This is a genomic window from Mycolicibacterium komossense (genome assembly GCF_025822605.1).
GTDB classification, from domain to species: Bacteria; Actinomycetota; Actinomycetes; order Mycobacteriales; family Mycobacteriaceae; genus Mycobacterium; species Mycobacterium komossense.
This window is the reverse complement of sequence record NZ_JACKTY010000049.1, coordinates 173015-229633: the sequence shown is the minus strand read 5'-3', so window position 1 is coordinate 229633 and position 56619 is coordinate 173015. Positions and strand designations below refer to the sequence as shown.

The window sequence follows — 56619 nt, the reverse complement described above, 5'->3', positions numbered from 1 at the left end:
CGTTCCCGGTCTGAGAGCGCTGACATGCGTACGGTCGAAGAACACCAGCGGGTCGTCGCCGGGCTGATCACGATGCGTCCCGCGATGGCGCTGCCGCTATCCGAGACGCTCGGGCTTGTCCTGGCCGCGGATGTGGCCGCCCCGATGTCGCTGCCGGTTTTCGACAACTCGGCGATGGACGGGTATGCGGTATTGGCCTCGGATATTCCAGTCGGGACGTCGGCCGAGCACCCGGTGACATTGCCGGTGGCCGAGGACATCCCGGCGGGTCGCACCGATGCGTTGACGCTGAAACCCGGTACCGCACACCGCATCATGACGGGCGCGCCGCTACCCGACGGGGCGACCGCCGTCGTCCCCGTCGAGCTGACCGACGCGGGCACCGACACCGTCGAGATCCGCGGCACCGCGACCGAGGGCCAGCATCTGCGGCGCGCCGGCGAGGATGTCACCGCCGGGACGACGGTGTTGCGGGCCGGACAGGTCATCACCCCGGCGGCGCTGGGTTTGGCCGCCGCACTCGGGCTCGGTGAGCTCAGCGTGCGGCCACGTCAGCGGGTGCTGGTGATGTCGACGGGCACCGAACTCGTCTCGTCCGGAACAGCGTTGGAGCCCGGGCAGATCTACGAATCCAACGCGGTGATGCTCGCCGCCGCGGTACGCGACGCCGGCGGCGAGGTCGTCGCGGCACCGATGGCCGGCGACGACGTCGAGGAGTTCCGCGCCGCACTCGCAGCACACGTGGGTGCGCACAAAGCGGGGGTGGATCTGATCATCACCACCGGCGGGGTCAGCGCGGGCGCGTACGAGGTGGTCAAAGACGCTCTCGGTGGTGACGACCAGTCCGTCGAGTTCGTCAAGGTGGCAATGCAGCCCGGGATGCCCCAGGGCGCGGGCCATGTCGGCGCTGTCCCGATCATCACGCTGCCCGGTAATCCCGTCAGCGCGCTGGTGTCTTTCGAGGTGTTCATCCGGCCCGCCCTGCGCGCCGCGATGGCGCTGCCCCGCACCCACCGACCGGTGCGGGCCGCCGTCGTGACCGAGCAGTTGACCTCGCCACACGGCAAACGCCAGTTCCGGCGGGGTGTCCTCGATGCCGAGGCAGGTACGGTCACCAGCTACGGTCCGCCGGCGTCGCATCACCTGCGATGGCTCGCATCGGCGAACTGTCTGGTGGAGATCCCCGAGGACGTTGCCGAGGTCGACGCGGGCGCAACCGTGCGGGTGTGGGACCTATCGGGCTAGTCGTCTACATAGAATGGCCGCGTGGCCAGACGCCCCCGCACGTCCGAAGCTTCACATCTGATGGAGCTGGTCCGCTCCACGGTCCCTCCGATGCATCCGGCCGGCCTGCCGTTCGTCGGCGCCAGCCTGGCGCTGGCCGCCGCCGGCCGCAATCACCGATGGCTGCGCACCGTCGGCCTGGTGTCGGCGGGTGCGCAGGCCGCGTTCTTCCGTCATCCGCACCGGGTGCCGCCGACGCGGCCAGGGGTGGTGGTGGCCCCGGCCGACGGGCAGGTGTGCCTGATCGAGAACGCCGTACCGCCGCCGGAGCTGGGCCGCAGCACCGAACCGGTACCTCGGATCAGCATCTTCCTCTCCGTTTTCGACGCTCACGTGCAGCGCGCCCCGATCGCCGGTGAAGTGATCGCCGCCGTCCACCGGCCCGGGTTGTTCGGCTCCGCCGATCTGCCTTCAGCCAGCGCCGACAACGAGCGCAACAGCGTCGTCATCCGCAGCCCGGAGGGTGTGGAGGTCGTCGCGGTGCAGATCGCCGGGCTGGTCGCCCGGCGCATCGTCTGCGATGTGAACGTCGGCGACAAGGTCGCGCTCGGTGACACCTACGGCCTGATCCGATTCGGCTCACGGCTGGACACCTACCTGCCCGAGGGAGCCAACCTGCTGGTCAGCGTGGGCCAGCGGGCGGTGGCCGGCGAAACCGTCATCGCCGAGCTCCCGTGACCAAACCGAAGTCCGCCGGCGATCGGCCACCGTCGCGGGGCCTGCGGATCCTGCCGAGCGCGACGACGGTACTGGCCATCTGTGCGGGCCTCACCTCGATCAAGTTCGCTCTCGACGCGAAGCCGTGGATCTCACTGGCTCTGATCGGCGCCGCCGCGATCCTCGACGGTATCGACGGAGGCATCGCCCGCGCGCTCAACGCCCAGTCGCGGATGGGCGCCGAGATCGACTCGCTGGCCGACGCGGTGAACTTCGGGGTGGCGCCCGCCCTGGTCATCTACGTGACGCTGCTACCGGACTCGCAGCTCGGCTGGATCTTCGTATTGCTCTACGCAGTATGCGTGGTACTGCGGCTGGCCAGGTTCAACGCGCTACTCGACGATGACACCCGGCCCGCCTACACCCGTGAGTTCTTCACCGGCATGCCCGCACCATGCGGCGCCGTCGGCGCGATCGGCCCGCTGGTCGCCATGCTGCAGTTCGGTCACGGCTGGTGGACGTCGCACTGGTTCATCTGCGCATGGCTGGCCGCCAATGCCGCGCTGCTGGTCAGCCGGGTGCCGACCATCGCACTGAAGGCGATCTCCGTCCCCGAGAACGCGGCACCGATCCTCCTCATTCTGGTCGCGGCAGCAGCCGCCGGGCTTCTGCTGTTCCCGTATGTGCTGGTGCTGCTGATCATCGTCGGCTACTTGTGCATCATGCCGTTCACGATCTACAGCCAGCGCTGGGTGGCCGCCCGACCCGAAACGTGGGACGTGAAACCGAAACAGCGCCGGGCGATCCGGCGTGCTCAGCCCAACCGGCGATCGGTGGCACGGCTGGGTCTGCGCAAGCCGGGCCGATAGCGGTGTCGGCGCAGCTGAGTCTGACCGCCCGGCTCAACACGTCGGCGCTCGACAGCCGGCGCGGCGTCATCCGGCTGCACCCCGAAGCCGTTGCCGCCCTTGGCGTGCGCGAATGGGACGCCGTGTCACTGACGGGCTCACGGACCACCGCCGCGGTCGTCGCGCTGGCCGGCGCCGACGTTCCCGCGGGTACCGCTCTGCTCGACGATGTGACGCTGTCGAACGCGGGTCTGCGCGAAGACACCACCGTGATCGTCGCGCCCGTGACCGTACTGGGCGCCCGTTCGGTCACGCTGGCGGGCTCGAAGCTGGCCACCGGCTCGGTGTCCGCCGCGACACTGCGCCAGGCGCTGCTCGGCAAGGTGATGACCGTCGGTGACACCGTCTCGCTACTGCCCCGCGACCTGGGCCCGGGCACGTCGACATCGGCGGCCAGCGCGGCGCTGGCGACGGCGGTCGGGATCACCTGGACATCGGAACTGCTGACCGTCAGCGGTACCGACCCCGACGGTCCGGTCAGCGTCCAGCCCAACTCGATGGTCAACTGGGGCAACGGCATCGCCTCCGGCCCAGCCCAAGGTCCAGCCACCGCGCCGACGCCGCAGCCCCCGACGTCTCAGACCCCGACGTCTCAGCCACCGACGCCGCACCCCGAAAGTATCCGGCCCACCATCACATTCGACGACCTCAAGGGCGCCCATACCCAGGCGGCCAAGCTGACCGACTGGCTCAAGCTTGCCCTCGACGAGCCGCAGTTGCTCGAAACCCTTGGCGCGACAGCCAATCTCGGTGTCCTGCTGTCCGGTCCACTCGGGGTAGGCAAGGCCACCCTCGCCAGAGTGGTGTGCGCCAAGCGGCGCCTGATCGAACTCGACGGGCCCGAGATCGGCGCGCTCGCAGCGCAGGAGCGGCTCGGCGCCGTCGCGGCCGCGGTGGCCTCGGTGCGCGAGAGCCGCGGCGTGCTGCTGATCTCCGATATCGACGCGTTGCTGCCGTCGGCACCGGACCGGCCGCCCGAGCCGGTGGCCACCCTGATCCTCACCGAACTGCGCACCGCAGTCGCCACTCGCGGGGTGGCCTTCATCGCCACCTCGGCCGTGCCCGACGCCCTCGATGCCCGACTGCGGGCCCCCGATCTGTGCGACCGGGAACTGGGCCTGAGCCTGCCCGACGGCGCCACCCGCAAACAGCTACTCGAGGTGCTGCTGCGCTCGGTCCCCACCGACCCACCCACGGGCCTCGATCTCGACGAAATAGGCGGACGAACACCCGGTTTCGTCGTGGCCGACCTGCAGGCACTGGTTCGGGAGGCGGCGCTGCGCGCGGCGGCGCGGGCCAGCGCCGACGGCAAACCCCCCACGCTGACCCAGGACGACCTGACCGGAGCGCTGACCGTCATCCGGCCGCTGTCTCGCTCGGCGACCGAGGAGGTCTCCGTGGGTTCGGTCACGCTGGCCGACGTGGGCGATATGGTGGCCACCAAACAGGCGCTGACCGAGGCCGTGCTGTGGCCGCTGCAGCATCCGGACACTTTCGCCCGGCTCGGCGTCGACCCGCCGCGCGGCGTACTCCTCTATGGACCGCCCGGCTGCGGGAAGACGTTCGTCGTCCGCGCGCTGGCCAGCACTGGCCGACTGAGCGTGCACGCCGTCAAGGGCGCCGAGTTGATGGACAAGTGGGTGGGCTCGTCGGAGAAGGCGGTCCGCGAATTGTTCCGCAGGGCAAGAGATTCCGCGCCGTCGCTGGTGTTCCTTGACGAGATCGACGCGTTGGCGCCGCGGCGCGGGCAGAGTTTCGACTCCGGTGTAACCGACCGGGTGGTGGCCGCACTGCTGACCGAGCTCGACGGCATCGACCCGCTGCGTGATGTCGTCGTGCTGGGGGCGACCAACCGGCCCGACCTCATCGACCCGGCCCTGCTGCGGCCGGGCCGGCTGGAGAAGCTGGTGTTCGTCGAGCCGCCCGACGCGCAGGCCCGCCGCGACATCCTGCGCACTGCAGGCAAATCCATACCACTGGCAGCGGACGTCAACCTCGATACGGTGGCCGACGAGCTCGACGGGTACAGCGCCGCCGACTGTGTGGCGTTGCTGCGGGAAGCCGCGCTGACAGCGATGCGACGGTTGATCGACGCCGCCGACGTGACAGCCGCCGATGTTCAAGCCGCCCGCCAGAACGTGCGCCCGTCCCTGGATCCTGTTCAGGTGGCTGCACTCAGGGCATTTTCGGAGAATCAGTGATCTGGCGCCGAGTGTGCAGGTTGTCGATGAGAGCAAGGCGGCGAATTCTCAACGACTTCCTGCACAGTCGGCGGTCCGCTCGTGAGCGCCGAGCGTCCCACGTAGACTGACCACACACACCCACCCATAGCCGTTGAGGCTGACACCCCGTTGTGCGCCTTCGCCAGCGCTCATCGAGACCGCATCGGAGTGCCATGCTTGCCGTCCTGATCGCGCATGCGATCGCCGCGATCATCGCGCCGCTGCTTGTCAAGCGGTGGGGTCGATCCGCGTTCTACCCGTTGTCACTCGTGCCGTTGTTGTCGCTGACATGGGTGGTGGCCAACTGGCCTTCTGGCGAAGCCGACGACCACGCACTGAAGATCAGCTGGGTTCCCGGGCTGTCGATGGATATCGACCTGCGCTTCGACATCCTCGCCGCGATCATGAGCGTTCTGGTGCTGGGGATCGGCGCCCTCGTCCTGTTCTATTGCGCCGACTACTTCCATCACCATGACGGGCACATCGAGAAGCGGCTGCCCAGCTTCGCGGCCGAACTCGTCGCCTTCTCCGGCGCCATGTTCGGCCTGGTGGTCAGCGACAACATGCTGGTGCTCTACCTGTTCTGGGAGCTCACCACCGTGCTGTCGTTCCTGCTGGTCGGGCACTACGCCGAACGCGCCACCAGCCGTCGCGCCGCCACCCAGGCACTGCTGGTCACCACCGCGGGCGGGCTGGCGATGCTGGTCGGCATCATCATCCTCGGCCAGTACGGCGGCAGCTACCTGCTGTCGGACCTGGTCGCCCACCCACCGTCCGGCATGCCGATCAACGTCGCCGTCGTCCTCGTCCTGATCGGCGCGCTCTCCAAGTCCGCTATCGTGCCGATGCACTTCTGGCTGCCCGGCGCGATGGCCGCACCCACCCCGGTGAGCGCTTATCTGCACGCGGCGGCCATGGTCAAGGCAGGCGTCTACCTGATCGCGCGGCTGACACCGGGATTCTCCGACGCCCCACCCTGGCGACCCGTCATCGTCGTGCTCGGCCTGGCCACGGTGTTGCTCGCCGGATGGCGGGCGATCCGCGAATACGATCTGAAGCTCATTCTGGCGTTCGGCACCGTCAGCCAGCTCGGCCTGATCACGGTCCTGGTGGGCTCCGGTGGCGGTGACCTGATGCTGGCCGGGCTGACCATGCTGTGCGCGCACGCAATGTTCAAGGCAGCGTTGTTCATGGTGGTCGGCATCATCGACCACGCCACCGGCACCCGCGATATCCGCCGGCTCGCCTGGCTGGGGAAGCGTGCGCCGGCCCTGTTCGTGATCGCCGCGGGTGCGACGGCGAGTATGGCCGCGCTGCCGCCGTTCCTCGGTTTCGTGGCCAAGGAGGCCGATTTCGAGACGCTGATGCACAGCCCCTCGCTCGGTCCTGCGGCCCCCTATGTGCTGGGCGTCATCGTCGTCGGCTCGGTGTTCACCACCATCTACAGCCTGCGCTTCTTGTGGGGTGCATTCGCGCGCAAGGGTTTGGACAAGCCCAGCAACCGGGTGGCCGACCTGCACCGCCCGTCGGTGACCTTCCTGACCGCACCGGCCGTCCTGGCGGCGGCCGGGCTGGCTTTCGGCCTGGTACCCAGAGTCCTGGAACACGCGCTCGACGGCTACGCCGAATCGATACCGGGAGGAACGACCTACCACCTGGCGTTGTGGCACGGCTGGAACCTGCCCCTGCTGCTGTCGGCGCTGGTGCTCGCGGCGGGCACCGCGGTGTTCTTCATCAGACGCCGACTGCCGCGCGCTGGGTTCTTCAGGAAGGTCGGCTACCTACCGTTGGGCAACGCCGACCGCTTCTACAACGCGACGCTGCGCGCCCTCGACTTCGTGGCGTTCAGGCTGACGGGCTCCACCCAGCGCGGCTCGATACCGGCCACTCAGTCGGTCATCCTCGCGACGTTGGTCCTGCTTCCGGTCGGGGCGCTGGCCTTCGGCGCCCGCGACCGCCCCCACTTCGAGCTGTGGGATTCGCCGCTGCAACCGGTCGTCGGTGTGCTGATCGTGGCGGGTGCCCTCGGCGCCGTCGTGCTGCGCAACCGGCTGGCGGCGGTGCTGATGGTGGGATTGACCGGCTACGGGTGCGGCATCATCTTCGCGTTCCATGGCGCCCCCGATCTGGCGCTGACGCAGTTCCTCGTCGAGACGCTGACGCTGGTGATCTTCGTTCTGGTGCTGCGCACTCTGCCCGCCGAGGCCGACGCGGCCAATATGGCGCGCTTCCGGCTGCCGCGGGCCCTGCTGGCGCTGGCGGTGGGTGCGACGGTCGCCACGCTGGCCAGTCTCGCGATGGCGGCCAGGACCGGCCGGCCGATCGCCGATCTGCTGCCCGACGCGGCCTACTTCCGCGGTCACGGCGCCAACACTGTCAACGTCCTGCTCGTCGACATCCGCGCCTGGGACACCCTCGGTGAGATCTCGGTGCTGCTGGTCGCGGCCACCGGCGTCGCGTCGCTGGTGTTCCGTCATCAACGGTTTGGGACGGCACCGCGGGTCCCGGCCATCACCCAACCCGCAGGCCAACCCGATATCGGCCCGGTTTTCGCGCCGTCGGCAAGTACGGCCTACAGCCCGGCGGTCGGTGAGACCACCTGGTTGCGCGGCAGCGAGTACCGCGACCCGCGCTATCGGTCCCTGGTCCTGGAAGTGGCTACGCGCATCATCTTCCCGCTGATCATGGTGCTCTCGGCGTACTTCTTCTTCACCGGACACAACACCCCCGGCGGCGGCTTCGCCGGCGGCCTGACCGCTGGGCTGGCGCTGGTGCTGCGGTATCTGGCCGGCGGCCGCTATGAGCTCGGCGAGACGCTGCCGCTGGACGCGGGCAAGATCCTCGGCGTCGGGCTGGCCTTGTCGGCGGTCACAGCGGTGACCTCGCTGTTCCTCGGGGCGCCGGTGTTGTCGTCGGCGGTGGTGTACTTCGACCTCCCGCTGCTGGGTCCGGTCAAGTTCGTCACCGCGCTGTTCTTCGACCTCGGTGTCTACCTGATCGTCGTCGGCCTGGTACTCGACGTGCTGCGCAGCCTCGGCGCCCGCATCGACGAAGAAATGGTGGCCCGATGACCACCTACCTGGTACCACTCGTGCTCATCGGCGCGCTCACCAGTTGCGGGGTGTACCTGCTACTGGAACGCAACCTGACCCGGATGTTGTTGGGGCTGTTACTGATCGGCAACGCCCTGAACCTGCTGATCCTCACCGTCGGCGGCCCGTCGGGCAATCCACCCGTGCGCGGCCGCACCAGCACCGGCGAGACCACCACCGCAGATCCGTTGGCGCAGGGCATGATCCTGACCGCGATCGTGATCACGATGGGTATCGCGGCGTTCGTGCTCGCGCTGAACTACCGGTCCTACCGGCTCACCACAGACCAGGAGGTCGACAACGACCCCGAGGACACCAGGGTGTCCCAGCAGTCGGATGACGACGCCGACGACGATGTCGAGAACGGCGGTGAGGTGTTCCCCGACACCGACGCCCCCGACGAGCTCGACGCACTCCCCGGGCACGAGGGGTCCCGATGACGCTCGCCGCCCATTACGGACAGATCCTGGCACCGTTGCCTGTACTCATCCCGCTGATCGCTGCCGCGGCCACACTGGTGGCCGGCCGCCGGCCCCGCACCCAGCGGGTCATCACCCTGATCGCCCTCTCCGCGGTGGTCGTGGTGTGCGCGGCGTTGCTGTACCTCGCTGACCGCGACGGCACCATCGCGGTGCAGGTCGGCGGCTGGGGGCAGAGCGAAACCGGGATGGGCCCGCTTGGCATCACCCTTGTGGTGGACCGGCTTTCGGCCCTGATGCTGGTGGTCTCGTCGGTCGTGCTGCTGACCGTCGTGTTCTATGCCATCGGTCAGGGCATCCGCGACGGCGACGACAAGCAGCCGGTATCGATCTTCCTGCCGACCTACCTGGTGCTCTCCGCCGGTGTGTGCAACGCCTTCCTGGCCGGTGACCTGTTCAACCTGTACGTCGGGTTCGAGGTGCTGTTGTCGGCGAGCTTCGTGCTGCTGACCATCGGGGCCAGCAAAGAGCGGGTCCGCGCCGGCATCTCCTACGTCATGGTGTCGATGGTGTCGTCACTGATCTTCCTGTTCGGTATCGCGCTGCTGTATGCGGCCACCGGCACGCTCAACATGGCCGAGCTCGCGGTCCGCCTCGACGACATCAGCTCCGGCACCCGCAGCGCCCTGTTCGCCGTGCTGCTGGTCGGCTTCGGCATCAAGGCCGCGGTGTTTCCGCTCTCGGCCTGGCTGCCCGACTCCTACCCCACCGCCCCCGCACCGGTCACCGCGGTGTTCGCCGGCCTGCTCACCAAAGTGGGTGTGTATGCGATCATCCGCGCGCACTCGCTGCTGTTCCCCGGCGGCGGCCTCGACCGGGTGCTGCTGGTTGCCGCACTACTGACGATGGTGGTCGGCATCCTCGGAGCCATCGCCCAGAGCGATATCAAACGGCTGCTGTCGTTCACATTGGTCAGCCATATCGGCTACATGGTGTTCGGGATCGCCCTGTCCAGCCGGCTCGGGATGTCGGGCGCCATCTTCTATGTGGCGCACCACATCCTCGTCCAGACCACCTTGTTCTTGGTCGTCGGCCTCATCGAGCGTCAGGCGGGCGCGTCTACCCTGCGCCGCCTCGGCGGGCTGGCCGCCGCGAGCCCACTGTTGGCGTTCGTCTTCCTCATCCCGGCCCTCAATCTCGGTGGAATCCCGCCCTTCTCGGGTTTCATCGGCAAGGTGGCCCTGTTGGAAGCCGGCACCGAGGACGGGTCGGTGCTGGCGTGGGTCCTGGTCGGCGGTTCGGTGGTGACGAGCCTGCTCACGCTGTACGTGGTGGCACGGGTGTGGACGAAGGCGTTCTGGCGGGCGCGGGTCGACGCTCCCGAAGGCGAACTGTCCGCATCGGCACCGTCGGCCCTGCTCGACGATGCCGAAGACATCGCCTTCGACGACCGCGACGACGTGGGTCGCATGCCGATCGGCATGGTCGTGCCGACGCTGGCGCTGCTCGGGGTCGGCCTGGCGCTGACCGTGGCCGCCGGGCCGATCTTCGGGTACGCGGAGCGCGCCGCCGACCAGGTGCTCGACCGCGGTGAGTACATCTCCGCAGTGCTGGCCCCCGTGCACGCCGCAGCCGAGGGAGGTCACCCATGAGACGGTTCACCCTGCGCGTCTGGGTGCTGGTCTGGCTGACGCTGGTCTGGATCCTCTTGTGGGGCACCATCTCCGTCGCGAACATCCTGTCCGGACTGGCGATCGCCCTCCTCATCACGGTGCTGCTGCCGCTGCCGCCAGTTCCGGTGCAAGGCAAGGTGCATCCGATCAGCCTGTTGCATCTGATCGTCCGGGTGAGCTGGTATCTGGTGGTGTCCAGTACCCAGGTGGCGTGGCTGGCGATCCGGCCGGGGCCGCCGCCGCTGAATGCGGTCCTGCGGGCACATCTGAATCTCAAATCCGATCTGGTGCTCGCGCTGGCGGTCAACATCTTCAACCTGATCCCCGGCTCGATCGTGCTGGAGATCGACCAGCGCCGCCGGCTGATCTATGCCCACGTCATCGACGTCGGGTCGGAGCGTTCGGTCAACCACTTCTATAAACAGGTCAAGCAGGTGGAACGCTTGCTGATCAAGGCATTTGAGCGCGACGGCGAGTGGCAGCCCAGCGAGTCACCCGATCAGCCGGAAGACGCGGAGGTGCAGTCGTGACCCTGGTCTGGGTGATCGCCGCGGTCATGCTGATCGCGGCAGGCGCCATCACGATGTTCCGGCTACTGGCGGGGCCGAGCACCTTGGATCGGCTCGTCGCGCTGGATACCGTCGTGGCCGTCACGATGTGCGCGATCGGGACCTGGGCGGCGTACAGCCTCGACACCACTGTCACCTACAGCCTGGCCGCGCTGGCGCTGATCAGCTTCGTCGGCTCAGTCAGTGTTGCCAGGTTCCGCGTGCGCGACACCGAGCAGGACGGGACCACCCGATGACCGCCTTCGACATCGTCTCCGCGGTACTCGTTCTCGGCGGATCGGCGCTGGCGCTGACCGCGGCCATCGGCATCGTCCGCTTCCCGGACACCCTGTCGCGGATGCACGCGGCGAGCAAGCCGCAGGTGCTCGGTCTGCTGCTGGTGCTGGCCGGGGCCGCGATCCGGTTACGCGGCAATATCGACGTCGGCATGATCGTGCTGACCGGGATGTTCACCCTGATCACCGCTCCGGTGGTAGCGCAACGGGTCGGCCAGCTGGCCTATCGCGAGCAGAACGTCCGAGACGACCTGATGACGGTCGACGAGATCCGCGAGTTTGGTCGAGCGACCGATGCAGAGCGAGGCACGAGCGATGCGGAGGAGCGAGACAGTTAAGTTCCGAGCGACCGATGCAGAGCGAGGCACGAGCGATGCGGAGGACCGATGCAGAGCGAGGCACGAGCGATGCGGAGGAGCGAGACAGTTAGTCCGGCCCGTCTTCGGGGGATGACAGCTGGAATTCCACCAGAGCGGCCACCGTGTCCACGGCCTCCCGCATCGCGACGAGTCGCTGGATGGGCGACGGCGCCGCCAACACCGCATACCGGTCGGCATCCCCCATCGGTAGCCGAGCCGCCAACGCGTACAACCGTTTTCCCGGCTCATCGGGGAAATCGGGGGCGACCAGCAGCTCCCGCCCGCCGAGTTCCAGCCCGCGCGCCTCGGCGATCCGCTCGAACACCGCCCAGATCCGGTCCTCCAGATCACTGATCTCGGCGTCGCCGATCAGCCCGGGCTCATCCGGCCACGCCTCGATGACGGCCCGCGGGTAGGGATCGTCCGGCAACCATTCGACGACCCGGATACGTTCCTGGACCGGGCATCTCAGGCGGTAGCGGCCGGCGCCGTAATCCTCGTACTCGGCGATCCGGACCGTCACCCCGACGTCGCACCGTGTCTCGCCGCCGCCGACCTCGCGACCCCGTTCGATCAGGACCACGCCGAAGTTCTTCTGCTCACCGGCCAGGCAGTCCCGCACCAGCGCCGAGTACCGGGGTTCGAAGACGCGCAGCGGCAGTTCGTCGCCGGGCAGTAGCACCGACTCAAGCGGGAACATCGGGGTACCCGTCACATCGGATCCATGACGGTCACATCTTGCCCATCACAACGTCTTTGACCAATGCCGTCGGGCTCGTGATCGAGCAGAGCATATCGGCGATCGAAACCCACATCTCGGGATTCTGTCCGATCAGCGCGTTGTCCTTGCCGAGCTGCACCAACAGTGCCCGTTTGGCGGCGTCGTCCATCGAGCCGAAATCGGCGCAGGTGGCGTCGGTACCCGCGGGCGCGACACCGCCCGGTGTGGTGGTGCGGGTGGGGACCGCCGGCACCGTGGCCGAGGGGGCCGGCCCGCTGGTGCGCGACGGGCGGCTAGTGGTTGTGGGTGACAGAGGAATCCCGGCCTGCGCCGGATCGGCCTGCGGGGTGCCGGAGATGGTTTCGGAGCAGCCGACGAGGACCGCCGCGATGGCAGCCAGGCCGGACAGCGCCACCGGGACGCTCCGTATACCCCGCCTAGACATCCAATTCCTCGACGAGGGCATCCACCACGGCGCGAAGGTCACCGTCGTGTTCCTCGGCCACCCGGCGCTGCCGCTGATACGACGCGCCCAGGCGTGGGATGTCGGCGACGCCGGCCAGTTCGTCGGCGCAGTTCAGCGACCGGGCCACCGGCTCGAGACGGTTCAACAGTTCGTCGAGATCTTCGGTGACCAGTCGTTCGTTGCTCTCGGCGTCCAGGATGATGACCGCATCGAGGCCGTAACGTGCTGCGCGCCACTTGTTCTCCTGCACATGCCACGGCGGCATGTGCGGCAGTGCCTCACCCGCGTCGAGTCGGCGGTCGAGGTCGACGATCAGACAGTGCGTCAACGCGACCAGGGCGCCGAGCTCACGAATATTGGAGACGCCGTCGAATATCCGGACTTCGATGGTGCCCAGATGCGGTGAAGGGCGAATATCCCAACGGATTTCGTTGATGTGGTCGATGATGCCGGTCTTCTTCTGATCCGACACGAAACCCTCGAACTCAGGCCACGTCTGGAACTGGAACGGCAGCCCGGCGGTCGGCAACTGCTGGAACATCATCGCCCGGTTACTGGCGTAACCGGTGTCCACGCCGTCCCACCACGGCGAGGACGCCGACAGGGCGAGCAGATGCGGGTAGTGGTTGAGCAGCGAGGTGATGATCGGCATCACCTTGTGCGCCGAGGACACCCCGACGTGCACGTGCACGCCCCAGATCAGCATTTGACGGCCCCACCACTGCGTGCGGTTGATCAGCTCGGCGTAACGCCGGCCGTCGGTCAGCTTCTGGGCCTCCCATTCCGCGAAGGGATGGGTGCCCGCGCAGAACAGCTCCATGCCGCGGTCGTGCACCACCTGCTTGACGGTGTGCAGGGTGCCGGCCAGATCCGCCATCGCGTGGCCGGCATTCTCCGAGATGCCGGTGACGATCTCGATGGTGTTGCGCAGCAGTTCTTTGTGTACGTGCGGGTTCTCGCCGATTTCGGCGATCACCGCGGCGGCCTCGTTGCTCAGGTCGCGAGTCTTGGCGTCGACGAGGGCGAATTCCCATTCGACACCGACCGTCGGCCGGTAGGAACCGGCGAAGTCGATATGCGCCGGTTTGTGGCCGGCGAAGCTACCCGCTGCCGATGACACCGCACGCGATCCGCTTACCGGCATCGCCGGTCGCCATCGTCATCTCGTCAGGGCCGGGAGTTCCGTTGACCTGCTGATAGCGCTCCGGCGGGATGTTCGCGAAGTTGTCGGCGTTCTCGTGGATGATGATCGCCGTCTTGGTGCCGGCCAGGAGGTCGTCCTCGGTGAACGCGTCGGTGGTGGTCACCAACATCGCCGAGCCGTCGCCGCGCACCTGCAGCGAGGCCAGATCGCCGCTGGCGGGGTGGGCGCTGTGGCCGGGAACCTGGAAATGTCCACCGGCGGAATTGAAGTCGCCCGGCGCGCCGCCGCTCGGAGCCACCGAGTTCGCCTCGCACTTGCCCACCGAGTGGATGTGCAGCCCGTGGAATCCGGGGGCGAGCTTGCCGGTGCCGGTGGTCTGAACGGTGACCGTCGCGTAGCCCGGCGAGAATTCGAAGGTCGCCGTCGCGACCTGTGTGCCGTCCGCCGACTTGATCGGCGTGACCAGCTTGTTGGCGTTGGCCCCACTGTTGCCCTCCACACCGTGGCCGGAACCTGACTCGGCCGACGGCGCAGGCGACCCGGTCCAGATCGACGGGGTGGTGCCGGGCGACGTGGCGACGGGCTCGTTGGGACTGCAGGCGCTCAACAACGCGACCGGGACTACGAAGAGTGCGGCAGCGGCGATCTTTACCGAACGACTGGCGGGCACGGAAAGGTTGGCGGGCTTGACCATGCGCAGAGCCTAACCCGTGACCACCACGATGACGCCCGGAGGCTGCTCCGCCACTTCCGGGATGCGCGGTTCGACCGGCGCGTCGAGCAGTCGACCCACGTCCTCGGCAGCGGTCTGCTCCCCTTCGGCGGTGCCGAAGTAGACCGTGGTGGCAGTGACGTTGGGCAAGGTCAGGTTGCCGATCTCGGCGACATTCCAGCCACCGTCACGCAGGCGGGTGGCGGTGCGATCGGCCACACCCGCAGCTTCGGAGATGTTGAACACCCGCACCTCGGTATTGGCCGCCTCGGGCGGCGGGGTCACCGCGGAGGTCGCAGGCGCCGCGGTGGCCGACGAGGTGGAGACGGTCGGCGCGGAGTTGTCGTTGTCGCTGGAGTCGTTGTTCGAGCCCATCGCCTGAAAACCGACGAGCAGAAAGACGACACCCAGGAACAGCAGCACCATCACCATGGCGCGCAGAGGTAGCCCGGAAGAGTCGGGAACGCGCTCGTTCATTTGGCCCACCCTATCGACTGACGCCGATAACTCGAAAAGACGCTCAGGTGACGTCGAACCCCAGCCGGCGGGCGGCGCGCGCTTTCTGCCTGCTCGCACGGAGCCTGCGCAGCCGCTTGACCAGCATCGGATCCGCGGCCAACGCCTCGGGCCGATCAACAAGTGCGTTCAGAACCTGGTAGTACCGAGTCGCCGACATCGAGAAGAGTTCCTTGATGGCTTCTTCTTTGGCTCCCGCGTACTTCCACCACTGCCGCTCGAAGGCAAGGATGTCGTGCTCACGACGGGTCAGCCCATCGGTGAGCTCAGCGTCATCCCCCGACCGCTCAGCTCTCGCCATGGCGCCGTCCATATTGCTCCCTTGGCCTTTCGCAAGCCTGAATGACATCGCTGTGTCCCGGCGAGTATTGAACCACGCGCACAACAGATGGGACGGCACCCGAGCCCGCGCGTCGGCTGACTTAAGCTTGCCGATCATGGCAGTCGTACCAATTCGGATCGTGGGAGATCCAGTTCTGCATACCGCGACCAGTCCGGTGCCCGTCGGCGCCGACGGCTCGCTGCCCGCAGACATCGCCGATCTGATCACCGATCTCTACGAAACCATGGATGCCGCATACGGAGTCGGCCTGGCGGCCAACCAGATCGGCGTCCCACTGCGGGTGTTCGTCTATGACTGCGCCGACGAGCGCGGTCAGTCGCCGCGACGCCGGGGCGTGGTCATCAACCCGGTCCTGGAGACCTCCGAGGTTCCCGAGACGATGCCCGATCCCGATGACGACGACGAGGGTTGCCTGTCGGTGCCCGGCGAATCGTTCCCGACGGGCCGGGCCACCTGGGCGAGGGTCACCGGGCTGGACGCCGACGGCAACCAGATCACCCTTGAGGGCAACGGCCTGTTCGCGCGGATGCTCCAGCACGAGACCGGACATCTCGACGGTTTCCTGTACCTCGACCGGCTGGTCGGGCGCAACGCCCGCGCCGCCAAGAAGACGGTGAAATCCAACGGTTGGGGTGTACCCGGGCTGTCGTGGATGCCGGGTGAGGGCCCCGACCCGTTTGGCCACTAGCCGCCAGGTGCCGTCCGTCGGGAGCCGCGTCAGCATCCGATACCGGCTGGTCACCGACCCGGAGCACGCACTGACCGATGTGGTCGGGCACGTCGAGGCGGTATCGCCGCAGGTATTGGTGCGCACCAAATCCGATGGGGTCGTCGAGATCGCGCCGGACGCCATCGTCGCGGTGCGCGAGTTGTCCCACCGCCCGGTCCGCGCCTCGGAGATCCGGGCCCTGGAGCACGCCGCGGCACTGGCCTGGCCGGGCACCGAGCAGCAGTGGCTGGCCGGCTGGTTCCTGCGCTCGGGTGTCGTCTCCGGCACCGCGTATACGAGCCGTGCGAACTCGGCTATCCCCCTTGATTTTTCGGCCGCCGTGGCGGACCTTCCCGCGGTGGTGGACTGGTACCGCGACCGCGGCCAGCCGGCCTGGTTAGCCGTTCCCGAGCGGCTGCTGCGGGTGAGCGCCACCGGGGTCAAGCCGACGCGGGTGATGGTTCGCGACGTGGCCGACGTCCCGTCCGGCCCGGGCGCGGTCCTGACCGGCCGTCCCGACGCCGACTGGCTGGCGATCTACGAACGCGATGTCCCTGTCGAGGTACTGACGGCGGTCATTGGCGGCGAGGTCACCTTCGCGGCGGTGCCGGGTGCGGCCGTCGGGCGCGGCGCGGTCACCACCGCACCCGACGGCACCCGCTGGCTCGGCGTTTCATCGGTCCGGGTGCACCCCGACCGGCGCAGACAGGGGCACGCACGCACTATCTGTGCGGCGTTGCTGACCTGGGGCGCCGAACACGGCGCCGAGCAGGTGTACGTGGAGGTTCTGGCCGACAACGAACCGGCGATCGCCCTGTACGAGTCGATGGGTTTTCGGCTGCATCACGACCATCGGTACATCGAGGCTGTGAATTTATTGGGGTCACCCCCCGGCCCTAGTCTCTAGGCATGCCTGAGACGACGCTGCGAGTGGCGACCTGGAATGTGAACTCGATCCGCACCAGGGTGGACCGGGTGATCGACTGGCTGGGCCGCGCCGATGTCGACGTGCTGGCGATGCAGGAGACCAAGTGCACCGATGCCCAGTTCCCGACGATGCCGTTCGAGGCGCTGGGCTACGAAGTGGCCCACGTCGGGCTCAACCAGTGGAACGGGGTGGCGATCGCCTCGCGGGTCGGGCTGGACAACGTCGAGATCGGGTTCGACGGCCAGCCGACGTGGAGCAGTAAACCGGAGCTCGAGGCGGCCGCCGAGGCCCGGGCGATCGGTGCTACCTGCGGCGGGGTGCGGGTGTGGAGCCTGTATGTGCCCAACGGCCGCACCCTGGATGACCCGCACTATGCCTACAAGCTGGAATGGCTCGCCGCACTACGAGATACGGCCGCCGGATGGCTGAAGGACGACCCGACGACGCCGATCGCGATGGTCGGCGACTGGAACATCGCCCCCACCGACGACGACGTCTGGGATGTCGCCAAATTCCAGGACAGCACGCATGTGTCCGCAGCGGAGCGCGCCGCGTTCAACGCGATCGTCGACGCTCAGTTCACCGACGTGGTCCGGCCCTTCACCCCCGGACCTGGGGTGTTCACCTACTGGGATTACACGCAGCTGCGCTTCCCCAGGAAGGAAGGGATGCGGATCGATTTCATCCTCGGCTCGCCCGCGCTGGCGGAGCGCGTCGTGCACGCCGAGATCGCGCGCGACGAACGCAAGCCGGGCAAGAAGGGCACCCCGGCGCCGAGTGATCACGCCCCGGTGCTGGTGGACCTGACCCGTTAAGCCTTGATCCCGACGGTGATCAGATCGCTGACCACCTGCGTCCACACCGGCCGACGGACCCGATGCTGGTCGCTGATCTCGAACCCCGCCCCGTCGAACAACGACCGCATATCCGCCGGTGACGGGTTGTGGGCGGGATTGCTGAGGCTGGCCGAGAGCAGTTGCACCGGCAGCAGCTGTCGCGGGCTGATGGTGGCGACGGCGGCCAGCCCGCCCGGCGCCAGCACCCGGTGGAATTCCCGCAGCGCCGCGGGCTGGTCGAAGAAGTGGAAGGCCGATGTGCTGACCACCGCGTCGAGGAAGCCGTCCTCGAAGGGCAGTTGCTCGGCCGGGCCCTTCATCCAGCGCACATCCGCCGACCGCCGCCGGGCCTGAGCCAGCATCCCGTCGGACATATCGACGCCGTAGACCTCATCGGGCCCCAGCTCACGACGGATCCGGTCGGCCAGGATGCCGGTTCCGCAGGCGATATCGGCGATCCGTCGGGACCCGTGCTGGCGCAGCGCGGCGATGGCTTCGTCCTGCGCCGGCCGGTACACCCAGCGCTGGAGGCAGCGTGCGTCGTAGGCCGGAGCGGCGAAGGTCCAGAACCGCGTGATGCCGTCGTTGAAGGCGCGGCGTTGCGTCGTCGTGGTGGAGGGAGTCACCCCGCCCAGACTAGCTACGCCGCGTTGTCGGCCCCGGGCGCCGTCGCGTACTTACCGGGGTTGAACAGTGACGCCACCGCCCCGATCAGCATCATCACCGCGGCGGCGATGAACACCACCGTCAGTCCGGAGTGGAACGGCTCGGTGATCAGCTGCGGGAAGAACGTCTTGCCCGTGAGCACCTCCGCATTCACCCCCGGCTGCTGCAGCGCACCCGACGGTGCCAGCAGCTCCGCGATCGGGTTGTAGCCGAGGAACGCCGCGAACAGGCTGCCGACCGGTGGCAGGTTGGCCACGTCGTGTGCCACGGAGGCGGGCACGCCCTGGGCCTGCAGACCGGTGCTCATCGCCGACGGCAGGGTGTGGGACAGGCCGACGATCATCAGTGAGAAGAACACCCCGATCGACAGGGACGAGCCGGCGTTGAAGAACGTCGCGCGCACACCGGAGGCCGCACCGCGCTGCGACGCCGGAACGCTCGACATGATGGCCGCGGTGTTGGGCGAGGTGAAAATGCCGCCGCCGAGTCCGTTGAGGAAGGCCAGCACCGCGAAGACCAGATAGTTGAAGTTCACCGGGATCAGCACCAGCCCGACGAAGGTGGCGGCCATCAGCAACATGCCGCCGACGGTGAACGGCCGCGCGCCATAGCGGTCGGACAACCAGCCCGCGGCCGGCCCGGCCACCAGGAATCCGACGGTGATCGGCAGCAGATAGATTCCAGCCCACAGCGGTGTCGACTCGAAGCTGTAGCCATGCAACGGAAGCCAGATGCCTTGCAGCCAGATGATCAGCATGAACTGCAGGCCACCGCGGCCCATGGACGACATCAATCCCGCCAGGTTGCCCATCCCGAACGACGCGGATCTGAACAACCGGATGTCGACCATCGGTGAGTCGACGTGCAGTTCGATGAAGCAGAACGCCACCAAGGAGAGCAGGCCGAACGCGATCGAGCCGAAGACCCAGGGGTTGGTCCAGCCGGTGGTGGAATCGCCGTAGGGCTGGATGCCGTAGGTGATGCCGATCAGCAGCACTGTCAGGCCGATACCGAACGACAGCGTGCCCGCCCAGTCCAGTCGCCCTGGGGTGCGAACGCCGAGTTCCTTCAGCGACCGGATGCTCCACATGGTGCCGAGGATTCCGATCGGGACGCCGACCCAGAAGATCGCCTTCCAGTGCCACTCGGATAGGAAGCCGCCGATCAGCAGGCCGAGGAACGAGCCGGCAACGGCCGAGACCATGTTGACGCCGAGCGCCATGCCGCGCTGGTTGGCCGGGAAGGCGTCGGTCAGGATCGCCGACGACGACGCCATCAGCATGGCGCCGCCGATGCCCTGGATCACGCGCCAGGCGATCAGCCAGATCGCGCCACCGTCGAGGTGAAAGGGGTCGAACGACAGGCCGACCGCGGCCAGGGTGAAGACGACGAAGCCGACGTTGTAGATCTTCACTCGGCCGAACATGTCGCCCATGCGCCCGAAAGGGACGACCAGGACGGCGGTCACCACCAGGTAGCCCATCAGCATCCACAGCAGGTAGCTGACGTTGCCCGGCGCCAGCGGGTTGAGGCCGATCCCGCGAAAGATGGCCGGCAGCGAGATGAGCACGATCGAGGCGTTGATGGTGGCCAGCAGAGTGCCCAACGTGGTGTTGGACAGGACCACCCACTTGTAGTGCGGGTGGTCGTGATCCATCCGCACCCGGCGGCTGGCGGTGACGTCCTCCGCTACCGGATCTTGCGTCCCTGCTGTCTCTGCACCCTCGAAGGCCTGGCTCTTTGTCATCGCAGTCTCAGTCGGCTCAATCTCTGTGGTCATCAGCGCTTATTCACCTCACGTCGGTTCGCACCGCACTGTGCGCAAGGATTCGCATATGTTAGCTATACAAACCTTCGCCGGGCAATTCCATTCCCCCCGCCACCCCGGCCGGCCGCTGCGCTAGGTTGAAGCACGTATAACGCGGGAGCGCGCACCCAACGCGCTGAGAGGACGGCTGGGGCCGTCGACCGTCCGAACCTGACCGGGTCATGCCGGCGTAGGGAGAAGTAAGTGAACATGCTGCCACTGACCCCAACCGGTCAGACACCGCTGCGGGTGATGACGATCGCGGGTTCCGACTCCGGCGGCGGCGCGGGCATCCAGGCCGATCTGCGCACGTTCGCGATGCTTGGCCTGCACGGCTGCGTTGCCGTGACCGCTGTGACGGTGCAGAACTCCCTGGGCGTCAAGGCTTTCCACGAGATCCCACTCGACGTGGTCGCCGGACAGATCAGCGCGGTCACCTCCGATATCGGCATCCAGGCCGCCAAGACCGGCATGCTGGCCTCGGCGGAGATCATCGCGACCGTGACCGAGACCTGGCGCGCGGAGGGGCTCGCGGGCACCGTCCCATTGGTCGTCGATCCCGTCTGCGCGTCCATGCACGGCGACCCGCTGCTGCATCCTTCCGCACTGAATTCGATTCGCAGCCAACTGTTTCCGCTGGCAACGCTGGTGACACCCAACCTCGACGAGGTGCGGCTGCTGGTGGATATCGATGTCGTCGACGCACAGTCGCAACGCGACGCCGCGCGGGCCCTGCACGCACTGGGACCGCAGTGGGTACTGGTCAAGGGCGGACATCTGCGGTCGTCGACGATGAGCCCGGACCTGTTATACGACGGCACCGATTTCTACGAGTTCGACGGTCCCCGCGTCGATACCGGCCATGACCACGGCGCCGGTGACACCCTCGCCGCGGCGACAGCATGCGCACTCGCACACGGCTACTCGGTTCCCGATGCGGTGGCGTTCGCGAAATCCTGGGTCACCGAATGCATCCGGGCGGCCTATCCCCTGGGCCGTGGTCATGGTCCGGTGTCGGCATTGTTCAGGCTGACGCAGTGAGTCGCGGCGACCTCGACGGTCTGTCCGACATCGCGGGCGTGGCGCATGAACCCGACGGGGAGCCGACCGGCGTGGTGCTGCTCACCCACGGCGCCGGCGGCAGCCGGGAGTCGCCGTTACTGATCCGGCTCTGCGACGAGTGGGCGGGACGCGGCTGGCTGGCGGTGCGCTACAACCTGCCCTATCGCCGGCGTCGCCCCAAGGGTCCACCGTCGAACTCGGCGGCCTCCGATCAGCAGGGGATCGTCGAGGCGATCGAGTGGGCCCACTCGCTGACACCCGGTCCGGTGATCGCCGGCGGCCACTCCTACGGCGGTCGGATGACCTCGATGGTGGCGGCCGCTCAGAGCGCGGACCTGACCACGTTGACACTGTTCTCCTACCCACTGCATCCGCCGGGCAAGCCGGAACGCGCCAGGACCGAACACCTCACCGATATCGCGATCCCGACGGTGTTCACCCACGGCACCGCAGACCCGTTCGGCACCATCGACGAGCTGGCGCGGGCGGCCGCGCTGGTCACCGGCCCGACGAGGATCGTCGAGGTTACCGGGGCGCGTCACGACCTGGGTTCCAAGACCATCGACGTGCCCAAACTCGCAGTTGAGGCGGCATTAATCCTTACCGGTCGGTAAGGTACGGTCGCTACATGACAGCGGAGCATTCGGCCGCCTTCGATGCGCTGATCGTCGGCGCCGGGTTCGGCGGCATCGGAGCGGCGATCCAACTCAAACGCCTCAAGATCGAGAACTTCGTCATCCTCGACCGTGAGGACGATCTCGGTGGCACGTGGCACGTCAACCACTATCCCGGCCTGGCTGTCGATGTCCCCACCACCACCTACTCCTACTTCTTCGAGCCGAACCCCAACTGGTCGCGGCTGTTCTCCACCGGCGCCGAGATCAAGCAGTACGCCGGTGACGTCGCGGACAAGTACGACGTACGCCGCCACATCCGCTACAACACGGTCGTCGAGAGTGCCCGCTGGGACGAGGACGCCAAGCTGTGGCGGGTCACCCTCGCCGGCGGTGAGACGCTGAGCACCCGTTACCTGATCACCGCCACCGGATTCCTGTCGCAGCCCAAGGTCCCTGACATTGCCGGGATCGACGATTTCGCCGGCAAGGTCATCCACACCACCGACTGGGACGACAACTACCGCGCCGACGGTAAGCGCGTCGCGATCATCGGCACCGGCGCCACCGCAGTCCAGCTGATTCCGGTCTTGGCCAAGTCAGCCGCCGAGTTGACCGTCTACCAGCGGACGGCAATCTGGGTGGTGCCGAAGATCGATATCCGGTTCTCGGAGCGCGCCAAGCGACTGTTCGCACGGGTGCCGCTGGCACAACGTGCGATCCGCGCGGTGACCGACACCATCTACGAGGCGATGATCAGCACCGCGGTGATCAGACACCGCACCTTCCGGCGGCTCAACATCGCTGCCGCGGACCTGGCGAAGATGCACCGGTTCGCGTCTATCCGCGATAAAGAACTGCGGGACAGGCTGACTCCGGACTACGACTTCGGCTGCAAGCGGCCGACGTTCTCCAACGGCTACTACCGCGCCTTCACCAAACCGAACGTGCACCTGCAGTCCGAGGGTATCGACCACGTCCAGGCCGACGGCATCGTCAACTCAGACGGCACCAAGACCGAGATCGACACCCTGGTGCTGGCCACCGGTTTCGACCTGTGGGAGGCGAACTTCCCGGCCATCGAGGTGATCGGCAGGCAGGGCCGCAACCTTGGAAAGTGGTGGCGCGACACCAGGTTCCAGGCCTACCAGGGTGTGTCGATGCCCTACTTCCCGAATTTCCTGAGCCTCGCCAGCCCGTACGCTTTCCTCGGGTTGAACTTCTTCAACACGATGGAATACCAGATGCGGTTGATGGACCGGCTTTTCACGGAGGTCAAGCGCCGCGGCGCGACGACCTTCGAGGTGACCGAAGAGGCCAACGCCCGGTATCTGGATCGGATGACCGAGCTGCTCGGCGACTCCCTGTGGACCATCGGCAACTGCGCCACCTCACGTTCGTACTATTACAACCCCAGCGGTGAGCCGTCACTGCTGCGGCCGACGTCGACCAAGGAAGCCGTGCGGGAAGCGTCGGACTTCCCATTCAGCGACTACCAGATCTCCTGACCCGAAAGGCTTTTCGATGACCGCCGCTGCTGCCACCGCCGTCCCCACCGCCAAGCGCAATTCCCGCCTGGTCCAGATCGGCGGCCTCGTGCTCGCCGGGACCGGGCTGGCGCATTTCGCCAAGCCGGACCTCTTCGAGGGGATCACCAAGCAGGCGTTCCCGCGAAACACCGACCAGCACATTCGCATCAACGGAAGCCTCGAGACCGCCATCGGGCTCGGGCTGGCCGTGCCGAAGGCCCGCAAGGCCGCGGTCATCGGTGCGATCGGCTATGTTGCCTATCTCGGCGGCAACATCGTTCGCAACGCCACCTAACTGACGGGCGACGAATTCGACGACCATCCGGTCGCGGCGGTCGGTGTCACTCACTGATCATCTGAGCGTGCTATCAGTATGGGGATGAGCGCTCCCCTGGCGCGGCGACTCGGCCCCGTCGACGCCGTTGCGATCGGCCTCGGATCAATGATCGGGGCTGGGGTTTTCGCTGCGTTCGCGCCTGCGGCCGCGGCAGGCGGGCCGGCCCTGTTGATCGGGCTCGCCCTAGCGGCGGTAGTCGCCTATTGCAATGCGATGTCCTCGGCGCGACTGGCCGCCCGCTACCCCGAGTCCGGTGGCACCTACGTCTACGGGCGCGAGCGTCTCGGCCCGTTCTGGGGATATCTCGCCGGGTGGAGTTTCGTCGTCGGCAAGACCGCATCCTGCGCGGCGATGGCACTGACCGTCGGTGTTTATGTGTGGCCTGGCCAGGCGCATGCGGCGGCGGTGGGCGCAGTGGTCGCGCTGACCGTACTGAATTGTTGTGGAGTTCAGCGATCGGCACTGGTGACGCGGGTTGTCGTCACCGCCGTCCTCGCCGTGCTGGCAGCGGCGGTGGTGGGGATCGCCACTTCCGGGGCTGCCGATGTCGCGCGACTCGGCCTCGGCAGCGACGCGACGGTGGCTGGGGTCCTGCAGGCGGCGGGCCTGTTGTTTTTCGCCTTCGCCGGCTACGCCCGGATCGCGACTCTCGGCGAGGAGGTGCGTGACCCCGCGCGCACCATCCCCAGGGCCATCCCGTTGGCACTGGGCATCACCCTTGTGGTCTACCTCGCCGTCGCCGTGGCCCTGCTCGCGGCGCTCGGAAGTGCCGGGCTGGCGGCAGCCGCCGCGCCGCTGACCGCAGCCGTGCGGGCCGCCGGACTGACCTGGCTGGTTCCGGTCGTCACCGTCGGGGCGGCGCTGGCGGCGCTGGGAGCGCTGCTGTCACTGATCCTCGGAGTCTCTCGCACGACGCTGGCGATGGCGCGCGACCGGCATCTGCCGCGACCCCTCGCCCGGGTCCACGAGGGCGTACCCCGGCAGGCTGAGATCGCGGTCGGGATCGTCGTCGCGGCGCTCGCCGCAACGGTCGATCTGCGTGGGGCGATCGGCTTTTCGTCGTTCGGCGTGCTTGCGTACTACGCGATCGCGAACTGTTCGGCGTGGACTCTGAGGCGTGGTGTGCTCCCGGCGGCCGGCCTGGTGGGGTGTCTTGTGCTGGCGTTCTCGCTCCCGACCGCGGCAGTCGTCACCGGCATCGCCGTATTGGCCGTCGGCTCCGCGATCTATCTGGCCTGGACCCCGCCCTCCTGATCCCCAATTAGACAGTTAAAACTGGACAGTTTGAACTGTCTAGTTTAGGGTGGCAAGGGTGCACAAGGTCAGCGATTCCTCGGTGCGGGCGGCCCGCGAACTGCGGGTGATGTTCTCCCGACTGCGCCGAAGACTCAAGGAACTCGGAACCGATGAGGACCTCACCCCGTCCCAGACCGCGGTGCTGCTACGGCTGTTCAAGGACGGGTCTGCATCGACGAGTCAGCTCGCCGGCGCAGAGCGGGTACGCCCGCAGTCCATGGCTGCCACGCTGGTCGGGCTCGACCGGCAGGCGTTGATCCACCGCACACCAGACCCCGATGACGGGCGCCGCCAGCTGATCGCCTTGACCGCAGAAGGTCGTCGGCGAGCACAGAACGATCGCCAGGTTCGCGAGGAATGGCTGGTCAGCGCCATGCAGGATCAGTTCAGCGAAGCCGAGCGCGGGGTCATCCTAGATGCGCTCCACTTATTGGAGCGCGTCACCGATTAGCAAGGAGCACAACCGATATGGAACTGGGCGTTCACTTCATCGACTTTCTGCCCGGCGATCCCGCGAAGCTCGCCCCCACCCTGGCGGGGACAGCGCAGGCCGCGGAACAATCCGGCGCGACCATGTTCACCTTGGCCGACCACTTCTTCCAGATGGAAGCGGTGGGCCGGGCCGAGGACCCGTTCCTCGAGGGCTACACCTCGTTGGGCTTTGTGGCCGGGAAGACGGAGACCATCACGTTGACGATGCTCGTCACCGGCGTCACGTACCGCCATCCCGGCATTCTCGCGAAAACCGTGACGACACTTGACGTTCTGTCCGGCGGACGGTCGATGTTCGGTATCGGTGCGGCCTGGTACGAACGGGAGCACCTGGCATTGGGCGTGCCCTATCCCCCGGTGCGCGATCGCTTCGAGATGCTCGAGGAGACGCTGCAGATCTGTGGGCAGATGTGGAGTGAGAACGACGGGCCTTACCAGGGCCAGCACTACCAATTGGCGGAGACCATTTGCGTGCCGCAGCCGATCCGGCGACCCCCGGTGCTGATCGGCGGGGATGGCGAGAAGAAGACCCTTCGCCTGGTTGCTCAGTACGCCGACGTCTGGAACACCACCACCATGGACGCCGAGGTGGCCGCACACAAGATCGACGTGCTGAACCGGCACTGCGATGACGTCGGCCGCGACCCTGCAGAAATCCGCAAGACCGCCGGCTTGTTCATTGACCCCTTCGACGGCGATACCTTCTTGCGCACTGCCGAGAAGTTCGCCGCCCTCGGGTTCGATCTGGTCAACGTGGGCCCGTACCCGGGCAACCCGGACCCGGTGGGCTACACACAGCGACTCGGCGACGAGGTGGTGCCGCGGCTGGCCGAGCTGGGCTGAAAGCGGAGACACGCCCCAGCCATCTTCGGTTCGCGATGCGTTTCCCGCGCCGATGGTGTTCAGTCGAGTGCCATGATGCCGCTGCGCTGGAAACCGGTCGAATCGAGATCCGACGTCGACTTCGTCGTCGCGCCCGACGAGCGGCTGAGCTGGCCGAGGACGATCGGGATCGGCGCCCAGCATGTGGTGGCGATGTTCGGGGCGACCTTCCTGGTGCCGGTGCTGACCGGATTTCCGCCTGCCACCACCCTGTTGTTCTCCGGCATCGGCACGCTGCTGTTCCTGATCATCACCGGCAACCGGCTACCCAGTTACCTGGGGTCCAGCTTTTCGGTGATCGCACCCGTGACGGCCGCGGTGGCCTCGAACGGGGCGGGCAGCGCGCTGGCGGGCCTGGTAGCCGTCGGACTCGTGTTGATCCTCATCGGCGTGACGGTCCACCTGGTCGGCACCCGGTGGATCGACCTGATCCTGCCTCCGATCGTGACCGGGGCGATCGTCGCGCTGATCGGGTTCAACCTGGCCCCCGCAGCCAAGGCCAACTTCGAGAAGGGCCCCGTCGTCGGAGTCGTGACCCTGGTCCTCCTGGTCGGCGCCTTGGCGTTCTTCCGCGGCATCGTCGGCAGGCTGGCGATCTTCATCGCGGTGGTGCTCGGCTACCTGCTGGCACTGGTGCTGGGCGAGGTCGACACGTCGGCGATCGCAGCGGCGAGCTGGCTGGGCCTACCGGAATTCCAGACCCCGACCTTCACGCTGTCGGTGCTGCCGATGTTTCTGCCCGCCGTCATCGCCCTGGTCGCCGAGAACATCGGTCACGTGAAATCGGTCGGCCAGATGACCGACACCGACCTGGATCCGGTGACCGGTCGGGCCTTGGCCGCCGATGGCGTGGCCACCGTGCTGGCCGGTTTCGGCGGCGGCTCGGCGACCACCACCTACGCCGAGAACATCGGCGTGATGGCTGCAACCCGCGTCTACTCGACGGCCGCCTACTGGATCGCCGGTGCTGTCGCGATCGCATTGTCGTTGTGCCCCAAGGTCGGTGCCACCATCTCAGCCATCCCGTCGGGCGTGCTCGGCGGTGCGACGATCGTGTTGTACGGGCTGGTCGGCGTGCTGGGTGTCCGGATCTGGCTCACGAATCATGTCGACTTCTCCCTGCCCATCAATCAGATGACGGCAGCGATCGCGCTGATCATCGGTATCGCTGACTTCGGCTGGCAGATCGGCAGTCTCACCTTCACCGGTATCGCGCTGGGTTCGATAGCCGCATTGGTCGTCTACCACGGCATGCGTCTGCTCGGCGTCCTGCGTGGGGGTGCCGTCACGGATCCACCGCGTCCAACCGCCCCCCTCGATAGCGACGTCGGTTGATACTGAGAGATGAGGTACGACCCTCAAGTCCCGGACAGGCGCTGGAACCACAACATCCACTACCATTCGCGACTGTTGGATGCGCTTCCCGCACAGGCACAATCGGCGCTCGACGTCGGCTGCGGCGAAGGCATGTTCGCCCGTGAACTGGCTCGATCCATACCGGCAGTGCTGGGTATCGACACCCACCAAGCCAGCATCGACCAGGCCATCGCACAAACCGGAGGTCCCACCCCCGAGTATCTGCTCGCAGACTTCCTGACCTATCCGTTCGAGGACGACTCTTTCGACGTCATCACCTCGATTGCCACGCTGCACCACTTGGACGCGCCTGCCGCCCTGGCTCGAATGCGCCGACTGCTGCGACCTGGCGGAGTAATAGCCATCCTCGGTCTCGCCGGCGGCACACCGCTTCGCGATGCACCCTTCGATATCGCCGGTGCGGTGGCGCACAAGGCCTATCTGCGAAACAGAACCTACTGGGAGCACCCGTCGCCGACGGTGCAGACCGCACCGAGCTACGCCGAGATGCGCCGCATCACCGCCGAGAAGCTGCCTGGATCTCGATTCCGCAGGCACCTGCTCTGGCGCTATTCCGTGACGTGGACCAAGCACGCCGGTACCTGACGCCGTCATGGGTCGTCTTCTCCCAGAAGCTCTTCGCGGTGGTGGACCCGATTGATCCGGGGTGGGCCGGTGCCCTCACTCCAGCCGAGGCGACCTTCGTCGGTGACAGTGGTGGTGTAGTCGCCAACGGCTTCGGCGTGGTTGTCCGGGCCACACGCGAAGAACATCTTGTCGGCGTCAGTCGCGCCGTCGAGGTGCCAGCCCGGCGCGTGGTGAACCTCGCACTGATACCCCGGCACGGTGCACCCCGGGCGGGTGCACCCGCGATCGCGGGCATAACAGATGACCCGCTGATCGGCCGTCGCGATCCGCTGCGATCGGCCCAGATACAGTGGCCGGTTCGAATGCCCATCGAATACCGCCAAATAATGCCGTGAACCCCGCGCGGCCATCGCGATCAGATCCCGCATCGGCAGTTGTGACCCGCCCCCCGTCGTCGCCGGCGGCGGCATCGGCACCTCAGGGTCGACCATCGCGTGCGCTGCCTGCTCCAGATCCGCCACCGTGGTCGTCGCGATCACCGTCACCGCAATCCCCCGATGCTGCCCCAGACTGCCCGACTCCAGCGCGGTCCGCAGCCCCCACACCAACCCATCATGGGAGCGCTGCCCCGCCGACCGGGAATCCGTCGCCGCATCAACCACACTCTGCTCCGCGCCGGGGAGGTGGTGGCCGGGCCGGACCGCGGCCTGGACGGCTTCGACATAAGCCCGCGCCTCCGGGGTCAACCTGCCCGAGATCTTGCTCATCCCGTCCGGGCCCTGCGGCCCCAGCCTCAGGTCGCGCTGGGCTTGGCGGTCGCGCTCATCGAAGACACCGTCAGGATTGATGCGGTCATTGACCGCCTTCCCCACCACGGCCACAAACGCCGGATCCTGAACCACAGCGTGCTGGACGAGTTGCCGCTCGGCCCATTTCTTCTGGACCGGTGACACCCACCTCGGTAGCGCATCCAGGGCTTTGCACACCTCACTGATATGCGACTCCCCCACCAAACCCTCACGCACCGCCTTGGCCAGCCGCGGCAGCTCCGGCTCCGTCACCTCCGCGCCCAAACCGACCCGGCGCCCCCGAAGCCGCGCCGCCAACCTGGCCCGCCGATCCACCTCCGAGCGATTAACCCGCAACTCCCGCGCCAACCGGGCCTTCACCCCACGCCGTGCCGGCCCGTCCGACGGATCACAGATCTCCCCCACCATCCGATACGACAAACTCAGATGACGCCGCGCCACCGCTTCCAACCGGACCGCCATCTCCATCCGGAACTGCGCCCCCACCCCATCGGTGGACGTGTCGGCCAGCACCGCATACGCAGCCTCCACCGCATCCAGAGCAGCACTCGCCTGCTCACGAACCGACACCGAATCCATGCCCCAAAGCTATTCGAACACGTGTTCTATGCCCAGGTCGGACGCCCCTATTGTGGATGAAACTCCAACTGTGGATAACTCGTCGTACCGGCCGACCTGACTACGGCCCCATCGCGGCGCGGTGCCGAAGTTCGAACGCGGGCACCCCGTTTACGCCCTCGATGGAAGCCGCGTATGTCCCTACGGCGAACGCCACCCCCGCACCCATCACCGAGAGGGCATCGCGGTTCAGCGCCGCCAGGGTGTCCCGAGGGGTGCGGTAGTTCGGGTCGAACGGCACAGCGGGCCGACCGCCCCACAGTCGAGCCTGGGCGTTGGTCTTCAGCTGCGCCGCACCCGACGTCATCCCGCCGATCGGCACCCCGGCGGTCAGAAACGGGCTGTAGTCCACCCCGGCCACCAGCGGCATGTCGGCCGGCCGCTTACCCGCCAGATTCAGGTAACCGGCCAGCGTGCGCTCCACTCCGGCGGAACCGATCGGGACTTCGTCCGCGCTGACATCGGGACTGGCCGGACCGGACTGATCGCCGTCGTAGGTGAAGTACCCGGCGTTGGGCGAACCGAGCATGTCGAAGTTGAGGTAGAGCGCGATCTCGTTGAGCTCGTCGCGGTTGAGTCCGAATACGTAATCGAGCGATCCACCGATCCCCTTCTCCTCGGCACCCCAGAAGGCGAACCGCACCGCGTTGGTCACGTTCGGCGACGGCCCGAGCTGCAGCGCGGTCTCCAACTCCGCGGCGACACCGGACTCGTTGTCGTTGATACCCGGCCCGCTGAACCCGCTGTCCAGGTGCGCGCCGACCATCACCACATTCTTGGTGGAGCCGGTCTTGGTCTGGGCCAACACGTTTCGCGACAGCACTTTGACGGTCTTGGTATCGAGGACGAGCTTCACCGGCGAGCTCGCCCGACGCAGCACCGCACCGGTGTCATTGCCGGCCACAGCCACCGGGATCTTGAGATTCTCGTAATAGCCCCGCACGAAAAGTCCTGCCGGACTGCCATTTCGGCCGCCCGCGCTGACCACCACCAGCGCAGCCGCCCCCTTGGCAACGGCAGCATTCTGCTTGTCGACGATCGAGCAGCCGGTGTCGTCGACCACGGCAATCCCACCCCTGGGCGGCGCGGCCGTTCCGTAGTCGGCGGCCGAGCAGCCCGCCGGCTTCGTCGGTTTGAGCACCGCACCGGTGAGCCCGCCGATCGGCGTCTGCAGTAAGAGCGACGCCTGATCGACCTGATAGTTGCGCCCACCCACCGTCAGTGCGGGCTTCCCCGGCGTGACGGTCTGCAGGCGGGCGAACTCCGGTGTCTGAACATCGAAGCCCTTGTCCCGCAATGCTTTGACGATATAGTCGACGCTGGCTGCGAAGCCCGGCGTGCCGTCGTCGCGGGTACCACCGTTGGCGTCGGCGATCTCCTGCAGCTTCTGCAGGTGCGTGACCATCCCGTCGATGGTCACCTTCGACGCCAGGTCATGTGCCCGGACCGGCTCAGGAGCCGGCTGCTCCGTCGGGCGTGACGAGCACGCCGCGAGCAGAACCATCAGGAAAAATACCGCCGCTAGCCGATGCCGCCTCACGCGAACAGGCTAGCTGCGCGCACAGCGGACGGCCGACGAACCGCCCTGCTGCAAGGTCACGGTTGCGACGCTGTCACGATGTGTCGGGTTCGGTCCTCCCGCACCGGGATGCCATTACGGCCACCGAGATCCTGCGCGTAGAGCCCCACCGCATACCCGACCCCGGAACCCTGGATACCGAGGGCGGTTTTGTCGATGTGTTCGATCGTGTCGGTGGCCTGGTGGTAGTTCGGATCGAACGGCTTCCCGGCGGTGCCGCCCCACAGTTCGGCCTGATCGGCGGTCATGTCTTCCTCGGCGCCGGCGAACAGCCCGCCCGACGGAATCCCGGCCTTGGTGAAACCGTCGTAGTCGGAACGCCCGTCGAAGGAGGTGTCCTGCGCCGGCTTTCCCGCCGCCTTCAGGTAGGCGACCAACGTCCGTTCTATCCCCGCGGCCCCCTCGGGGACCCGCGTGGCGGGCGCGCCGCGCCGCGGTGCCATCGACTGATCACCGTCGTAGGTGAAATAGCCCGGATTCGGCGAGGCCAGCATGTCGAAGTTCAGGTAGAGCGCGATATCGCGGAGCTGGTCCTCGTTCAGGGATTCGATGTACTTCTCGGAGCCAACCGTGCCGAGTTCCTCGGCGCCCCAGAACCCGAACCGCACCGCGTTCTGCACCTGTGGTGAGGCACCCATCTGCAGCGCGGTTTCCAGCACAGCCGCCACTCCCGAGCCGTTGTCGTTGATTCCCGGCCCCTCGGGGACACTGTCGAGATGAGCACCAGCCATCACGACGTTATCCGCGGATCCTGTCTTGGTCTGCGCGATCACGTTGCGCGCAGCAATATTTCGGACGTTGGCATTGATTCTGAGAGTGACGGTCCCCGGTTTCGCCCGTAGCTGTGCGCCATCGGCTTTGGTCACGCTGACCGTCGGGATCTTGACGGCGGTGGTCTCGCCAAGGGTGCCGCCCATGACCTTTTCGTCGACGTTGTCGGCGACGATCAGCGCCACCGCACCGCGCTGCGTCGCCGCATCCAGCTTCTGCGAGAACGGACAGACCCCGCGGTCGACCAGCACCGCCGCCCCCGTGACCGGCAAGCCGTCGTAATCCGAGGGCGAACAGCCGGGGGTGTCGTCCACCCGCGCCGGCACCAGGGGCGCGGTCACGCCATCGGCCGGTGTGCCCAGGCTGTACTCCAGGGCACGAGCGACGAATGCCGTGCCGTCGAGGGTGACCGTCCCGGGATCGGATTCGAAGACCTTGACGTCGAATTGCGGGGTTTGCACGTCGAATCCCTTGGCGCGCAGCTCACCTGCCACGTAGTCAACGCTGGCATCGAAACCGGGCGTACCGACCGCGCGGGTGCCGTTGTTGGCGTTGGCGATGTCCTGCAACTTCTGCAGGTGCGTCATCATCGCGTCGGTGGTGACCTGTTGGCGCAGGGAATCGGCGTACCTGCCGGCCTCGGGCGCCACCGCAGTGGACGACGCCGTCGACTGAGTCGGTGCCGCCTTGTCGCAGGCGGCGAGGATGCTCACCACGGTGAGGATGCCGACTTTGGCCAGTGTTGTGCGCCGCATTGTGCCCACCTTAACCATCAGGGCATAAATCGATTGCGGAGACCTTTGCCGCACTGGCATCCTGTCTCCGGTTCCACACGGGAAACAGGTGCAGCGGGTTACCGTGATCACTTCTGTGCATTGCCCCGGAACCGATGGCAAAGGTCTGACGACCCTGAGGTTCGAGTCCTCACTACCAACAGATACCGCCCCCGGGATTGGCTGTTCACCGGCTTTGCGGTGTGCGCGTGCTCGTCCGGATGCGTGACACCCCGCCGGTGCGCGTGCCCCGGCGGCGGCATCCCTGGTACCGCTACCCAATCCGGAAGGAGAAGAACGACGATGTCCATGTTTACCCGGCTGACCGTGCAGGTCGGCCAGTGCGCGCTGGTGTACCGCGACGGCAAGGTCGAGCGCGTCCTCCCTCCGGGCAGGCACCGACTGTTCGGCGAGGTGACGACGGCGTTCGTCGAGATGCGTGAGCGGCTGTTCGCGCTGTCACCGCAGGAGGTGCTGACCGCCGACGCGGTGGCGCTGCGGGTGACCGCCGCGCTACGGGTCGCCGTGACCGACCCGGTGACGTTCACCGAGAACGCCGCCGACCCGGTGTCGGCGGTGTACCTGGCCGTGCAGATTGCCCTGCGCGACCACGTTTCCGGTGCCACCGTCGAGGATGTGATGCGGCGCAACGACCGGATCGACGGGGCCGCATTGCTGGCCGCCGCCCAGGCAGCCGGTGCGCGCAACGGTATCGAGGTCCGGGAGGTATTCGTCAAGGACGTCATCGTCTCGAGCGAGATCCGTTCGGCAGCAATGGAACTGGTCACCGCGAAGGCGCGCGGCGCCGCTCGGCTGGAAGCGGCTCGGGCAGAGACCGCGGCACTGCGTGCGCTGGCCAACGCCGGTCGCATGCTGGACGCGTATCCGGCGCTGGCTCAGCTGAAGCTGATCCAGGCGGTCCCGTACGGTTCGCGCGTCACACTGTCGGTCCGCGACACCGGCGCGCCCACCGAGTCGGATCCCGACGAGTGACCGGCGGACGCCACCGCCACCAAGGCGGTGGTGTCCGTCGGCCCAAGCGGCGACACTGAGACCATGGCGAGGCGAGTGGTGTTCATCAGAGCCGTGAACGTAGGCGGGGCGAAGCTCCCGATGGCCGAATTGCGCGCCCTGGCGACCGAGCTGGGCGCCGGGGACGTGTCGACGTATATCGCCTCGGGCAACCTGCTGTGCACGCCCCCGGGCCGGCCCGCGGACTTCGACCGCGCACTCGAAGCCGCGATCAAAGAGACGTACGGGTTCTTCCGCGAGGTCATCAGCCGCACGCCCGCACAGCTGCAGTCGGCGCTGGACAGACATCCGTTCGAGGTCGTCGAGGATCGCTTCTCCTACGTGTACTTCCTGACAGGCAAACCAGCTACCAAGGCCGCCAAAGATTTTCATGCCATGGACTTCGGGGGCGACGAGTTCGCGGTGATCGGTGCGGACCTGCACATCCGTTACGACAACGGCGCGGGCCGCTCCGATCTGAACGCGAAGGCCATCGCACGAGCACTGGGCGTGCAGGGCACCGGCCGCAACCTCAATTCGGTTCGCAAACTCATTGATCTGGCCTGAGCAGCTCGACCACCAGGTCTGCAACAGCCCGCATCCCGGCCGCGTTGGGATGAAACGGCGCGGGCCCCCGATTGAGCAGCGCCGCCACGGCGCTCCCCGCGCCTTCTGCCCACGGCTCCGTCGACCAGGCGTGGTGGTCGCGACTGGCCCGGCTGGCGCGGGCGATCTCACAACCGGTTTCAGCTGCCACCGAGGCGGTGATCTCTGCCAATTCGTCCGCGATGTGGCGACCGAGGTCGGCTTCCTCGGCGGTCAGCGGTGGCGCCGGCGTATCGGCCGGCGGCAACAGCGTCAGGTAGTCGACGAATACCACCCGCGCCAGCGGGGCCCGGCGGCGGACCTCGTTGCCGACGGTGCTCAGCGCATCCCCGACCAGGCTCAGCGCCTGATCACGGGCGACCGGGTCGAGCGCGGACCGGATTCTGGGGCCCACCAACGGGAGTCGGCGCACCGCACGCGGCAGCGCCGCGGCCATCAGCGCGGGCACATACCCGACGTCATTACCGCCGATGGTGATGGTGACCAGGGACTCCGTCCCGTCGAGTGTGTCGATCTGCGGCGGTGTGCCGTTCTGCGGTTCGTCCAGGAGGTTGAGGGTCGTCGCACCCGAGTAGGTGACATCGACGAGATCCAGCTCGAGCACCCGCGCGATCAGATGCGGATAATTGCGTGCCGAGCGGGCGGCCCGAAACGGCGAACCGGCCACTCTCGGTGGGATTCCCGGCCCCGCGGCCATCGAACTGCCCAGCGCGACATAGCGGCCCTTCACCAGGACGGCGCCGGGCTGGAGGCCTGCGCCCAGAACCGCTTGGGGATGCGGCCGGCCTGGCGGGCGAGGTATCCGGCGGTGACCGCGGACGCCATTGCCGCCGCCATCGTCGGTGGGTCGGCGGCACGCGTCACCGCGGTGGCGAGCAGCACTGCGGCGCAACCCAGTTCCATGGCCAGTGCGGCGTCACTGGCGGTGCCGATCCCGGCATCGAGCACCACCGGGACGCCCGCCGCCTCGGTGATCATCTCGATGTTGTGCGGGTTGGCGATACCCAGGCCGGTGCCGATCGGCGACCCCAGCGGCATCACTGCGGCGCAACCGATGTCTTCCAGCCGGCGGGCCAATACCGGGTCATCGGTGGTGTAGGGCAGCACCACGAATCCGTCGTCGACCAATTGTTCTGCGGCGCGGACCAGTTCGACGGCATCAGGCAACAGGGTGCGTTCGTCGGCGATCACTTCGAGTTTGACCCAGTTGGTCTGAAGCGCTTCACGGCCGAGCTGAGCGGTGAGCACCGCCTCGGCGGCCCCGCGGCAGCCGGCGGTATTCGGCAGCGGGGTGATGTCGAGCCGGTTCAACAGCTCGAGCACACCGGTGCCGCCTTCGGCGTCGACGCGGCGCATCGCGACGGTGGTCAGCTCGGTACCGGAAGCGATGAGCGCCTCCTCGAGTACCGACAGGTTGGCCGCCCCGCCGGTGCCCAGGATCAGCCGCGAGCCGAAGGAGCGATCGGCGATTGTCAAACGCGAGTCAGCCACCCTGCACCGCCGTCACGACCTCGATCCGGGCGCCATCGGAAAGCGTTCGGTACCAATCCGATCGGGGCAACACCGACCAGTCGACAGCCACCGCGATGCCCTTGTCGGGGATGCCGAGCCGCTCCAGCAGGCTGGTGACCGTGCTCTGGTCGTCGATCTGCATCTCTTCGTCGTTGACGATCACTTTCATACCGGCACTCCCTCGTGCGTGTGGATCGTCATCAGCTCCGCCAGGATCCGCTCGGCCGTCCACGGCGCGAGCAGGAAACCGGACCGGCCATGGCCCGCGGCCACCAGCGTCCGATCGTCGAGCCTGCCGACCAATGGCATGCCGTCCGGCGTCATGGGCCGCAGCCCGGCGGCGGATTCGGCGAGTTCGTACTCCCCCAGCGCGGGCAGCACCGCGCACGCATCCTCGAGCAGTTCGCGCACCCCGGCCACCGTCGGCGCGGTGTCGCGGCCGTGTTCGTACTGCGTCGCACCCACCACGACGCCGTCGGCGCGCGGCACCAGGTACACCTGCCGACCATGCACCCTGGCTCTGAGCACCCTGCGCGGCACCGGCATACAGCCCTTGCGCCACCGCAGCCGCAACACCTCACCCTTGACCGGGCGGACCGGCAGTCCCGGCCACAGTTGGGGTGCGTCGATACCGTTGGCGATCACCGTCGTATCCGCCGACACCTCGGCCAACTCACGGACCGGGCCCGCCCACTCGACGCCGAGCCGGGTGCACTCGGAGGTCAACGCGTCGACCACGGCCCGGTTGTCCACCGCGAGTTCGGTCTGCGCCACGAAACCGTGCCGGATACCTTGGGCCAGAAGGGGTTCGATGTCCCGAGCGGTCGACGTCGGCTTCACCGGCTGCCCCTGTGCCGCCAGCCAGTCCCCGACGGTGCGCAGATCGGCCGCATCGGCCCGGTCGACGGCGACCACCAGCGATTCGCGGGCGGTGACCACCTCAGGCGGCAAGCCGTCGCGGTAACTGCCGGTGCCCTCGGCCCGCCACAGGGCCAGCGACTCCAGGCCGATCCGCAACAGCTCCTCTTCCCCTGGCCACCCTTCGCTGTGCGGCGCGAGCATGCCGCCGGCCACCCACGATGCACCCGGTTCACCGGAGCGGTGTACGCGCACCGACCAGCCGGCCTGGACCGCCCGGCGGGCAACGGACAGCCCGATCACGCCGCCACCGATGACGGCGACCGATCCGTGTGGTGAGTGCATCTGCTGCGCTCCCTTCGCCGGCATGATCCGGATCAGGTGTGACGGTAAGGGCTTGCGCCGCCCACTCTCAGCCCCGCCATGGGGCTCCCGTGCTGTCTGTCTTCGATTTGCCCCGACTCCTCAGCGGCTCGTTCCTCGCCGCATCGTCGTCCGAGCGGTGCCTACATTACCCTCGCGGAGTGCATGATCCTCTCCCGTTGGACCGGCTCCTCACGGCCAGGCTCTACCTCTGCACCGATGCCCGGCGCGAACGCGGCGACCTCGCCGAGTTCGCCGAGGCGGCGTTGGCCGGCGGCGTCGACATCATCCAGCTGCGCGACAAAGGCTCGGCCGGTGAGCAGCGGTTCGGCCCGTTGGAAGCCCGTCAGGAACTCGAGGCACTGGAGGTCCTGAGGGACGCCGCGCACCGCCACGGCGCGCTGTTCGCGGTCAACGACCGCGCTGATATCGCCCGCGCCGCGGGTGCGGATGTCCTGCATCTCGGCCAGGACGACCTTCCGCTGCAGGTGGCGCGCGATATCGTCGGCGCCCGCCCGGTCATCGGTCGCTCCTCCCACGACGAAACCCAAGCCAGGCGTGCCATCACCGAGGCCGTCGACTACTTCTGTGTCGGACCGTGCTGGCCGACGCCGACGAAGCCGGGCCGCGTCGCACCCGGTCTGGACCTGGTCAGGGCCGTCGCCGCCCTGAATCCACAGAAACCGTGGTTCGCCATCGGCGGTATCGACGAGCAGCGGTTACCCGAGGTACTCGCAGCCGGCGCCACCCGCGTGGTGGTGGTCCGGGCGATCACCGGCGCGGAGGATCCGCAGGCTGCCGCTAGGCGTCTGGCTGCAGCCCTGCCTGCAGCGGAATAGCTGCGGCGACCTCGCGCAGGCGCTGCCAGCTGGCGGCGAATCCGGGATGCAGCGGCAGCTCGGTGACCTCGTCCTCGGCCACCCAGCGCAGCTCCGAGCTCTCTCGGTTCGGCACGGTGTCGACCTGCGTCGGCACGTCGGCGATGACGGTGGTGTAGGTCCAGGCCGGCCCGCCGGTGCCGTGCACCTCGGCCGTCACCACGCTGGTGCGGACCGTCAGTTGGTGGGCCGAGAGACCCGCTTCCTCGTGCGCTTCTCGGACGGCCGCCTGTTCGACGGTTTCGTGGCTGTCCCTCGCGCCGCCGGGTAGCCCCCACGTGCCGCCCTGATGGCTCCATGCGGCGCGGTGTTGCAGCAGGATCGCCCGGGACCCGTCGGGCCGCGGCGCCCGAAGCAATAGGCCCGCCGCGCCGTGGCGGCCCCAGTAGTGCGCACCGTTGTCGGACAACACCCACCCGTCTCCGTCGCCGCGCACGGACCCAGAATAAGCGGCTGACTGCAACCTCGCGTGTCCTCGCCGACATCGCTCGCGAGCGGAGTTGTCCGATCCTGCCCCACCTGTCACAGAGAACCTCTTAGAATTCGCTTATACAGTTTTCTAGAGGTTCGGGGACGAGCGACTCCGAATCGAGAGCGGGACGACAGAAGGCAGGTCCGCACAGGTGACGGTTGAGTTGGCGCACCCGTCGACCGAGCCGCTGGCGTCCCGGTCGCCCGCCGTACCGGCCCATCCCCGTTGGTGGTTCATCTGGACCACGCCGGGGCGGATCCTGGCGATCGGGTTGATTCTCGCGGCACTCGGCGCCTCGAGTGCTTTCGCCACGTCGACCACCATCGATCACCGCCAGCAGGCGCTGACCACCGTGCTCAACCACACCGAACCATTGGCGTTCGCCGCCGGCCAGCTGTACACGACGTTGTCGGTGGCCGACGCCGCCGCCGCCACCGCCTTCATCGCCGGGGCCGAACCAAGACCGGTCCGGCAGCGCTACGAGCAGGCCATCACCGATGCCGCAGTGGCACTGACCAGGGCATCTAGCGGTCTGACCGATGAGCCGATGCAGGAGCTGCTGGGTCGGATCAATTCCGAGTTGGCCATCTACACGGGGCTGGTCGAGACCGCGCGGACGAACAACCGGGCCGGGAACCCCGTCGGTTCGTCGTATCTGTCGGAGGCGTCGTCGCTGATGCAGGACAAAATCCTGCCCGACGCGCAACGGCTCTACGAGGAGACCTCGAAACGAGTGGACGAGGAAACCACGGCGTCGACGCGCATTCCCACCCCCGTGATCCTGGTGATCGCGACGACGATCGTGTTCGGCGCGTTCGCGCACCGCTGGCTGGCGCGACGGACCAGGCGCCGGGTGAACATCGGTCTGATCGCCGGCGGTCTGGCCATCATGATCATGGTGATCTGGGTGGGAACGGCGCTGGCCATCTCGACGGCCGGCAGCCGCAGTGCGAAAGATACCGCGGCCGAATCACTCAAGACCGTGACGACGCTGGCGATCACCGCCCAGCAGGCCCGCGCCGACGAGACCCTGTCGCTGATCCGGCGCGGTGACGAGGATGTCCGCAAGCAGTCCTATTACCAGCGCATCGACACCATGCAGCAGCAGCTGGCCGCCTATCTCGAGCGCAGCGACGCCATCGACACCTCGGATCTGAAGAACGCCGACACCCTGTTGACGAAGTGGCGATCCGCCGACGAACGAATCAACGCCTATATCGCGGTCGGCAACTATCAGGCTGCCACCCAGGTCGCCCTCGGCACTGGCGAGGACGATTCGACGCCGGCTTTCGACAAGCTCGAGGCCGCGTTGACCAGCGGTATCCAGGAGAGTCGAACGCAGCTGCGCAATGACATCATCAACGCGCGCCGGGTGCTGTCGGGGACGACGGTCGGCGGCGTCGTGTTGAGCCTCGGCGCCGCGGTGGCGGTGGCGCTCGGGCTGTGGCCCCGCATGAGCGAGTACCGATGAACGCCAGGAAGATTCTCGCCGTTTTGACCCTGCTGGGGTTGGCGCTGACGGGCTGCGGCCAGCCGCAGTCGGTGGGGTCCGAGCCGAGCGTGACGATCACACCGCCCACGCCCGAGGGGATGGAGGAGATGCCACCACAGGTCGCTTCGCCGCTCGACCCCGATGCGGACGACTGCAACCGGACCGCCAGCCTTCGACCGTTCCCCACCAAAGCGCAGGCGGACGAGGCCGTCACCAACATCCGCAACCGCGGCCGGTTGATCGTCGGGCTCGATATCGGCAGCAACCTGTTCAGTTTCCGGGACCCGATCACCGGCGAGATCACCGGCTTCGACGTGGACATCGCCGGTGAGGTGGCCCGCGACATCTTCGGCACCCCGTCTCAGGTCGAGTACCGCATCCTGTCGTCGGCTGACCGGGTCACCGCGCTGCAGAACAACCAGGTCGATATCGTGGTCAAAACGATGAGCATCACCTGTGAACGCCGCCAGCTGGTGAACTTCTCGACGGTGTATCTGACCGCCTACCAACGGATCCTGGCGCCACGCGATTCGTCGATCACCCAAGCCTCCGACCTGTCCGGTAAGCGGGTCTGCGTGGCCAGGGGCACCACCTCGCTCAAGCGGATCCAGCAGATCACCCCCCCGCCGATCATCGTCTCGGTGGTGACCTGGGCCGACTGCTTGGTGGCGTTGCAGCAGCGCCAGGTCGACGCCGTGTCCACCGACGATGCGATTCTGGCCGGCCTGGTCGCCCAGGACCCTTATCTACACATCGTCGGCCCCAGCCTGAACCAGGAGCCGTATGGGATCGGTATCAACCTGGACAACACCGGCCTGGTCCGGTTCGTCAACGCCACCCTGGAGCGCATCCGCCGGGACGGCACGTGGAACACGTTGTACCGCAAATGGTTGACGGTGCTGGGACCGGCACCGGCACCACCGAGCCCACGGTACGTGGACTAGGGGACGGGCTGATGGGCGAATCCGAAGGCGATCTCGACGTGGACACCGACTCAGACACCGGCGCTGGCGGCGACGAGGAAGACCCTGGTACGCAGCCCGCCGAGTTCATGTTCGACTCGGCGTCGACGATTCGACCGATGGCCACCCAGGCGATCTTCCGGCCGAATTTCGACGATTCCGAAGCGTCCTACATCTCCAGCGCGGGCACCGAACCGCACAACCACTCGACGACGGTAACCCGGGCCATCTCCCCGACCCGACGGCTCGGCGGCGGCCTGGTCGAGATCCCCCGGGTCCCCGAGATCGACCCGCTGGCCGCCCTGATGACGAATCCGGTTGTCGCCGAGTCGAAACGGTTCTGCTGGAACTGTGGGCGCCCCGTCGGGCGGTCCAGTACCGACGGCAAGGCGCTCAGCGAAGGCTGGTGCCCGCACTGCGGCAGTGCGTACTCGTTCCTGCCGCAGCTGGGGCCGGGCGATATGGTCGCCGACCAGTACGAGATCAAAGGCTGTGTGGCGCACGGCGGTCTGGGTTGGGTGTATCTGGCGGTCGACCACAACGTCAATGAGCGACCGGTGGTGCTCAAGGGTCTCGTCCACGCCGGTGACGCCGAAGCCCAGGCGATCGCCATGGCTGAGCGGCAGTTCCTGGCCGAGGTCGTGCACCCGTCGATCGTCAAGATCTTCAACTTCGTCGAGCATCCGGACAGCCACGGTGAGCCGGTGGGCTACATCGTAATGGAGTACGTCGGCGGCACCTCACTCAAGCAGGAGAAGGGCAAGCGGCTGCCGGTCGCGCAGGCGATCGCCTACATGCTCGAAATCCTGCCTGCGCTGGGCTATCTGCATTCGCTGGGGCTCTGCTACAACGACCTCAAGCCCGAGAACATCATGCTGACCGAGGAGCAGCTCAAGCTGATCGACCTCGGCGCGGTATCGCGGATCAATTCGTTCGGATACCTGTACGGCACACCGGGTTACCAGGCCCCGGAGATCGTCCGGACCGGACCGACGATCGCCACCGACATCTACACCGTGGGCCGCACCCTGGCCGCCATGACCCTGGCGCTGCGCACCCGCAAGGGCCGCTATGTCGACGGCCTGCCCGATGATGATCCCGTCCTGGCCACCTACGACAGCTTCGGCAGGTTGCTGCGCCGCGCCATCGACCCCGACCCGCGACGCCGGTTCGCCAGCGCCGACGAGATGTCCGGGCAGCTCCTCGGAGTCCTGCGCGAGGTGGTGGCCACCGACAGTGGCTTCCCCCGCCCCGGTCTGTCGACGGTGTTCAGCCCGTCGCGGTCGACGTTCGGCGTCGACCTGCTGGTGGCACACACCGACGTCTACCTGGACGGGCAGCCACACTCGGAGAAACTGACCGCGGCCGAGATCGTCACCGCCCTGCCGGTTCCCCTGGTGGACCCTGCCGACGTCGGAGCCACCATCTTGAGCGCCAACGTGCTCAGTCAGCCTGTGCAGACCCTGGATTCACTGCGCGCTGCGCGCCACGGCGCGTTGGACTCCGAGGGGATCGACCTGACGGAGTCGGTGGAGCTGCCGCTGATGGAAGTCCGCGCGCTGCTCGATCTCGGCGATGTGGCCAAGGCCACCCGCAAGCTCGACGAACTGAGCGACCGCGTCGGCTGGCGCTGGCGGCTGGTCTGGTTCCGCGCGGTCTCCGAGCTGCTGACCGCCGACTACGACTCGGCGACAAAGCATTTCACCGAGGTACTCGATACGCTACCGGGTGAGCCCGCACCGAAGCTGGCCTTGGCCGCCACCGCCGAGCTGGCCGGCTCGGCCGACGAAGAGCGCTTCTACCGGACGGTGTGGGGTACCGACAACGGCGTCATCTCGGCCGGATTCGGGTTGGCGCGCGCCCAGTCCGTCGACGGTGAACGCGAAGCGGCCGTCAAGACCCTGGACCAGGTGCCGCCCACCTCACGGCATTTCACTACCGCCCGGTTGACCAGTGCGGTGACATTGTTGTCGGGCCGGTCGATCAACGAGGTCACCGAGCAGCAGCTGCGCGACGCCGCACGCCGCGTCGAAGCTCTCCCGGATACCGAACCCCGCGTGCTTCAGCTGCGGGCCCTGGTGCTCGGTACCGCGATGGACTGGATCACCGATCACGAGGCCAGCGCCAACCACATCCTCGGTTTCCCGTTCACTGCACACGGTCTACAGCTCGGAGTGGAGGCGGCGTTACGGGCGCTGGCCCGCGTTGCGCCCTCTCAGGCACACCGATATGCATTGGTGGACATGGCCAATACCGTCCGGCCGATGTCGACGTTCTGACCCCCTGCGATCAACAACTCGTGGTGAGCAGTTGCCGGTGGTCCGAGTTTTCGCTCTGCTCACACGATTCGATGAAGCCGCGCAGCAGACGCCGGGACATCTCACTGTTGCTCCAGTCGATCTCGGGATGCCACTGGATCGCGGTAACGGGGTTATCGGGTGCTTCGAAGGCCTCGACGAGACCGTCGTCGCTCAGCGCGGTGGCCACGAACCCAGGCGCGAGGTCCCGGATACCTTGGTGGTGCTGACTGTTGACATCCATCGCACCCCGGTGGTTCAGCCAGGTCGCCAGCCGGGTGTCGGCGGCGACGGTGACCTGATGGGCCACGGTCAGCAGCTCCTCCTCGGTACGTCGATGTTGCGTTGCCGAGGGCCGGTCGCGGGCCAGGTCCGCAAAGAGAGTTCCTCCGCGGACGGCGTTGACCAGCTGGGCGCCCCGACAGATGGCCAGGGTGGGAATGCGTCGACGCCAGGCGGATTCGAACGCCGCGACCTCATTCCCGTCCCGGACGACATTCACCCCACCGATCTCGGGATCTCGGCGGTCCCCTCCGTACAAAGCCGGATCGATATCGCCGCCACCGCTGATCAGCAGCCCGTCGACGTGGGCGAGCAGCTGCGACATGCGCTGCGGCCCGCAACCACAGTCGACTCCGAGCGCAACCGCTCCATACTGCTGCAACCCGGCGAACATCTGACGCCAGTGCACCAGGCCTGGGAGTTCTTGAGCGTTGAGGGTCACTGCGATGACGGGCTTCACGGGCAATCGAGTTCTTTCAGACGTGGACCGATTCAGGAGAGCCGGATTGCAATCCGGCGCAACAGCTTGGTGGCCAGGATGTAGGGGGTGGCGCCCAACGGCCACTGCGACACGATTTTTCCGGTTCCCGCGCGAAAGTAGCTGTTGGCGGTGGACCACACCGTCTTCGCCAGCAGGGCCTGGAGCCAGTCGTTGTAGATGACGAACGCCGAACGCCGGACGTCGATGACCGTCTTACCTTCCCTCGCCGCCCGCGTGATCAGACCGGCGGCAAAGTCGGCCTGGGCCTCGTAGAACGCCACCAACGGTACCGAGTTGGTGTTGGGGCCGTACATGATGAAGAAATTCGGAAATCCGGGAACCATCATTCCCAGGAATGCTTCCGGCTCGCCCTGCCAGCTCTCGTGCAGTTCGGCTCCGTTCTGCCCGTGAACCCGGTAGTTACCCAGGTAGTTGGCGGCGTCGAAACCCGTTGCCAACACGATGATGTCAAAGTTGTGCTCGTCACCGTTGGCATCGACCGCGCCCGTCCGGGTCAGACCTTTCACGCCGTGCGGGACCAAGGTGACTTTCGGGCTGCGCAACGCGGCGTAGTAGGTGTCGCTGAGTACGGTCCGCCTGCCTTCGAACGCGAACTTGGGCGTGACGAGCTCGATCAGGTCGGGACGGCCTGCCAGTTCCCGCTGGAGGAATTCGCGCGACTTCGCGTGGCGGAGCTTGTTACTTCGCCCCCCGATCCGGGCGTGCCCGGACCGCAGCTGTCGCCGGTCGTAGTCGGCGTAGAGCTTCAGACGCCGCCAGCCATACACCAGCCGGTTCCGGTTCAGGCGACGCTCACGTGCAGTGAAGGCTCGGCTTTCTTTGGGCAGCAACCAGTTCGGCTCCAGCTGGAAGATGGTGACGTCGGCGGCCACCCGCTCCGCCTCCGACACGATCTGCACCGCCGACGATCCGGTCCCGACGACGGCGACGGACTTGCCGGTCATGTCGAGACCCTCGATCCACCGCGAGGTGTGGCATATCGCGCCGTGGAAGTCGTTGGACTCGCGCGCGAATGGCGGTAGCAAGGGGATGTTGAGGAAGCCGACCGCGCTGATCACTGCGGTGAAGACGCCGTGATCGCCACCCGCCGCGGTGGTCACGGTGTACGTGTGGTCGCTATCGGACCACGACACGTCCGTGACGTTCTCGTTGAATCGGATCCGGCGGCGCAGGTCCCATTTGTCGGCCACCCCCTCGAGATAGCCGAGCAACTCCCGCCAGTCGGCGTGGGTCCTGGTCCAGTCGTGGCGCTCGAAGGAGAACGAATAGATGTGTGACTCGAGGTCCACTTCGGCACCAGGATAGCGGTTGTGCCACCAGGTGCCACCGAGTCCCGGCGCCTGCTCGAAGATGACGAAGTCTTCGATACCTTTCCGGCGCAGCGCAACTGCGGCAGCGATTCCGCTGAAGCCGGCGCCGATGACCGCCACGCGGGGCGTCGATTGTGCGTGTGCGTCCATCGGGGTCTCTCCTCGAAACATTCGGGCCTACGGGGCGGATCTAAATAACTATAGGTTCAGTATTTAGACCATAAATCGGGGTGTCAATAGGTGGTAGAGCTTGTGATGTGGCGGCTTGCTACTTGATCTGGGCGATCCAGCCGCCGTCGACGATCAGGTCGGTGGCGGTGATGAACGACGCCTGATCGGAGAGCAGAAACGCGATGGCGTTGGCGATGTCCGCAGGCGTGCCGAGCCGACGCAGTGGGGTGCGTTGCTCCATGTCGGTGCGCCGCCCTGGGTTGTCCGCGTACAACGGCTCGATCATCGGGGTGAGGATGGCGCCGGGGCACACGGTGTTGACCCGAATGCCCTCCGGCCCCAATTGCAGTGCCAGGCTTCTGGATAACGACACGACCGCGGCCTTGCTGACCTGGTAGGCGTCCAGTGGCGAGTCCATGCCTCGCACTCCGGCAGTGCTCGCAACGTTGACGACGCTCCTGCCCTGCCCGGCCCGCAGCATCGGCACAGCCGCTGCCGTCAGGTGTCTCAGCCCGTGCAGGTTGACCCCGAGTGTGGCATCCCAGACGGCTTCCTCGGTGTCGAGGACGGATCCGTCCCGGTCGAACAGGGCCAGACCGGCGGCGTTCACCAGATAGTCCAACGTCGGCCCGGGGAGGGCTCCGAGCAGTTCGGCGGGCGACCCGGCGATCATGTCGAATGTCACGTAGTCGACGTCGCGGGGAAGATCGGCTGGACGCGGTTTGACATCGGTGGCCGTGACGTGGATTCCGTCGCTCGCGAGCCGGGTGGCGGTCGCCAGCCCGATCCCGCCGCCTGCACCCGTGACCAGCGCGCTGCGGGTCACCGGTGCACCGAACCGAGGGCCTGCGCGAGCTGCTGGCCGGCAAACGTCATGGCCCCCGTCGCGGTCGGGAACACCTCGTCGAGCCCGAAGAAGCCGTGCACCAGGCCAGGCGTCAGATGAACGCGGACGGACACCCCGGCCGCCTCGAGGGCGGCGGCATACAGCTCGCCCTGGGGCCGGATGGGATCACATTCGGCCAGGATGATCGTGGTCTCGGGCAATCCGGCCAGATCGGCGTCGAGAACGTTGACCCGGGGATCGCCGGCCTGTCCGGGGTCGGCCAGGTAATTGGCCTGGTGCCATTGCAATTCGTCACGTTCGAGCATCACCCCGTCGTAGGCGGGATCCAGTCCGCGCCCCAGATCGGTGGTCGTCACCGGATAGATCAGCAGTTGGTGCCGTAGCGCAGGGGTGCCGGTGTCGCGGGCGTGCAGCGCGATCGCCGCGGCCAGGTTGCCACCGGCGCTGTCCCCCGCGACCGCCACGTGGCTGTGATCGATGTCCAGGCCCGACGCCGGATCAGCGGCCCACGTCAGGGCGTCGACGGCGTCGTCCACCGCGGTCGGGAATCGGGATTCGGGTCCACGACGGTATCCCACCGACAGCACCGCGCTACCGGATGCGTTGGCCAGCAGCCGGGTCGCGACGTCGTGGGACTCGATGCTGCCCAGAAGCCAGCCGCCGCCGTGGAAATAGACGGTCAGTGGCAGTACCGCACTCTGCTCCGCAGGCAGGTACAACCGTCCGGGGATCGTCTGGCCGTCACGAGTGGGGATGGTGACATCGACGACGCGATGTATCGGTGGCTTCACCAGGGCGCCGAAGGCGTCCTCGAAGTTCTGGCGCGCGGTCGCCACGGGGAGCAGGTGGGCGTTCGGGCGCCCCGATTTCTTGGCGTCGTCGAGCATCTTCTGAGCGATGGGATCGATGGGCATGAGCATCTCCTTGATGGCGTGCAGATATCGAAAGTTGTTGTCGGGCTGAGCTAGACACGCTCGTAGTAGCGGCGGGACTCCCAGTCGGTCACGGTGTGCGAATCGTAGGCGCTCAGCTCGCTCTGCGACGAGGCCAGCAGGTGGTCGAACACTTCCTCACCGAAGGCCGCGCGGGCCATCTTGCATTCGGCGAACAGTCGCAGTGCCTCGTGCATCGACGTCGGCACCAAGGTGACGTTGTCGCCGGTCCAGGCATTCCCGTCGAAGATGTCCGGTGTCGGCAGTCGATGCTCGATCCCGTCGAGACCGGCGGCGATGGTTGCCGCATAGGCGTAATACGGGTTGACGTCGCCGCCGGGGATCCGATTCTCGACGCGATACGACGGGCCGCGCCCGACCAGCCGGAATGCACAGGACCGGTTGTCATCGCCCACGGCGATGGCGGTCCCGGCGAACTGATCAGGTTGAAATCTTTTGTAGGAGTTGATGGTCGGCGCATACATCAAAGCGACTTCGCGAGCGTGCCGCAGCTGGCCGGCGACGAACGAGCCGAACTTTGCCGACATCCCGCCGCCTGGCTCCTTCGACCAGCACAGGCTGGTGTCCTCGTCGGGCGCCCACATGCTGACGTGCAGGTGACACGACGAGCCCACCTCGTCGATCTTGGGTTTGGCCATGAATGTCACGGTCAGATCCGCCGCGTGGGCCAGCTGTTTGACACCGTATTTGAACAGCACATGGCGGTCCGCCATCTCCAGGGTGTCGCAGTAATCGAGCGTGACCTCCTGTTGTCCCAGTCCCCATTCCGGCTTGGACGACTCGACAGACACCCCGAATCCCGGCATCTGGTTGCGGATCTGCTCGATGAACCAGTCGTCGCGGCTGGACTGCACCATCTGATAGTCGGATCGATAGTCCGACAGCATCTTCAGGTTCTGGTACCCGAGCTCCCATGCCTGCCGCGGCGGGGTTGCTGCCAGGAAGAATTCCAGTTCGGAGGCGAACTTGAAACACAACTGCTGCTCGCGGGCGCGGGCGACCTGCTCACGCAGGATGGTGCGAGGCGCGACGGACAACATGGTGTCCGAATCGGATTGGTAGACATCACAGATCACCAACGCCACGTGCGGCTCCCACGGCACCCGCCGCAGGGTGGTCAGATCCGGGACCAGCCGGATGTCGGCCCACCCGTTGGCGGCATTGGACACCGGCAGGTCCAGCGGGTTCATCTCCAGGTCGACCGCGAAGATGAAACTACTGGCGTTGATACCGCTGCCGGACAGGCCCAACGACCGAAACGCGGGGATGGTCAGCCTTTTACCCACCAACCGCCCGTACGGATCCGGGGTGGCGCACACCACGGTGTTGATCTCGCCGGCGTCGGCCAGTTCGGTGAATTCGTCGAGAGTCAGGTACGTCGTTTCAGTGTTCATTGGTGCTCCAAATGACGTGAGAGTTCCCAGCTGGTGACGGTGTGCCGCAGCCACTGCTCGTATCGGTGCGCCTCGGCGCGTCTGGTCGCGGCGAACGACGAGCAGAATGGCTTGCCGAGAAGTTCGGGAAGCCAGGCCGAAGACTCGAAAGACGTGACGGCAGAGCGCAGATCAGGCGGTAGCGCACCGCAGTCGGCACTCGAGGGCGACAGCGGCAATTGCTCGCGCAGGCCCTGCAGGCCGGCGGCCAGCACGGCGGCGGCGACCAGATAGGGACTGGCATCGGCACCGGGGCGGCGGTGTTCCACCCGCGCGGACGCGATGTCACCCAGGATCACTCGGCACGCCGCGCTGCGGTCGTCGTGGCCCCACGCCGCGCTGCCCGGGGTGAACATCTCCGGATCGATACGCTTGTAGGAGTTGACGTAGGGATTGAGCATCAGGGTGACGTCAGCCATTCCGGCCAGCAGGCCCGCGAGGTAATGCCGCCCCTCCGGCGACAATTGCCGCGGTTGATCGCAGAAGACGTTGACACCGTCGCGAGTCAGGCTCGAGTGCACGTGTCCACCGGCGCCGGACTTGTCGGCAAACGGTTTGGCCATGAAGCTGGCGTGCAGGCCACGCTCGGCGCAGAGATCCCGCAGATACTGACGGGCCCGAACCGCGTGGTCTGTGGCGGTGAGAGCGGGTGCCGGCGCCAGGGTGAACTCGAAGAAGCCCGGGCCGAGCTCGGAGTGGAACATCTCGACGGTGATCCCGACGGACTCCATCCGGTCGATGAATTCGGTTGCCAGGGAGTGTACTTCGGCTGATCTGGTAAGACTGTAGGCATTTTCGGTGGTGCCGAAGGGCAGCCGAGTGCCGGGACCGCCGGGCGCACCCTGAAAGAGCCACAACTCGTATTCGAAGCCCAGCACCGGTTGCAGGTCCAGCTCGTCATATCCGGTGAGCAGTCGTTGCAGTGTGTTGCGAGGTGACATCTCGATCGGTGTTCCGTCGGCGCCGACCAGATCGGCGATGACGGCGTCGGTACCCGGTCGCCAGCCCAAAGCGACGCGGGTGGACTCGTCGGGGATCAGCCTGGCGTCCGGGTACCCGTTGGCCGCACTGCTGAACGGGGTGTCGGTGACCTCGTCGACGATCGAAAGGCCATAGACGATGGTGCACATCGCCAGGCTGGTCGGCTGACGGGTCTTGTTGGTCCGCACTACTTTTCCACGAATGCCCAGGTCGTAGTCCGGGATTTCCAGCTGTGTCATCGCCACGGACTCAGCCATCATGCACTCCTCCTCTGGTCGGCCTGCGGGCCGGATCCCGCCCGACGCGCCGATAGACGCGGTCGGGGATGTCAGCGGGATCGTGGTAGACCCACCACGTGCAGGACGTCACGGGTGCGTCGGCTGTCCAGGTCGGCGGGTCGATGACCCGGGTCGGATATCCGAGCCGGTCGATCGCCATGACCTCGTTGAGTTGGCAGCAGTGCACACAGTAGGAGCAGATACCGACGGTGTTCCAAGCCCAGTCGTGTGGCTCGGTGGTCACCGCGAAGCCGAAGGGCGCACCCGCCCGGGGGGCACCGTCGGTGATGCGGACATCAAGGGAGCGCCCTCCGGATCCGCAAGGCGCAAAACGGAAGCCGATGCGTTGGGGTTCCTCGACGATCTCGATGTCGCCCTGCCTGCCGGTCCCGCTCAGGTGGGCGTGAAAACCGTCGACGATGGCGATCATGAGCTGATTCGCCGAGGTCGGCCACGGCTGGCTTTCAAGGCTGTACCGGCGCGCGTGCGCCTCGTACCAGTCCTCCATCAGGTAGTCCCACAACGCTCCGAGGTGTTCCTCCCCGGCCAGGCGCACTGCGACATCGATCATCCCCGAGACCCGGTCGACCGCCCGGTCGTGGATTACCTGCCACACCGCGCGCGCGTTCTCGATCGCCTCGGCGGCGTCTGCCTCTCCCACCCGGCACGCGGTGGCCGCGGTATCGACGGCGGCGGTGAACTTGGGCCAGGCACGGTGGATACCGGCCATTGCCGATTCGCCGATAAGTGTGGTGAGCCAGGTGGTCTCGGCGAGGATCAGCTCGGCGGCCACCCCTCGCTCCCGTAGCCAATCGGCGGTGGCCGCCGGCCAGCGCTCGTAGACATCGCGCAATTCGTCGGCTTCCAGCACCGCCACCTCGACCAGTTCAGCGGCCGCGCCCCCGTCCCCCATCGCCAGGTGCTCGGCAGCGGTACGGAAGGTGCCCTTGGCCAACTGCTCCCAGGAACCGACCCGGGCCGCCCGCCCCAGCGAGGGCTCGTAGGCGACCACAGGGCCGGCGGATTGTCGAGAGGTCATGTGAGTTCGAACCCTCCGTCGACGCGCAGATCGGTACCGGTGATGTAGGCGGCTTGATCGCTCAGGAGGAAGGCGACTGCGTAGGCGATATCGGCGGGAGCTGCGAACCGACCCGCCGGAACCCTGGCGGCGAGCGCGGGCGGTAGCTGCGCGGTATCGCCGTGCGCTGCCGCCATGGGCGTGGCCACGAATCCGGGCGAGACGCTGTTGACGCGGACCCCGTCGACCGCGAGGGCACGGGCCGAGGTTTTCGTCAGCATGTGCAGCCCGGCTTTCGAAGCGGCGTACTGCGGTGTGGGATCAGGATCAGAAAGGGCGATGACGCGGGCGGCCTCGATGGAGGTGATATTGACGATCGCCGCGGCCGGGGCTTGCCGCAGTGCGGGTCCGAGGACGTCCATGACGTTGTAGGCCCCGACGAGGTTGATTTCCAGGCACCGCATCCAGGCCTGTTGGTCGACGCCGATGAACCCCGTGTTGTCCAGAATGCCCGCGCAGTTGACCAGGTAGGAGACGTCGGCCGGCACGACACCGGCCTGGGACAGCCGTTCGGAGAGATCCTGGTCGCGAACATCGGCACCGACGCAGAGTTGCAGAGCGGCCGGATAACCAGGGTCGGCGTCCGGCGTCCGCACGTCGAGCCGGATCGTACGGACGCCGGCCGCCATCAACGTGCGGGCGATCGCGGCACCGATCCCGGAGGCCGCGCCGGTGACGACAGCATCGCCACCGCTGAATGTCAGCGGCAACTGCTTGGTCGGCGAGGCGTCGGTCATCGTCGGCCAAAAATGCGGGCGTGCTCGGCCAGTGCGTCGAGGAAGCACTCCCTCGGCGCCCGAATGACGCCGGCACCGATCTGACCGCCGTCGCGGCCGGCCAACCCGACATCCATCACCGGCAGTACGCCGGTCTCGAGGACCTTGCGCGCGTCGATAGCGGTCGGGGTCCCCCGAAAGCCGAATAGGGGAATCCGGTAGGTCGTGCTCTCGCCATAAGTGATGGCATACATCTCACGATTGCGTTCGATCATCACTTCCGGGGAACCGCCCTGGTATTCCTGCAGGGATAGTGCGCACGCTTGGGCAAAGCCGCCCAAGCCGATTGTCTCGGTGATCGGCGACTCACCGCCCATCCAGGTGATCTCGTTCTCGGTGTGGCCGGCAAAGAGCTTGCCTTCGTGGATCGGCGGTGGCCCCTCGAACCAGGTGTCCCCGGTCCCCGCGAGCTTGATGGCGAAGCCGCGGCAGGAGAACGCCATCGCCGAGACCAGGGTCGAGCCGGGAACGACCATCGCATCAGCCGATGCCTTGGCGGCTGCCATCGACAGACGCAGGAAGAAGTAGTCGTTCTCGGCCAGGTGCAGCATCGTCTCGCGCACACCGTCGACCCGTTCGTCGACCATGTCCAGGACCGCAGGCAGGATCTCACGGTTGAACAGAATCGACGCAGCGGCGTTGCGGCTGTGGACTTCGTCACCCATCCGCAGCGCTCGGGCGATCAGTGGTTTGAGCGCGATCCCGCCGCGGCGCCGGATCGCCTCACCGACAACGGGGGCCAGCACGCGGTTGACATGCAGCAGGCGGTCGCGAACACCTTCGTCGTAGCAGCCGTAGTTCAGCCGCCGTGGTTCCTTGCCTTCGTAGAAGTTGCAGAAGCCGCGATTGCCGTGGGTCCGGTTCTCCACGACGAACACGGGCATCGAGGCGGTGTAGATGCCGGCCAACGAGCCCACCGCGGAGTAGTCGTGGCACGCCCCGACCTCGATCTCACCGGTGGCGAAGCGGGCGATCGCCTCCTCGCGGTTGTCGGCCAAGCCTTCGAACAGCGCACCGCCGATCAGTGCCTCGCGCTGGCCACCGGTGTAGTCGTGCCACGACATGGGGGCACCTGAAGTCAGGACCAGATTGTCCCGGTAGCCCGGCAACACCTCGCGGGCCGGCTGGACGTCGACGACCCACGGGTCGGCATCATCCAGGCGCGCAAACGATTCCGCGTTTGCCTCGGCCACCGAGGTGAAGGCGGGCGTGACGGCACCGGTGGGTGCGGTGGTCACCATGCGACCACACCTCCGTCCACCAGCAGCGTCTGGGCGGTGACGAACGATGCGCGCGGCGAGAGCAGGAACTCCACGACCTCGGCGACCTCTTCGGGCTCGCCGATCCGCTTGAGCATCGCATAGCTCGCGCTGATTTCTTCGCCGCCGGACACCCGCGCCATCGACGGGCTCATCGGCGCCCGGATGACACCCGGTGCGACGTTGTTGACCCGGATGCCGCGCGGCGCCAGTTCCTCGGCCACGTAGCGGGTGTAGGCCGCGATACCGGCCTTGGTCGCGCCGTACACCGAGGCGCCCCGGAAGCGACCGAAATGCCCGGTCAGGCTGCCCACGTTGACGATCGCGCTGCCGTCGGTGAGCAACGGCGCGACCGCATCGGTCACTCGGGCCAGCCCGGCGATATTCACCTGGAACATCAGCTCGAGCTTCGCCTCGTCAAGCTCTCCGAGGAACGAATCACGCAGTATCCCTGCACAATTGACCAATCCAAAGAGGCTCTCCTGCGCGGTGACCACAGCTCCGATCGCCGAGTCGACACTGTCCCGGTCGGTGACGTCCATCGGCACCGTCAAGGTTCCCTGCAGACCGGCTCCGGCCGGGTCGAGAGCGTCGATGGCCGGCTTGAGATCAGCGGCGACCGGAACGTAACCGCTCTGGAGCAGGCGGCGACAGATCGCCTGGCCGATGACACCGGCCCCACCGGTCACGATGACTTTGTTTCCCAACGTCTTAACCCTTCTGCGCCGGTGATGCGGATCACGAACTGAGTCCAGTTTCGTAGATAAAGATCTATTGGTCAAGTTTTTAGTTCTTTAAAAACTCCCCACCGCCGGACGCACTGCGCGGGCCTGCCTCGGCTTGAGGCCTAAAGAGCAGGACAAAACCACTTTTGACTACCTCGGTGCGGTAACCTGCTGGCAAAGAAAGGGGCTCCTCATGGCAGCTGCGGGGTTTGGGGCGTTGAGTCCGGTTCGTCAGATTCCCGCCCATGAACTTGTGGTCGACCAGATGCGTCGCGCGCTTGAGCTCGGCCAGTTCCGGCCCGGCGACCGGTTGCCGACCGAGCGGGAGCTCTCGGAGATGCTCGATGTGTCGCGCACGACCGTTCGAGCTGCCGTCGCGGTGCTCGAACGCGAGGGGCTGATCGCGGTACGCCGCGGCCGCGGTGGCGGTTTCACCGTGCAGGCTCCGCCGATCGACGCCGCCGAGATGCGCCGTGAACTGCGCCGGAACAAGCTGGCCATCCGTGACGCCTTCGACTACCGCATCATCGTCGAGACCGGAGCCACCCGGTTGGCTGCGCAACGCCGCCGCACCGCCGAACTCGCCGCGCTGCACAAGTTGCTCGCCGGAATGGACGGTGCGCTGGAAGTCGCCCTATCCGAGCAATCGGCGCAACACACCATCGAGTTCCAGACGTTGGACACGGCCTTTCACATGGGGATCGCCCAGGCGGCGCAGAATGATCGTCTGCTAGACGCCGTAGCCGATGCACGACGACAGATGTGGCTGCCGGTCGGCGCGATCTTCGGTCGACTGGAGCCCAACGCCAACGACTTTCACGAGTCGATTCTGCAGGCGATCGAGGACCGCGATCCCGAGTTGGCCGCCAGCAGGATGGAAAGTCACATCAACGACACCCGCCAGACCATCGCGGCCTGGCTCAAACGCTGACTCGTCACACACTGTCGGGCAACTCGGGCAGCGTCTGTCCGCCGTCGACCACCAGCGCCTGACCGGTCACGAAGCCGGCCTCCTCGCTGGCGAAAAACATCGTGGCGGCGGCGATATCGGCCGGGGTACCCAATCTGTGCTGCGGGACAGCGGCTTTCATCTTCGCAATCGCCGCCGCGCCCAGTCCCTCCAGTCCCTCCGATTCGATACTGCCGGGCAAGACGGCGTTGACGGTGATGCGATCTCCCGCGAGCTCGAGCGCCGCACTGCGCATGAAGCCCAGTTGCGCAGCCTTACTCGCGCCGTAATGACTCAACCCCGGGTACCCGGTGATCGGGCCGGTGATCGACGAGGTGATCACGACCCGGCCGCGACCAGATTTGCGTAGCGCGGCACGGCAGGCCTGCACAGACAGAATGGTGCCGGTGACGTTGGTGGCCATGATCGAAGCGATGTCGGCGGGACCCAAATCGTCCAGCGCACACTCGGGATAGATCCCGGCGTTGGCGCACAAAACATCCAGCCCACCGAGAAGGACTTCGGCCTCGGTCGCCAGCTGTCCACAGGACTGCGGCTCGGCGATGTCGGCGACGACGGTGTGCAATCGCCCGCCGACCGAGCCGAGCCGCCCGGCGGCCTCGGCGAGGGAGTCGGCGCGCCGGCCGCTGATCGCGACCGACGCACCTGCGCCAAGGAAGCCCGCCGCGATTCCGAGCCCGATACCCCGGCTACCGCCGGTGACCAGGACGCGAACCCCCGACCAGTCTGTCACGCTTGATCCGCCGGAAGCAGCTCCTCGGGCCGATCGTCGAACACCGTGCTGCCGATCCTTGCGTAGCGCTGCGGGCTGACCTTGCGCCAAATCGCCGCCACCGCCATCGATCCGAAGAAGAGCAATCCGACGATCCACGGGATCATCTTGAAGAACAACGTGCCCGAGGCGGTGCCCGCCGCGGCGGCCATGTTCGACACCATCAGGTAGATGACATACACCATGCCAACGCCGCCCAGTGCGGGCGCCAGCAGGGTTCGCCACCAACTCGCAGTCTCGGGGTGCTCCTTCTTGACGTGGAAATACACAATCGTCGAAATCGAAGACATAGTCTGCACGATCAGTAGACACAGTGTGGCGAGGATCGCAACCAACACGAACAGCACGGCGTAGGGATCACTGCCGGAGACAGCACAGATCACCAGCAGCACACCGGCGAACACACTCTGAGTCAGCGAGGCGATCCACGGCGACGCGTGCCGGTGGTGCGCGCCACCGAGGCGCTGCCACAGCAGCCCGTCGCGACCGAACGCGAACAGGTACCGCGCCGCCGAATTGTGGATCGCGAGTGCGCATGCGAAGGAGCCGCCGAGGACCAGCCACTCGAATGTGGTCACCCCCCACTGCCCCAGGAATTCGCGCGCCGGACTGTAGAGCAGCTCGAACGGATCCGATCCCGACGCCAACTCCACCGCCTTGTCGGGTCCGTTGCCGACGATGACTCCCCAGGAGATGAAGGTATAGAACACACCGATGCCCAGGACGGCGATCATCGTGGCCCGCGGCACGATCTTCTTGGGGTCCTTGGACTCCTCGCCGTAGATCGCCGTCGACTCGAATCCGACCCACGACCAGAAT

58 protein-coding genes and 2 riboswitches (2 of these 60 only partly in view) are annotated in these 56619 nt (G+C 67.0%); of the genes, 30 read left to right on the top strand and 28 right to left on the bottom strand.

From position 1 onward, the window contains the following. From H7J73_RS30120 to H7J73_RS30070, 11 genes are all read left to right on the top strand, one after another. Nucleotides 1–14, top strand: partial view of an SDR family NAD(P)-dependent oxidoreductase gene (locus H7J73_RS30120; protein ID WP_264071480.1) — the 3' end only. It extends 910 nt beyond the left edge of the window; 14 of the gene's 924 nt are visible here — the last part of the coding sequence; its start codon lies beyond the left edge, outside the window; it ends in the stop codon at nt 12–14. 10 nt (nt 15–24) lie between these two features. Then, a complete protein-coding gene (gene moeA / locus H7J73_RS30115; protein WP_264071479.1) occupies nt 25–1245 on the top strand; it encodes a molybdopterin molybdotransferase MoeA in 1221 nt (406 codons plus the stop codon). Nucleotides 1246–1266: 21 nt separating this feature from the next. Then, nucleotides 1267–1962, top strand: a complete 696-nt coding sequence (locus H7J73_RS30110; protein ID WP_435405602.1) for a phosphatidylserine decarboxylase — start codon at nt 1267–1269, stop codon at nt 1960–1962. Then, nucleotides 1959–2810 (top strand): CDP-alcohol phosphatidyltransferase family protein, encoded by an 852-nt coding sequence (locus tag H7J73_RS30105; RefSeq protein WP_264071478.1) that lies wholly within the window; start codon nt 1959–1961, stop codon nt 2808–2810. The genes H7J73_RS30110 and H7J73_RS30105 overlap by 4 nt, the downstream gene beginning before the upstream one ends. Before the next feature lie 2 nt (nt 2811–2812). Beyond that, entirely contained in the window at nt 2813–5050 is a 2238-nt protein-coding gene (locus tag H7J73_RS30100; RefSeq protein ID WP_264071477.1) for an AAA family ATPase, read from the top strand. A gap of 194 nt (nt 5051–5244) precedes the next feature. Further along, nucleotides 5245–8142, top strand: a complete 2898-nt coding sequence (locus H7J73_RS30095) for a Na+/H+ antiporter subunit A (RefSeq protein WP_264071476.1) — start codon at nt 5245–5247, stop codon at nt 8140–8142. Beyond that, nucleotides 8139–8603 carry a Na(+)/H(+) antiporter subunit C gene (locus H7J73_RS30090; RefSeq protein WP_264071475.1) on the top strand — a complete coding sequence of 155 codons (465 nt, stop codon included), beginning with the start codon at nt 8139–8141 and terminating at the stop codon, nt 8601–8603. Before H7J73_RS30095 ends, H7J73_RS30090 begins: the two co-directional genes overlap by 4 nt. Next, nucleotides 8600–10234, top strand: coding sequence for a Na+/H+ antiporter subunit D (locus H7J73_RS30085; RefSeq protein WP_264071474.1), 1635 nt, complete (start codon nt 8600–8602; stop codon nt 10232–10234). Before H7J73_RS30090 ends, H7J73_RS30085 begins: the two co-directional genes overlap by 4 nt. Further along, nucleotides 10231–10785: a Na+/H+ antiporter subunit E gene (locus H7J73_RS30080; protein ID WP_264071473.1), complete on the top strand. Its 555-nt coding sequence runs from the start codon at nt 10231–10233 to the stop codon at nt 10783–10785. Before H7J73_RS30085 ends, H7J73_RS30080 begins: the two co-directional genes overlap by 4 nt. Further along, nucleotides 10782–11060 carry a monovalent cation/H+ antiporter complex subunit F gene (locus H7J73_RS30075; RefSeq protein WP_264071472.1) on the top strand — a complete coding sequence of 93 codons (279 nt, stop codon included), beginning with the start codon at nt 10782–10784 and terminating at the stop codon, nt 11058–11060. The genes H7J73_RS30080 and H7J73_RS30075 overlap by 4 nt, the downstream gene beginning before the upstream one ends. Continuing rightward, a complete protein-coding gene (locus tag H7J73_RS30070) occupies nt 11057–11437 on the top strand; it encodes a monovalent cation/H(+) antiporter subunit G (RefSeq protein WP_264071471.1) in 381 nt (126 codons plus the stop codon). Before H7J73_RS30075 ends, H7J73_RS30070 begins: the two co-directional genes overlap by 4 nt. 88 nt (nt 11438–11525) lie before the next feature. Here the strand turns inward: H7J73_RS30070 and H7J73_RS30065 are convergent, their stop codons facing one another. The 6 genes from H7J73_RS30065 to napA are packed head-to-tail and all read right to left on the bottom strand — an operon-like array spanning nt 11526 to nt 15330. After that, nucleotides 11526–12173, bottom strand: coding sequence for an LON peptidase substrate-binding domain-containing protein (locus H7J73_RS30065; RefSeq protein WP_264071470.1), 648 nt, complete (start codon nt 12171–12173; stop codon nt 11526–11528). A gap of 16 nt (nt 12174–12189) precedes the next feature. Further along, entirely contained in the window at nt 12190–12594 is a 405-nt protein-coding gene (locus H7J73_RS30060) for an RAD23 family protein (protein ID WP_264071469.1), read from the bottom strand. Between the two features lie 22 nt (nt 12595–12616). Beyond that, complete coding sequence (locus tag H7J73_RS30055) at nt 12617–13789, bottom strand: glutamate--cysteine ligase (RefSeq protein ID WP_264071468.1); 1173 nt, start codon at nt 13787–13789, stop codon at nt 12617–12619. Then, on the bottom strand, nt 13746–14483 hold the full coding sequence (gene sodC / locus H7J73_RS30050) for a superoxide dismutase[Cu-Zn] (RefSeq protein WP_264071467.1): 738 nt from the start codon (nt 14481–14483) through the stop codon (nt 13746–13748). Before sodC ends, H7J73_RS30055 begins: the two co-directional genes overlap by 44 nt. 9 nt (nt 14484–14492) lie before the next feature. Further along, nucleotides 14493–14978, bottom strand: coding sequence for a LytR C-terminal domain-containing protein (locus H7J73_RS30045; RefSeq protein WP_264071466.1), 486 nt, complete (start codon nt 14976–14978; stop codon nt 14493–14495). 43 nt (nt 14979–15021) lie between these two features. Continuing rightward, nucleotides 15022–15330 carry a nucleoid-associated protein NapA gene (gene napA, locus H7J73_RS30040; RefSeq protein WP_264071678.1) on the bottom strand — a complete coding sequence of 103 codons (309 nt, stop codon included), beginning with the start codon at nt 15328–15330 and terminating at the stop codon, nt 15022–15024. Nucleotides 15331–15454: 124 nt separating this feature from the next. Here napA and H7J73_RS30035 point away from each other — a divergent pair, with 124 nt between their 5' ends. The 3 genes from H7J73_RS30035 to H7J73_RS30025 are packed head-to-tail and all read left to right on the top strand — an operon-like array spanning nt 15455 to nt 17812. Further along, nucleotides 15455–16048, top strand: a complete 594-nt coding sequence (locus H7J73_RS30035) for a peptide deformylase (RefSeq protein ID WP_264071465.1) — start codon at nt 15455–15457, stop codon at nt 16046–16048. 7 nt (nt 16049–16055) lie between these two features. Beyond that, on the top strand, nt 16056–16976 hold the full coding sequence (locus H7J73_RS30030) for an N-acetylglutamate synthase, CG3035 family (RefSeq protein WP_264071464.1): 921 nt from the start codon (nt 16056–16058) through the stop codon (nt 16974–16976). 17 nt (nt 16977–16993) lie between these two features. Then, nucleotides 16994–17812 (top strand): exodeoxyribonuclease III, encoded by an 819-nt coding sequence (locus H7J73_RS30025; protein ID WP_264071677.1) that lies wholly within the window; start codon nt 16994–16996, stop codon nt 17810–17812. Here H7J73_RS30025 and H7J73_RS30020 read toward each other — a convergent pair. Beyond that, a complete protein-coding gene (locus H7J73_RS30020; protein ID WP_264071463.1) occupies nt 17809–18459 on the bottom strand; it encodes a class I SAM-dependent methyltransferase in 651 nt (216 codons plus the stop codon). The genes H7J73_RS30025 and H7J73_RS30020 overlap by 4 nt on opposite strands. A gap of 14 nt (nt 18460–18473) precedes the next feature. Continuing rightward, entirely contained in the window at nt 18474–20156 is a 1683-nt protein-coding gene (locus tag H7J73_RS30015; RefSeq protein ID WP_264071676.1) for an MFS transporter, read from the bottom strand. Between the two features lie 254 nt (nt 20157–20410). After that, nucleotides 20411–20520: riboswitch (TPP riboswitch) on the top strand. Between H7J73_RS30015 and thiD the strand changes: the two genes are divergently transcribed. The 9 genes from thiD to H7J73_RS29970 all read left to right on the top strand — a co-directional run bounded on the left by thiD (nt 20511) and on the right by H7J73_RS29970 (nt 28480). Beyond that, nucleotides 20511–21347 (top strand): bifunctional hydroxymethylpyrimidine kinase/phosphomethylpyrimidine kinase, encoded by an 837-nt coding sequence (gene thiD / locus H7J73_RS30010; RefSeq protein ID WP_264071462.1) that lies wholly within the window; start codon nt 20511–20513, stop codon nt 21345–21347. It overlaps the preceding riboswitch by 10 nt. Then, a complete protein-coding gene (locus H7J73_RS30005; RefSeq protein ID WP_264071461.1) occupies nt 21344–21982 on the top strand; it encodes an alpha/beta hydrolase family protein in 639 nt (212 codons plus the stop codon). Before thiD ends, H7J73_RS30005 begins: the two co-directional genes overlap by 4 nt. 14 nt (nt 21983–21996) lie before the next feature. Then, a complete protein-coding gene (locus H7J73_RS30000) occupies nt 21997–23490 on the top strand; it encodes a flavin-containing monooxygenase (RefSeq protein ID WP_264071460.1) in 1494 nt (497 codons plus the stop codon). 16 nt (nt 23491–23506) lie between these two features. Next, nucleotides 23507–23806 (top strand): DoxX-related protein, encoded by a 300-nt coding sequence (locus tag H7J73_RS29995; protein ID WP_264071459.1) that lies wholly within the window; start codon nt 23507–23509, stop codon nt 23804–23806. Between the two features lie 84 nt (nt 23807–23890). After that, entirely contained in the window at nt 23891–25102 is a 1212-nt protein-coding gene (locus tag H7J73_RS29990) for an APC family permease (RefSeq protein ID WP_264071458.1), read from the top strand. A 109-nt stretch (nt 25103–25211) separates the two neighbouring features. Then, nucleotides 25212–25595, top strand: a complete 384-nt coding sequence (locus tag H7J73_RS29985; RefSeq protein ID WP_276031952.1) for a MarR family winged helix-turn-helix transcriptional regulator — start codon at nt 25212–25214, stop codon at nt 25593–25595. Between the two features lie 17 nt (nt 25596–25612). Continuing rightward, nucleotides 25613–26479: an LLM class F420-dependent oxidoreductase gene (locus tag H7J73_RS29980; protein ID WP_264071456.1), complete on the top strand. Its 867-nt coding sequence runs from the start codon at nt 25613–25615 to the stop codon at nt 26477–26479. Nucleotides 26480–26551: 72 nt separating this feature from the next. Continuing rightward, nucleotides 26552–27853, top strand: coding sequence for a uracil-xanthine permease family protein (locus H7J73_RS29975; protein ID WP_264071455.1), 1302 nt, complete (start codon nt 26552–26554; stop codon nt 27851–27853). Nucleotides 27854–27928: 75 nt separating this feature from the next. Further along, a complete protein-coding gene (locus tag H7J73_RS29970) occupies nt 27929–28480 on the top strand; it encodes a class I SAM-dependent methyltransferase (RefSeq protein ID WP_264071454.1) in 552 nt (183 codons plus the stop codon). Nucleotides 28481–28485: 5 nt separating this feature from the next. Here H7J73_RS29970 and H7J73_RS29965 read toward each other — a convergent pair whose 3' ends face one another. From H7J73_RS29965 to H7J73_RS29955, 3 genes are all read right to left on the bottom strand, one after another. Continuing rightward, entirely contained in the window at nt 28486–29850 is a 1365-nt protein-coding gene (locus tag H7J73_RS29965) for an HNH endonuclease signature motif containing protein (protein WP_264071453.1), read from the bottom strand. Nucleotides 29851–29950: 100 nt separating this feature from the next. Next, nucleotides 29951–31393, bottom strand: coding sequence for a M28 family peptidase (locus H7J73_RS29960; protein ID WP_264071675.1), 1443 nt, complete (start codon nt 31391–31393; stop codon nt 29951–29953). 92 nt (nt 31394–31485) lie between these two features. Continuing rightward, nucleotides 31486–32994, bottom strand: coding sequence for a M28 family metallopeptidase (locus tag H7J73_RS29955; RefSeq protein WP_308207453.1), 1509 nt, complete (start codon nt 32992–32994; stop codon nt 31486–31488). Between the two features lie 321 nt (nt 32995–33315). Here H7J73_RS29955 and H7J73_RS29950 point away from each other — a divergent pair, with 321 nt between their 5' ends. Together H7J73_RS29950 and H7J73_RS29945 are read left to right on the top strand one after the other, a co-directional pair. Continuing rightward, on the top strand, nt 33316–34005 hold the full coding sequence (locus tag H7J73_RS29950) for a slipin family protein (protein ID WP_264071452.1): 690 nt from the start codon (nt 33316–33318) through the stop codon (nt 34003–34005). A gap of 63 nt (nt 34006–34068) precedes the next feature. After that, on the top strand, nt 34069–34590 hold the full coding sequence (locus H7J73_RS29945) for a DUF1697 domain-containing protein (RefSeq protein WP_264071451.1): 522 nt from the start codon (nt 34069–34071) through the stop codon (nt 34588–34590). On the opposite strand, the gene H7J73_RS29940 is transcribed toward H7J73_RS29945, so the two are convergent. The 4 genes from H7J73_RS29940 to thiO form a co-directional block, all read right to left on the bottom strand. Then, on the bottom strand, nt 34574–35359 hold the full coding sequence (locus tag H7J73_RS29940) for an SGNH/GDSL hydrolase family protein (RefSeq protein ID WP_264071450.1): 786 nt from the start codon (nt 35357–35359) through the stop codon (nt 34574–34576). The genes H7J73_RS29945 and H7J73_RS29940 overlap by 17 nt on opposite strands. Next, entirely contained in the window at nt 35356–36120 is a 765-nt protein-coding gene (locus H7J73_RS29935) for a thiazole synthase (protein ID WP_264071449.1), read from the bottom strand. Before H7J73_RS29935 ends, H7J73_RS29940 begins: the two co-directional genes overlap by 4 nt. Further along, nucleotides 36113–36310: a sulfur carrier protein ThiS gene (gene thiS, locus H7J73_RS29930; protein ID WP_264071448.1), complete on the bottom strand. Its 198-nt coding sequence runs from the start codon at nt 36308–36310 to the stop codon at nt 36113–36115. Before thiS ends, H7J73_RS29935 begins: the two co-directional genes overlap by 8 nt. Further along, on the bottom strand, nt 36307–37344 hold the full coding sequence (thiO, locus tag H7J73_RS29925; protein WP_264071447.1) for a glycine oxidase ThiO: 1038 nt from the start codon (nt 37342–37344) through the stop codon (nt 36307–36309). Before thiO ends, thiS begins: the two co-directional genes overlap by 4 nt. Next, nucleotides 37335–37445, bottom strand: a riboswitch (TPP riboswitch). (Overlaps the previous gene by 10 nt.) A 78-nt stretch (nt 37446–37523) precedes the next feature. Here thiO and thiE point away from each other — a divergent pair. Beyond that, nucleotides 37524–38201, top strand: a complete 678-nt coding sequence (gene thiE, locus H7J73_RS29920; protein WP_264071446.1) for a thiamine phosphate synthase — start codon at nt 37524–37526, stop codon at nt 38199–38201. Here the strand turns inward: thiE and H7J73_RS29915 are convergent. Beyond that, nucleotides 38164–38676: an NUDIX hydrolase gene (locus H7J73_RS29915; protein ID WP_264071445.1), complete on the bottom strand. Its 513-nt coding sequence runs from the start codon at nt 38674–38676 to the stop codon at nt 38164–38166. The two genes, thiE and H7J73_RS29915, sit on opposite strands and share 38 nt — an antisense overlap. Nucleotides 38677–38863: 187 nt before the next feature. On the opposite strand from H7J73_RS29915, the gene glnX reads away from it, so the two are divergent. From glnX to H7J73_RS29900, 3 genes are all read left to right on the top strand, one after another. Further along, nucleotides 38864–40183 (top strand): protein kinase G-activating protein GlnX, encoded by a 1320-nt coding sequence (gene glnX, locus H7J73_RS29910; protein WP_264071444.1) that lies wholly within the window; start codon nt 38864–38866, stop codon nt 40181–40183. Continuing rightward, complete coding sequence (locus H7J73_RS29905; RefSeq protein ID WP_264071443.1) at nt 40180–41148, top strand: glutamate ABC transporter substrate-binding protein; 969 nt, start codon at nt 40180–40182, stop codon at nt 41146–41148. The genes glnX and H7J73_RS29905 overlap by 4 nt, the downstream gene beginning before the upstream one ends. A gap of 107 nt (nt 41149–41255) precedes the next feature. After that, nucleotides 41256–43445, top strand: a complete 2190-nt coding sequence (locus tag H7J73_RS29900; protein ID WP_435405609.1) for a serine/threonine-protein kinase PknG — start codon at nt 41256–41258, stop codon at nt 43443–43445. 10 nt (nt 43446–43455) lie between these two features. On the opposite strand, the gene H7J73_RS29895 is transcribed toward H7J73_RS29900, so the two are convergent. The 10 genes from H7J73_RS29895 to H7J73_RS29850 all read right to left on the bottom strand — a co-directional run bounded on the left by H7J73_RS29895 (nt 43456) and on the right by H7J73_RS29850 (nt 54040). After that, nucleotides 43456–44205 (bottom strand): gamma-glutamyl-gamma-aminobutyrate hydrolase family protein, encoded by a 750-nt coding sequence (locus H7J73_RS29895; protein WP_264071441.1) that lies wholly within the window; start codon nt 44203–44205, stop codon nt 43456–43458. A 32-nt stretch (nt 44206–44237) separates the two neighbouring features. After that, nucleotides 44238–45707: a flavin-containing monooxygenase gene (locus H7J73_RS29890; protein WP_264071440.1), complete on the bottom strand. Its 1470-nt coding sequence runs from the start codon at nt 45705–45707 to the stop codon at nt 44238–44240. A 118-nt stretch (nt 45708–45825) separates the two neighbouring features. Further along, entirely contained in the window at nt 45826–46554 is a 729-nt protein-coding gene (locus H7J73_RS29885; RefSeq protein ID WP_264071439.1) for an SDR family NAD(P)-dependent oxidoreductase, read from the bottom strand. Continuing rightward, nucleotides 46551–47489, bottom strand: a complete 939-nt coding sequence (locus H7J73_RS29880; RefSeq protein ID WP_264071438.1) for an alpha/beta hydrolase — start codon at nt 47487–47489, stop codon at nt 46551–46553. Before H7J73_RS29880 ends, H7J73_RS29885 begins: the two co-directional genes overlap by 4 nt. Nucleotides 47490–47539: 50 nt before the next feature. Further along, nucleotides 47540–48922 carry a glutamine synthetase family protein gene (locus H7J73_RS29875; protein WP_264071437.1) on the bottom strand — a complete coding sequence of 461 codons (1383 nt, stop codon included), beginning with the start codon at nt 48920–48922 and terminating at the stop codon, nt 47540–47542. Further along, on the bottom strand, nt 48919–50199 hold the full coding sequence (locus H7J73_RS29870) for a glutamine synthetase family protein (RefSeq protein WP_264071436.1): 1281 nt from the start codon (nt 50197–50199) through the stop codon (nt 48919–48921). The genes H7J73_RS29875 and H7J73_RS29870 overlap by 4 nt, the downstream gene beginning before the upstream one ends. Further along, nucleotides 50192–51259: a hypothetical protein gene (locus H7J73_RS29865; protein WP_264071435.1), complete on the bottom strand. Its 1068-nt coding sequence runs from the start codon at nt 51257–51259 to the stop codon at nt 50192–50194. The genes H7J73_RS29870 and H7J73_RS29865 overlap by 8 nt, the downstream gene beginning before the upstream one ends. Further along, nucleotides 51256–52035, bottom strand: coding sequence for an SDR family NAD(P)-dependent oxidoreductase (locus H7J73_RS29860; RefSeq protein WP_264071434.1), 780 nt, complete (start codon nt 52033–52035; stop codon nt 51256–51258). The genes H7J73_RS29865 and H7J73_RS29860 overlap by 4 nt, the downstream gene beginning before the upstream one ends. After that, the gene (locus H7J73_RS29855) at nt 52032–53315 is read right to left on the bottom strand and encodes a YlbE family protein (protein ID WP_264071433.1); all 1284 of its coding nucleotides are present in this window, start codon (nt 53313–53315) and stop codon (nt 52032–52034) included. Before H7J73_RS29855 ends, H7J73_RS29860 begins: the two co-directional genes overlap by 4 nt. Further along, a complete protein-coding gene (locus H7J73_RS29850) occupies nt 53309–54040 on the bottom strand; it encodes an SDR family NAD(P)-dependent oxidoreductase (protein ID WP_264071431.1) in 732 nt (243 codons plus the stop codon). The genes H7J73_RS29855 and H7J73_RS29850 overlap by 7 nt, the downstream gene beginning before the upstream one ends. A 211-nt stretch (nt 54041–54251) precedes the next feature. Here H7J73_RS29850 and H7J73_RS29845 point away from each other — a divergent pair, with 211 nt between their 5' ends. Then, complete coding sequence (locus H7J73_RS29845; protein ID WP_264071430.1) at nt 54252–54989, top strand: FadR/GntR family transcriptional regulator; 738 nt, start codon at nt 54252–54254, stop codon at nt 54987–54989. A gap of 4 nt (nt 54990–54993) precedes the next feature. Here the strand turns inward: H7J73_RS29845 and H7J73_RS29840 are convergent, their stop codons facing one another. Together H7J73_RS29840 and H7J73_RS29835 are read right to left on the bottom strand one after the other, a co-directional pair. Then, a complete protein-coding gene (locus tag H7J73_RS29840) occupies nt 54994–55761 on the bottom strand; it encodes an SDR family oxidoreductase (protein WP_264071429.1) in 768 nt (255 codons plus the stop codon). Then, nucleotides 55758–56619 carry the 3' portion of an APC family permease gene (locus tag H7J73_RS29835; protein WP_264071428.1) on the bottom strand. 677 nt of this gene lie beyond the right edge of the window, so 862 of the gene's 1539 nt are visible here — the last part of the coding sequence; its start codon lies off the right edge, out of view; the stop codon is at nt 55758–55760. The genes H7J73_RS29840 and H7J73_RS29835 overlap by 4 nt, the downstream gene beginning before the upstream one ends.

What these genes read in the sequence shown, in the direction of transcription:
- moeA (WP_264071479.1), top strand. Translation starts at nt 25, where the DNA reads ATGCGTACGGTCGAAGAACACCAGCGGGTCGTCGCCGGGCTGATCACG.
- H7J73_RS30095 (WP_264071476.1), top strand. Translation starts at nt 5,245, where the DNA reads ATGCTTGCCGTCCTGATCGCGCATGCGATCGCCGCGATCATCGCGCCG.
- H7J73_RS30090 (WP_264071475.1), top strand. Translation starts at nt 8,139, where the DNA reads ATGACCACCTACCTGGTACCACTCGTGCTCATCGGCGCGCTCACCAGT.
- H7J73_RS30085 (WP_264071474.1), top strand. Translation starts at nt 8,600, where the DNA reads ATGACGCTCGCCGCCCATTACGGACAGATCCTGGCACCGTTGCCTGTA.
- H7J73_RS30080 (WP_264071473.1), top strand. Translation starts at nt 10,231, where the DNA reads ATGAGACGGTTCACCCTGCGCGTCTGGGTGCTGGTCTGGCTGACGCTG.
- H7J73_RS30070 (WP_264071471.1), top strand. Translation starts at nt 11,057, where the DNA reads ATGACCGCCTTCGACATCGTCTCCGCGGTACTCGTTCTCGGCGGATCG.
- H7J73_RS30055 (WP_264071468.1), bottom strand. Translation starts at nt 13,789, where the DNA reads ATGCCGGTAAGCGGATCGCGTGCGGTGTCATCGGCAGCGGGTAGCTTC.
- sodC (WP_264071467.1), bottom strand. Translation starts at nt 14,483, where the DNA reads ATGGTCAAGCCCGCCAACCTTTCCGTGCCCGCCAGTCGTTCGGTAAAG.
- H7J73_RS30045 (WP_264071466.1), bottom strand. Translation starts at nt 14,978, where the DNA reads ATGAACGAGCGCGTTCCCGACTCTTCCGGGCTACCTCTGCGCGCCATG.
- napA (WP_264071678.1), bottom strand. Translation starts at nt 15,330, where the DNA reads ATGGACGGCGCCATGGCGAGAGCTGAGCGGTCGGGGGATGACGCTGAG.
- H7J73_RS30035 (WP_264071465.1), top strand. Translation starts at nt 15,455, where the DNA reads ATGGCAGTCGTACCAATTCGGATCGTGGGAGATCCAGTTCTGCATACC.
- H7J73_RS30015 (WP_264071676.1), bottom strand. Translation starts at nt 20,156, where the DNA reads ATGGATCACGACCACCCGCACTACAAGTGGGTGGTCCTGTCCAACACC.
- H7J73_RS30000 (WP_264071460.1), top strand. Translation starts at nt 21,997, where the DNA reads ATGACAGCGGAGCATTCGGCCGCCTTCGATGCGCTGATCGTCGGCGCC.
- H7J73_RS29995 (WP_264071459.1), top strand. Translation starts at nt 23,507, where the DNA reads ATGACCGCCGCTGCTGCCACCGCCGTCCCCACCGCCAAGCGCAATTCC.
- H7J73_RS29990 (WP_264071458.1), top strand. Translation starts at nt 23,891, where the DNA reads ATGAGCGCTCCCCTGGCGCGGCGACTCGGCCCCGTCGACGCCGTTGCG.
- H7J73_RS29985 (WP_276031952.1), top strand. Translation starts at nt 25,212, where the DNA reads ATGTTCTCCCGACTGCGCCGAAGACTCAAGGAACTCGGAACCGATGAG.
- H7J73_RS29980 (WP_264071456.1), top strand. Translation starts at nt 25,613, where the DNA reads ATGGAACTGGGCGTTCACTTCATCGACTTTCTGCCCGGCGATCCCGCG.
- H7J73_RS29975 (WP_264071455.1), top strand. Translation starts at nt 26,552, where the DNA reads ATGATGCCGCTGCGCTGGAAACCGGTCGAATCGAGATCCGACGTCGAC.
- H7J73_RS29965 (WP_264071453.1), bottom strand. Translation starts at nt 29,850, where the DNA reads ATGGATTCGGTGTCGGTTCGTGAGCAGGCGAGTGCTGCTCTGGATGCG.
- H7J73_RS29960 (WP_264071675.1), bottom strand. Translation starts at nt 31,393, where the DNA reads ATGGTTCTGCTCGCGGCGTGCTCGTCACGCCCGACGGAGCAGCCGGCT.
- H7J73_RS29955 (WP_308207453.1), bottom strand. Translation starts at nt 32,994, where the DNA reads ATGCGGCGCACAACACTGGCCAAAGTCGGCATCCTCACCGTGGTGAGC.
- H7J73_RS29950 (WP_264071452.1), top strand. Translation starts at nt 33,316, where the DNA reads ATGTCCATGTTTACCCGGCTGACCGTGCAGGTCGGCCAGTGCGCGCTG.
- H7J73_RS29945 (WP_264071451.1), top strand. Translation starts at nt 34,069, where the DNA reads ATGGCGAGGCGAGTGGTGTTCATCAGAGCCGTGAACGTAGGCGGGGCG.
- thiS (WP_264071448.1), bottom strand. Translation starts at nt 36,310, where the DNA reads ATGAAAGTGATCGTCAACGACGAAGAGATGCAGATCGACGACCAGAGC.
- thiO (WP_264071447.1), bottom strand. Translation starts at nt 37,344, where the DNA reads ATGCACTCACCACACGGATCGGTCGCCGTCATCGGTGGCGGCGTGATC.
- H7J73_RS29905 (WP_264071443.1), top strand. Translation starts at nt 40,180, where the DNA reads ATGAACGCCAGGAAGATTCTCGCCGTTTTGACCCTGCTGGGGTTGGCG.
- H7J73_RS29900 (WP_435405609.1), top strand. Translation starts at nt 41,256, where the DNA reads ATGTTCGACTCGGCGTCGACGATTCGACCGATGGCCACCCAGGCGATC.
- H7J73_RS29890 (WP_264071440.1), bottom strand. Translation starts at nt 45,707, where the DNA reads ATGGACGCACACGCACAATCGACGCCCCGCGTGGCGGTCATCGGCGCC.
- H7J73_RS29880 (WP_264071438.1), bottom strand. Translation starts at nt 47,489, where the DNA reads ATGCCCATCGATCCCATCGCTCAGAAGATGCTCGACGACGCCAAGAAA.
- H7J73_RS29875 (WP_264071437.1), bottom strand. Translation starts at nt 48,922, where the DNA reads ATGAACACTGAAACGACGTACCTGACTCTCGACGAATTCACCGAACTG.
- H7J73_RS29870 (WP_264071436.1), bottom strand. Translation starts at nt 50,199, where the DNA reads ATGGCTGAGTCCGTGGCGATGACACAGCTGGAAATCCCGGACTACGAC.
- H7J73_RS29865 (WP_264071435.1), bottom strand. Translation starts at nt 51,259, where the DNA reads ATGACCTCTCGACAATCCGCCGGCCCTGTGGTCGCCTACGAGCCCTCG.
- H7J73_RS29860 (WP_264071434.1), bottom strand. Translation starts at nt 52,035, where the DNA reads ATGACCGACGCCTCGCCGACCAAGCAGTTGCCGCTGACATTCAGCGGT.
- H7J73_RS29855 (WP_264071433.1), bottom strand. Translation starts at nt 53,315, where the DNA reads ATGGTGACCACCGCACCCACCGGTGCCGTCACGCCCGCCTTCACCTCG.
- H7J73_RS29845 (WP_264071430.1), top strand. Translation starts at nt 54,252, where the DNA reads ATGGCAGCTGCGGGGTTTGGGGCGTTGAGTCCGGTTCGTCAGATTCCC.